This window comes from Nocardia sp. NPDC058499 (assembly GCF_042719915.1).
Taxonomy (GTDB): domain Bacteria; phylum Actinomycetota; class Actinomycetes; order Mycobacteriales; family Mycobacteriaceae; genus Nocardia.
This window is the reverse complement of the sequence record NZ_JBHXMZ010000008.1, coordinates 305,453-357,974: the sequence shown is the minus strand read 5'-3', so window position 1 is coordinate 357,974 and position 52,522 is coordinate 305,453. Positions and strand designations below refer to the sequence as shown.

37 protein-coding genes, 1 tRNA gene and 1 pseudogene (1 of these 39 only partly in view) are annotated in these 52,522 nt (G+C 68.3%); 30 read left to right on the top strand and 9 right to left on the bottom strand.

Annotated elements, in window-relative coordinates:
* Positions 1-305 precede the first annotated feature (305 nt).
* Positions 306-557: pseudogene (locus ACFWPH_RS24765) on the top strand (transposase); the annotation flags it as partial.
* 207 nt (positions 558-764) lie between these two features.
* On the opposite strand, the gene ACFWPH_RS24760 reads toward ACFWPH_RS24765, so the two are convergent.
* Positions 765-837 (bottom strand) — tRNA-Arg (locus tag ACFWPH_RS24760).
* Between the two features lie 78 nt (positions 838-915).
* Positions 916-2,376: a flavin-containing monooxygenase gene (locus ACFWPH_RS24755; protein WP_378754484.1), complete on the bottom strand. Its 1,461-nt coding sequence runs from the start codon at positions 2,374-2,376 to the stop codon at positions 916-918.
* Positions 2,377-2,945: 569 nt separating this feature from the next.
* Between ACFWPH_RS24755 and ACFWPH_RS24750 the strand changes: the two genes are divergently transcribed.
* Complete coding sequence (locus tag ACFWPH_RS24750; RefSeq protein ID WP_378754483.1) at positions 2,946-4,583, top strand: long-chain fatty acid--CoA ligase; 1,638 nt, start codon at positions 2,946-2,948, stop codon at positions 4,581-4,583.
* 50 nt (positions 4,584-4,633) lie between these two features.
* On the opposite strand, the gene ACFWPH_RS24745 is transcribed toward ACFWPH_RS24750, so the two are convergent.
* On the bottom strand, positions 4,634-5,026 hold the full coding sequence (locus tag ACFWPH_RS24745) for an SCO5389 family protein (RefSeq protein WP_378754482.1): 393 nt from the start codon (positions 5,024-5,026) through the stop codon (positions 4,634-4,636).
* A gap of 576 nt (positions 5,027-5,602) precedes the next feature.
* On the opposite strand from ACFWPH_RS24745, the gene ACFWPH_RS24740 reads away from it, so the two are divergent.
* The 5 genes from ACFWPH_RS24740 (at position 5,603) to ACFWPH_RS24720 (ending at position 29,066) form a co-directional block, all read left to right on the top strand.
* The gene (locus tag ACFWPH_RS24740; protein ID WP_378754481.1) at positions 5,603-6,430 is read left to right on the top strand and encodes a M23 family metallopeptidase; all 828 of its coding nucleotides are present in this window, start codon (positions 5,603-5,605) and stop codon (positions 6,428-6,430) included.
* Positions 6,431-6,504: 74 nt separating this feature from the next.
* Complete coding sequence (locus ACFWPH_RS24735) at positions 6,505-7,488, top strand: LuxR C-terminal-related transcriptional regulator (protein ID WP_378754480.1); 984 nt, start codon at positions 6,505-6,507, stop codon at positions 7,486-7,488.
* A 127-nt stretch (positions 7,489-7,615) separates the two neighbouring features.
* Positions 7,616-16,915 (top strand): condensation domain-containing protein, encoded by a 9,300-nt coding sequence (locus tag ACFWPH_RS24730; RefSeq protein WP_378754479.1) that lies wholly within the window; start codon positions 7,616-7,618, stop codon positions 16,913-16,915.
* A gap of 209 nt (positions 16,916-17,124) precedes the next feature.
* Complete coding sequence (locus tag ACFWPH_RS24725; protein WP_378754478.1) at positions 17,125-27,678, top strand: AMP-binding protein; 10,554 nt, start codon at positions 17,125-17,127, stop codon at positions 27,676-27,678.
* A 362-nt stretch (positions 27,679-28,040) separates the two neighbouring features.
* Entirely contained in the window at positions 28,041-29,066 is a 1,026-nt protein-coding gene (locus ACFWPH_RS24720; protein ID WP_378754498.1) for an alpha/beta hydrolase, read from the top strand.
* A gap of 497 nt (positions 29,067-29,563) precedes the next feature.
* On the opposite strand, the gene ACFWPH_RS24715 is transcribed toward ACFWPH_RS24720, so the two are convergent.
* Positions 29,564-30,373 (bottom strand): enoyl-CoA hydratase-related protein, encoded by an 810-nt coding sequence (locus ACFWPH_RS24715; RefSeq protein ID WP_378754477.1) that lies wholly within the window; start codon positions 30,371-30,373, stop codon positions 29,564-29,566.
* 134 nt (positions 30,374-30,507) lie between these two features.
* Here ACFWPH_RS24715 and ACFWPH_RS24710 point away from each other — a divergent pair, with 134 nt between their 5' ends.
* On the top strand, positions 30,508-31,743 hold the full coding sequence (locus ACFWPH_RS24710; RefSeq protein WP_378754476.1) for a TetR/AcrR family transcriptional regulator: 1,236 nt from the start codon (positions 30,508-30,510) through the stop codon (positions 31,741-31,743).
* Between the two features lie 34 nt (positions 31,744-31,777).
* Here ACFWPH_RS24710 and ACFWPH_RS24705 read toward each other — a convergent pair whose 3' ends face one another.
* A complete protein-coding gene (locus tag ACFWPH_RS24705) occupies positions 31,778-33,295 on the bottom strand; it encodes an aldehyde dehydrogenase family protein (protein ID WP_378754475.1) in 1,518 nt (505 codons plus the stop codon).
* 270 nt (positions 33,296-33,565) lie between these two features.
* Here ACFWPH_RS24705 and ACFWPH_RS24700 point away from each other — a divergent pair, with 270 nt between their 5' ends.
* The 3 genes from ACFWPH_RS24700 to ACFWPH_RS24690 are packed head-to-tail and all read left to right on the top strand — an operon-like array spanning position 33,566 to position 36,371.
* Positions 33,566-34,699 (top strand): ATP-binding cassette domain-containing protein, encoded by a 1,134-nt coding sequence (locus ACFWPH_RS24700; protein ID WP_378754474.1) that lies wholly within the window; start codon positions 33,566-33,568, stop codon positions 34,697-34,699.
* Positions 34,696-35,508: an ABC transporter permease gene (locus ACFWPH_RS24695; protein WP_378754473.1), complete on the top strand. Its 813-nt coding sequence runs from the start codon at positions 34,696-34,698 to the stop codon at positions 35,506-35,508. Before ACFWPH_RS24700 ends, ACFWPH_RS24695 begins: the two co-directional genes overlap by 4 nt.
* Complete coding sequence (locus ACFWPH_RS24690) at positions 35,505-36,371, top strand: ABC transporter permease (RefSeq protein WP_378754472.1); 867 nt, start codon at positions 35,505-35,507, stop codon at positions 36,369-36,371. The genes ACFWPH_RS24695 and ACFWPH_RS24690 overlap by 4 nt, the downstream gene beginning before the upstream one ends.
* Positions 36,372-36,683: 312 nt before the next feature.
* Here ACFWPH_RS24690 and ACFWPH_RS24685 read toward each other — a convergent pair whose 3' ends face one another.
* A complete protein-coding gene (locus ACFWPH_RS24685; protein ID WP_378754471.1) occupies positions 36,684-37,871 on the bottom strand; it encodes a lycopene cyclase family protein in 1,188 nt (395 codons plus the stop codon).
* Positions 37,872-38,315: 444 nt separating this feature from the next.
* On the bottom strand, positions 38,316-38,795 hold the full coding sequence (locus ACFWPH_RS24680; RefSeq protein WP_378754470.1) for a hotdog fold domain-containing protein: 480 nt from the start codon (positions 38,793-38,795) through the stop codon (positions 38,316-38,318).
* A gap of 536 nt (positions 38,796-39,331) precedes the next feature.
* Between ACFWPH_RS24680 and rpsJ the strand changes: the two genes are divergently transcribed.
* From rpsJ to ACFWPH_RS24605, 15 genes are all read left to right on the top strand, one after another.
* Positions 39,332-39,637 carry a 30S ribosomal protein S10 gene (rpsJ, locus tag ACFWPH_RS24675; protein ID WP_003938093.1) on the top strand — a complete coding sequence of 102 codons (306 nt, stop codon included), beginning with the start codon at positions 39,332-39,334 and terminating at the stop codon, positions 39,635-39,637.
* Between the two features lie 14 nt (positions 39,638-39,651).
* On the top strand, positions 39,652-40,317 hold the full coding sequence (rplC, locus tag ACFWPH_RS24670; RefSeq protein WP_378754469.1) for a 50S ribosomal protein L3: 666 nt from the start codon (positions 39,652-39,654) through the stop codon (positions 40,315-40,317).
* The gene (gene rplD, locus ACFWPH_RS24665; protein ID WP_378754468.1) at positions 40,314-40,988 is read left to right on the top strand and encodes a 50S ribosomal protein L4; all 675 of its coding nucleotides are present in this window, start codon (positions 40,314-40,316) and stop codon (positions 40,986-40,988) included. Before rplC ends, rplD begins: the two co-directional genes overlap by 4 nt.
* Entirely contained in the window at positions 40,985-41,290 is a 306-nt protein-coding gene (rplW, locus tag ACFWPH_RS24660; RefSeq protein ID WP_019045018.1) for a 50S ribosomal protein L23, read from the top strand. Before rplD ends, rplW begins: the two co-directional genes overlap by 4 nt.
* 33 nt (positions 41,291-41,323) lie before the next feature.
* Complete coding sequence (gene rplB, locus ACFWPH_RS24655) at positions 41,324-42,160, top strand: 50S ribosomal protein L2 (protein ID WP_033244236.1); 837 nt, start codon at positions 41,324-41,326, stop codon at positions 42,158-42,160.
* A 14-nt stretch (positions 42,161-42,174) separates the two neighbouring features.
* Positions 42,175-42,456 carry a 30S ribosomal protein S19 gene (gene rpsS / locus ACFWPH_RS24650; protein ID WP_030522695.1) on the top strand — a complete coding sequence of 94 codons (282 nt, stop codon included), beginning with the start codon at positions 42,175-42,177 and terminating at the stop codon, positions 42,454-42,456.
* Positions 42,453-42,851 carry a 50S ribosomal protein L22 gene (gene rplV, locus ACFWPH_RS24645; protein ID WP_033244237.1) on the top strand — a complete coding sequence of 133 codons (399 nt, stop codon included), beginning with the start codon at positions 42,453-42,455 and terminating at the stop codon, positions 42,849-42,851. The genes rpsS and rplV overlap by 4 nt, the downstream gene beginning before the upstream one ends.
* A complete protein-coding gene (gene rpsC / locus ACFWPH_RS24640; protein ID WP_280461613.1) occupies positions 42,852-43,649 on the top strand; it encodes a 30S ribosomal protein S3 in 798 nt (265 codons plus the stop codon).
* Between the two features lie 3 nt (positions 43,650-43,652).
* Positions 43,653-44,069, top strand: coding sequence for a 50S ribosomal protein L16 (gene rplP / locus ACFWPH_RS24635; RefSeq protein ID WP_280414132.1), 417 nt, complete (start codon positions 43,653-43,655; stop codon positions 44,067-44,069).
* Positions 44,069-44,308, top strand: coding sequence for a 50S ribosomal protein L29 (rpmC, locus tag ACFWPH_RS24630; RefSeq protein ID WP_033244240.1), 240 nt, complete (start codon positions 44,069-44,071; stop codon positions 44,306-44,308). Before rplP ends, rpmC begins: the two co-directional genes overlap by 1 nt.
* Positions 44,305-44,574 (top strand): 30S ribosomal protein S17, encoded by a 270-nt coding sequence (gene rpsQ, locus ACFWPH_RS24625; protein WP_039822436.1) that lies wholly within the window; start codon positions 44,305-44,307, stop codon positions 44,572-44,574. The genes rpmC and rpsQ overlap by 4 nt, the downstream gene beginning before the upstream one ends.
* A 212-nt stretch (positions 44,575-44,786) precedes the next feature.
* Positions 44,787-45,278 (top strand): helix-turn-helix domain-containing protein, encoded by a 492-nt coding sequence (locus ACFWPH_RS24620; protein WP_378754467.1) that lies wholly within the window; start codon positions 44,787-44,789, stop codon positions 45,276-45,278.
* Between the two features lie 322 nt (positions 45,279-45,600).
* Entirely contained in the window at positions 45,601-46,020 is a 420-nt protein-coding gene (locus tag ACFWPH_RS24615; RefSeq protein WP_378754466.1) for an AAA family ATPase, read from the top strand.
* An 89-nt stretch (positions 46,021-46,109) separates the two neighbouring features.
* Positions 46,110-46,526, top strand: coding sequence for a prevent-host-death protein (locus ACFWPH_RS24610; RefSeq protein WP_378754465.1), 417 nt, complete (start codon positions 46,110-46,112; stop codon positions 46,524-46,526).
* 98 nt (positions 46,527-46,624) lie between these two features.
* On the top strand, positions 46,625-46,948 hold the full coding sequence (locus ACFWPH_RS24605; protein ID WP_378754464.1) for a cytotoxic translational repressor of toxin-antitoxin stability system: 324 nt from the start codon (positions 46,625-46,627) through the stop codon (positions 46,946-46,948).
* A gap of 103 nt (positions 46,949-47,051) precedes the next feature.
* Here the strand turns inward: ACFWPH_RS24605 and ACFWPH_RS24600 are convergent, their stop codons facing one another.
* Complete coding sequence (locus tag ACFWPH_RS24600; RefSeq protein ID WP_378754463.1) at positions 47,052-47,396, bottom strand: winged helix-turn-helix transcriptional regulator; 345 nt, start codon at positions 47,394-47,396, stop codon at positions 47,052-47,054.
* 141 nt (positions 47,397-47,537) lie between these two features.
* On the opposite strand from ACFWPH_RS24600, the gene ACFWPH_RS24595 reads away from it, so the two are divergent.
* The 3 genes from ACFWPH_RS24595 to ACFWPH_RS24585 all read left to right on the top strand — a co-directional run bounded on the left by ACFWPH_RS24595 (position 47,538) and on the right by ACFWPH_RS24585 (position 49,969).
* Positions 47,538-48,659 (top strand): tRNA-dihydrouridine synthase, encoded by a 1,122-nt coding sequence (locus ACFWPH_RS24595; protein ID WP_378754462.1) that lies wholly within the window; start codon positions 47,538-47,540, stop codon positions 48,657-48,659.
* Positions 48,660-48,671: 12 nt separating this feature from the next.
* Positions 48,672-49,163, top strand: a complete 492-nt coding sequence (locus ACFWPH_RS24590) for an NUDIX domain-containing protein (RefSeq protein ID WP_378754461.1) — start codon at positions 48,672-48,674, stop codon at positions 49,161-49,163.
* 215 nt (positions 49,164-49,378) lie between these two features.
* A complete protein-coding gene (locus ACFWPH_RS24585; protein WP_378754460.1) occupies positions 49,379-49,969 on the top strand; it encodes a hypothetical protein in 591 nt (196 codons plus the stop codon).
* Between the two features lie 294 nt (positions 49,970-50,263).
* On the opposite strand, the gene ACFWPH_RS24580 is transcribed toward ACFWPH_RS24585, so the two are convergent.
* Positions 50,264-51,007, bottom strand: coding sequence for a CPBP family intramembrane glutamic endopeptidase (locus ACFWPH_RS24580; protein WP_378754459.1), 744 nt, complete (start codon positions 51,005-51,007; stop codon positions 50,264-50,266).
* 166 nt (positions 51,008-51,173) lie between these two features.
* Here ACFWPH_RS24580 and ACFWPH_RS24575 point away from each other — a divergent pair, with 166 nt between their 5' ends.
* A protein-coding gene (locus ACFWPH_RS24575) for an alpha/beta hydrolase (RefSeq protein WP_378754458.1) crosses the window boundary here: on the top strand, positions 51,174-52,522 show its 5' portion. Its footprint extends 184 nt past the window's final position; 1,349 of the gene's 1,533 nt are visible here — the first part of the coding sequence; its start codon is at positions 51,174-51,176; the stop codon falls past the right edge of the window.

Genomic DNA, 52,522 nt, shown 5'->3' with positions numbered 1-52,522 from the left:
CAACCAGTTACCGGAGACCTCGCCACATCACCAACTTCTCCACCCGGACAACGGGTTCCGCCCCACAACTCGGGCGCTTATGAAACAGGCTCTAGAGGCACGATCCAGTCACTCCTTGTCGCCGATACGATGTGTCCGAGCCTGCCCCACGAGTCCGACACCGTTTGAACGACGCAGGCCGCCTCGCCGGTCTAGCCATCTGGGGCGGGCGCTGCTACTACAAAGAATACCGTCGATGGCGACTGCCCCCGGTTTGGTTGACTCCTGACCTGTGAGGATTGCTCCTCGCTGGAAGGATGTCCACCATGCCGAAGCCGTATCCCGAAGAGTTCCGCCGCGACGTCGTCGCGGTCGCCCGCAAGGGCGAGATCTCGTTGACGCAGATCGCGAAGTACTTCGGAATATCGCAGAGCTGTATGAAGAACTGGCTCAAACAAGCCGACATCGAAGACGGCCACCGACCCGGCGCCACCCGCGACGAGTCGGCCGAGCTGCGCGAGGCGCGTAAACGGATCCGCCAGCTGGAACAAGAAGCCGAGGTCATGCGCCGCGCGGTCGCCTAATTTAATCGAAGGGGAGGGGTGTGAAGCGTTCGTGCCGATTGGCCCGGTTGTCCGGCGCGGATGGTCGCATTTGCGCGGTGTGCGTTCCCATGTTCGATGTGCCCTACTGGAGCCGCGTCTGACCTGGGGTTTCTCAATGCGGTGATTCTGGGATGTTCGCGGAAACTCCTGCTGATCTGCGCAAACGCTGTCGCAGGTTTGTGCCCTCGGCAGGATTCGAACCTGCGACACCCGCTTTAGGAGAGCGGTGCTCTATCCCCTGAGCTACGAGGGCCGGGCCGGGGCCGGTGGGCGAGAGTCTACCGGGTGACCCGCTGTGGGGCCGCATCGTAGGTCGAACGGCCCGCTGACATCAGGACGCGAGCGTGGTTTCGTAGTCGGTGGGGTCGAAGCGGCGGGTTTTCCAGCGGTAGAGGACCGTGGCGCCGGGCCAGTTGTTGGTGATGCGGCCCGAGGCGTTGCGGTACCAGCTGGAGCAGAAGTTCCAGGGCGTGTCCTTCAGGCGGTTCTGCAGCCAGTTGTCCCAGCGCTGTTCGGTCTCCACGCGGGCGGCCAGGCCGCGTCCGGGGTGGTGGCGGAGGTATTCGACGGCTTGGCGGATGTAGCGGGCCTGCGATTCCAGCATGTAGACGATGGAGCCCGAGCCGACGTTGGTGTTCGGGCCGTACATCATGAACAGGTTGGGGAATTTCGGGACCGAGATGCCGAGGTAGGCGCGGGCGCCTTCGGCGGCCCAGGCGTCGGCGAGTTTGCGGCCGTCGGTGCCGTAGATGTTCATGGGGGCAAGGAATTCGGTGCCCTTGAAGCCGGTGCCGTAGATGATGACGTCGACTTCGTGGTGGATACCGTCGGCGGTGCGCACACCTGTGCGGGTGATCTCGGTGATGCCGTTGGTTTCCACGGTGACGTTCGGCCGGCCGAGAGCCGGGAAGTAGTCGTTGGAGAACAGGGCGCGTTTACAGCCGGCGGCGTAGTCGGGGGTGAGTTTCTCGCGCAGGACCGGGTCGGGGATCTGCCTGGCGCGGTGGGCTTCGGCGACCTTCAGGACCGGGGCCTGGATGCCCTGTAGGTCGGTGAGGGCCAGCGCCATCACCTCGAAGAACATCCACCAGCCGAAGCGTTCGGCCCAGCGGACCGGGGGCAGGTACTTGAATACGGTGTGGTGGCGGGCGGCGTATGCGGCGTCAGCCTTGGGGAGCACCCAGGCGGCGGAACGCTGGAACAGTGTGAGGTGTTCGGCGATCGGCTGGATGCGCGGGATGTACTGGATTGCGCTGGCGCCGGTGCCGATACAGGCGACACGTTTGCCGGTGAGGTCGATGGAATGGTCCCATTCGGCGGAGTGGAATGCGGGCCCGCCGAAGGTGTCGATACCGGGAATGTTCGGCATGGCAGGGCGGGACAGCTGGCCGACGGCGGAGATGAGCACATCGGCGGTGAGCAGGTCGCCGTCGCCGGTGCGGATCTGCCATTTCGCGGTGGTTCCGTCGTATTCGGCGTCGCTGATCTCGGTACCGAAGCGGATATAGCGTTCGAGATCGTATTTGCCTACTACGCGCCGCATGTAGTCGTGGATATCGGGCTGCTCGGAGAAACGCCGGGGCCAATCGGAGCGGGGTTCGTAGGACCACGAGTACAGGGGGCTCGGTACATCGCAGGCCGCGCCGGGGTAGGTGTTCTCCCGCCAGACGCCGCCGAGGTCGTGAGCGCGTTCGACGATGGTGAAATCGTCTATTCCGGCCCGCAGGAGTTCGAGCCCCATACCCAGCCCACCGAACCCGGCCCCGATGATGATGATCGACGGCGTTGTCATGGTTCAAGCGTAGGTCGGCGACCGGTTGTCCCGGAGGGGAACGAAGGTCAGTGAATCAATATTTTCGGCCAGATTTTCGGGCTCGGGCAGCGCTGCGCGTGCATCTGTAAGTGATCCCGGATTTTTCCACTCCTACGGTCCGTACCGGCAATAACGCATGGTCATGTGACCGAAGCGGTGCGGGATTCATCCCATCAGTCGGTACACGCATGCGGACCGTGTCTCGTTTAGATGTCATTTCGTTATCTGACTTGGCAGCAGGCCGGATTCCCGGCTATCACAGGTGAGTGCTCGGCGGCGATGGCGCAGTGCCGGTGGCCCGCAGGGGGCGTCGCGGGCGCTGCGTCTCATCCCGTTTCGCCCCGCCCGGTGGACCGGGCCCTTTCTGTCGCGCTGACCAGCGTCGTCGCCTATTTCTCCCGGTTTCGCCCTAGCGTCCCCATGTCCGGCTACTCCACGGTAGTCTCCGGCGGTGTGATGTGAGTCATGCCCACTTCTGTGTCTCACAGATGAGGGCCGGGCTCATATCGCGTGCCCTCCGCCACCCAGATCAGTAAGGGGTATTTCCGATGTTGAGCACCATGATGGACGACCAGCTCTCGCTGGCGACGCTGCTGCGCTACGCGTCCACCTTCGTCGGCGATTCCACGGTGTCCACCTGGACCGGCGACGGAGTGCGCACCATGACCTATCGCGAGGTCGGCGCCGATTCGGCCCGGCTGGCCAATGCGCTCACCGATCTCGGCATCGGGCAGGGCGACCGGGTCGGCACCTTCATGTGGAACAACAACGAACATCTGGTCGCCTATATCGCCATCCCCGCGATGGGTTCGGTGCTGCACGCCCTCAACATCCGGCTCTCGCCCGAACAGCTGATCTATGTCGCCAACCATGCCGAAGACCAGGTGGTACTGGTCGACGGCAGCCTGGTGCCGATGTTCGGGCAGTATCTGCCGCAGCTGAAAACGGTCCGGCATGTGATCGTGGTGAACGGGGACATCGCGGCCATGCCCGCGGTCGACGGTGTCACCGTGCACGACTACGCCGAACTGCTTGCGAAATACCCCGACAGCTTCGATTTCCCGGTCGTCGACGAACGTTCGGCGGCAGCGATGTGCTACACCTCCGGCACCACCGGCGACCCCAAGGGCGTGGTGTATTCGCATCGCTCCAACTGGCTGCACTCCATGCAGGCCACTACCCCCTCCGCCATGGGGTTGCGTATCGACGACACCGTGCTCGGCATCGTGCCGATGTTCCATGCCAACGCCTGGGGGCTGCCGTATGCGGCGCTGATGACCGGCGCGAACGTGTTGATGCCGGACCGCTTCCTCCAGCCGGGCCCGTTGCTGGAGATGATGGCGGCAGTGAAGCCGACCTTCGCCGCGGCCGTGCCGACCATCTGGGGTGGCGTGCTCGCGGCGCTGGCGGCGCAACCGCAGGACATCACTCATCTGCGTGCGGTGGTGGTGGGCGGTTCGGCCGCGCCGCCGTCGATGATGAAGGCGTTCGAAGAGAAGCACGGGGTGCGGGTGGTGCACGCCTGGGGGATGACCGAAACCTCGCCGCTCGGCAGCCTGGCGCATCCACCGCACGGGGTGAGCGAGGAGGAGGCCTGGACCTACCGGGTCACTCAGGGGCGTTTCCCGGCCGCGGTACAGGCGCGGTTGGTCGGCGACGATGGTTCGGTGGTGCCCAACGACGGGAAATCCCTGGGGGAGCTGGAGGTTCGCGGACCGTGGATCACCGGCTCCTACTACTCACCAGAGGGCACGGCCGTGGACCCGGGCAAATTCGACGACGGCTGGCTGCGCACGGGCGACGTCGGCAAGATCACGCCGAACGGCTATCTGACGCTGGTGGACCGGTCCAAGGATGTGATCAAGTCCGGTGGTGAGTGGATCTCCTCGGTGGATCTGGAGAACGCCGTGATGGGTCATCCCGCCGTGGCGGAGGCGGCCGTTATCGGCATTCCGGACGAGAAATGGGATGAACGGCCGCTGGCGGCGATCGTGGTGGCCGAGGGCGCCTCGGTGCGGCCGGAGGAATTGCGTGAATTCCTGTCGTCGCGGTTCGCGAAATGGCAGCTGCCCGAGTACTGGACCTTCATCGAGGAGGTGCCCAAGACCAGCGTCGGCAAATTCGACAAGAAGCGGTTGCGGGCGCGGCACGCCGACGGGGAACTGGATGTGACCATCGTGCGCTGAAGGCCGGAAAACGCGGTCCCCGGCGCGAAACCGCGCCGGGGACCGCATTTTCAGCAGTTGCGCAGTTCCGGGCTCTGGTTGAGCAACTGGTTGCGTGGGCTGATGAACCGGTTGTAGGTATCACCGCCGACGGACTCGAGCGGGAACGCCGCCACGCGATGGCAGTTCTGGAACGCCAGCTTCACGCCGAAATGCCGTTCCAGCCCGCCCCGGATGGCATCGGAGGCCAGGGCGCGCAGCAGCTGGCCGCGTGCCGTCTCGTCCGGCGGGGCTGTTTCGTTGTCGGCGAATTCCATGGTGCCGGTCTGCAGTTCACCGGCGACGCGGCTGACGACCTCCCAGGCGTAGGGCAGTGAGGTGCGGACGCATTCGACGAACTCGGCGTCAGTGATCTCGCCGCTTTCGGCGCGTTCCAGCAGGGCGGTGGGGACATCTAAGGACACGGCGACCTCCTGAGGTCAACTGGTCTGTGCGACAGGTGATGCGGAAACCCGCGGCAGATCTGCCGGGCCGAGTCTAATCGAAATCGGTTATCAATAACAGGGGATTGCGAATGAAAGATGTTCGGTGGTCGAGGTTTTGGTGCGCCGCCGAACTGGCCGGCCGTCTTGTGCGGCTCGGTATGGCTTCGGTGGTCGGCCGGGGTTGTCGTGGGGGGTGAACGCCGGGGTATCCGGTGGGGCTTCGGCGACGTGGCCGGGGGTGACACGGGCGGGTCGGCTGCGAAGGGTGGTGCCGGCTCCTTCGCCGGCGGTCGGTCCGTGGCCGGTAAGGTCACGGGAAGTTCGCGCGATCGTGACCGTTTCACACCGGAGTTTCAGGCCGCTGACCGGGGATTTCCAGGGGAAGGTTGCGATATGGTCACGGGGCGGTAGAGTTACCGTCACAACGGATGTCTAAACGTTACGTTTACCGGGCTCGAGTCTGGGTCCGCACGTGAGGCATTCGTGAACATGTTGACCGGATAGCGAGGACGGACAGTGGCGCACCATCGATCAGGCACCGGTTCCATCACCGTTATGAGCCTCATCGGCGACGAGGTCCGCGTGCGGCCACATCGTCACCGGGCCGCAGCCACCGCCGTCGAGAAGGTCCGCGCGGCTGCCGGGGCCGCGGTTGCGGCGGGCGCGATCATCGGTACCGCCTCGCAGGTTGCGCCGGCGCTGGCCTATGCCGCTCCGCTGCTCCCGGGTGGTGGTGAAAAGGAGGCCGCCGAGCCCGAATCCGCGCCCCCGGTCGCCGAGGAGATCGCGCAGCCCGCCGAGCAGCCGGCGGCGGCGCACGTAGCAGCTCCGGCACCGGCACCCGTTCAGGCCGCCGAGATCGCGGCCCCGGCGCCTGTCGCCGCCCCCTTCGGGTTGAGCAACCTGCCGCCCGAGGTCGCCGCGCCGCTGGCCCATGCCGAACAGACCCTGAAACAACTGCATCAGCAGTTCGCTCCCGCGCCGGTCGTGCGTCCGGTGGCGGGGATGGTGAGCTCCAGTTACGGCAGTCGCTGGGGCGCCATGCACTACGGCATCGATTTCGCCGACGCACTGGGCGCGCCGATCAAATCGGTCGCCGACGGCACGGTGATCGAGGCCGGGCCCGCCTCCGGGTTCGGTATGTGGGTCCGGGTCCTGCACGACGACGGCACCACCGGTGTCTACGGCCACGTGAACGATATCTATGTCGCAGAAGGGCAGCGGGTGCAGGCGGGCGATGTGATCGCCACCGTCGGTAACCGCGGTCAATCCACCGGTCCGCATCTGCACCTCGAGATCTGGGACCAGGGTGGGAACAAAATCGATCCGATGACGTGGATGGCTTCCAAGGGGGTGCCACTGGAGTGGGGACCCTCGCACTGAGTTCCTCGAGCTCTCTCGACCGTCCGATCCTTACCGGTCCTACAGGACTGCAAGGAGACCTACGAAACTCCGGCGTGACCGAACTGGCGGAAATCTTCGAACCCGACTCGATCCACGGACGCGTCTACGCGACCCTGGTGCAGCGGCCGCGGTCCGGTACCGCTGATATCGCGCGGCACACCGGCCTGTCCGACTCCGCCGTCGAAACGGCACTGGACGAATTGTCGGAGCTGCGCGCGGTACTCCGGGTGGTCGATACCGATGGCACACCGCGCTGGGATGCGCATGCCCCGGAATCGCTGTCGGAGGCCGAAGCCCGCCGGCGCCGGCAGCAGATCAGCACCATGCACGCCGCCGCGGCCCGGCTCAGCGAAACCTTCCGGTCGGTGCGTCGCGCCCAGGGGTGGAACGGTGCGGTGGTGCCCGTATTCGAGCGGGCCGAACTGCTCGCCGATTTCGAGGCCCTGCACGCGAACGCGGCATACGGCGTGAAAATGGTGGAGCGCACCCCGCATCTCAGCGATGCCGAACGCGACAGCCGGATCACCGATCTCAAACAGGCCCGGATGGCCGAGGGTGTGCGCTACCGGATCCTCTACCAGGACACGATCTACCAGGATGCGGACCGGCTGCGGCATACGCTGGCCACCAACGCCCGCGGGGCGCAGGCTCGCACGCTGCCCGATCCGCCGTTCAAGCTGATCGTCGCCGACGACGAGCGTGCCAGCCTCGTCCTGCACTCCGACGAACGCCGGCCCGATCCGATGGCCTTGCGGATCAGCGGGTCGCCCCTGCTGGATCTGCTGGTCCGCAGTTTCGATGTGCTGTGGACACTGTCGGCGCCCATCTCGGTGCAGCCGGCGGCCGACGAACTCGACGAACGCGACCGGGCCATTCTCACGATGATGAGCATGGGCGCGACCGACGATACGATCGCGCGCCGGCTCGGGATGTCACGCCGCACGGTGGTCCGGCGGACCGCTCGGCTGCTCGAACGGCTCGGCGCGAGTACCCGGTTCCAGGCCGGGGTGCAGGCGATTCGCCGCGGCTGGCTGTGAACTGATCGCAAGTCCGGTTCGGCCGATATGATGGCCGGACCGCGCTCGCCCCGGGCACACCGGTTCTCCGCTGTTCGGGCAGGCGGGGGCCGGATCCGGGTTCGATGCGAGAGGTGAATGCACTCGAATGGAAACTGCCCGTCGTTCTCCTCGTGGCAGTCGCCGGCGTCGTGCGGGCACCCCTCCGCTGGGCCAGTTGCTGACCGCGGCGGTGGAATCCGCCGCGGACGAGGTCGCGATCCGCTACAACCCGACGGGCGCGCCCGCCGATCAGCTGGAGCTGACCTACCGGGAACTCGACGAGCGGTCCTCGCAGGTCGCGCGGGAACTCATCGAACGCGGTATCGGGCCGGGCGATGTGGTGGCGATCGGGATAGCGCGCAGCCCGGAATCGGTGCTGTCGGTATGGGCCGTCGCCAAAACAGGTGCCGCCCACGTTTTCCTCGACCCCGCCGATCCGGCCGGCCGGATCGGCGCTATCGCCACCGATTCGGGGGCAGCCTTCGGTCTGACCACCTCGAAGTACCGGCGGGTCCTGGGCCGCGCCCTGTACTGGATCGAACTCGACGACCCGGTCCAGGCCGACCGTATCGCCCGGCGGCCGCGGCATCCCCTCTCCTATGCCGACCGGATCCGGACACTCGACGGGCGCCATCCCGCGTATATCGCCTACCCCTGCGATCACACCGGTGAGCCCGTAGGCATCGTGGTCCCGCACGCCGGACTGGGTGCGGTGGTCGCTGCCGTCGGCGACAGCTATGCGATATCCAGTGATTCCCGGGTCGTGCACAGTTGCCCGCCGACTGTCGATATCGCGGTCCTCGAATTACTGCTCACCTGTACCGCGGGCGCGACCCTGGTCATCGCCCCGGCCGGTGTTTCGGGCGGGCGTGAACTGGGCGAACTGATTCACCGGGAACAGGTGACCCACCTGATCACGACCGCGGCCGTCGCGGAATCGGTGGACCCGGCCGGACTCGGCGATCTCGTACTCGTCGCCGTCGTAGGTGACCGGAACGGATCCGCACCGGCCGGGCGCTGGGCGCGGGAACACCGTTTCGTCACCTCCTACGGCTGTTCCGAGGCCGGGATCGTCGCCACGAATACCGGACCGGCGCTTACGGACCGGCCGAGCACCCTCGGGACCGCGGCGGCCGGGGTCGAGATGCTGGTTCTCGATGCCCGGTTGCGGCCCGTCCGCCCGGGCGAAGTGGGCGAACTCTATCTGGCGGGTCCGGTCCTGGCGCAGGGTTATGCGAATCTGCCTGCACCGACCGCCGCACGTTTCGTCGCCGTGCCCGGCGGCAACGGCCGACCGGGCGCCCGGATGTACCGGACGGGCGCCTCGGCCCGGCACGTCGAAACACTGCGCGGCCTGGAAATCGAGTTCTTGGACAGCGCCGATCGGCTGCAGGCCCAAGGTGGCGAGCTACCGGCCCTCCTTGCCGAACCACGACCCGCCGCCGCGACGCCCGCCGCATTTGTGCTCACCGAGGAAAACATGCCGGCTACCGGGGACGAACCCGGCCACGGCGGGCTGTTTCAGCCGATGTTCGACTGGCCGGATTCCCATGTCTCGGCAGAGGTTCCGGCTGCGGCGGTGAACGGGGCGAGCGCCGGAGCCGCAGCGGAAGTAGTCGCCGGCCGCCCCGCAAACCCGTGGTCGCTGGAACAGCCGGGAAACTCGGGGCTACCCGATGGCCCCGATCTGCGGGGCGGCGCCGGGTTAGTGGGTGACGCCGGGTTGGTGGGCGGCGCCGGGTTGGTGGGCGGCGCCGGGTTGGTGGGTGACGCCGGGTTGGTGGGCGATGCCGGCGCGGTGAATGGCAGCGAACCTGTGACCCGCGGTGATACACCGGGATTCGCGGGGACAGAGATCGATACGGCGACCGGCGGTATGGGTGAGGTTCCGCTGACCCCGCTCCTCCACCGGTACCTGGCCGGCGGGGTGTTTCCGGGGTTCGCCCAGAGCGTGGTGCTGTCCCTACCGGAAGGTATCGATCGCGCCGGGCTCGCCGCCACCGTGAGTGCGGTACTGGCTCGCCACGAAATGTTGCGCGCCCGGGTGGTGACCGAGGGCGACCGGTATCGCTTCGAGGTGCCGGATTACCCGCCGGGGGCCGGTGTGCTGATCTCCGAGGTGGAGGTTCCGCCGGGCACCGGCGGTTCCGGGCCGGCCGGGATCGTCCGGGCGGCAACCAATTCCGCTGTTGCCCAACTGGACCCGCTGGGCGGCCGGATGGTCGCCGCCACCTGGCTGCGCCGGCCCGGCGCGCGAGATGCACTGCTGCTGGCCGTGCATCAGTACGTCGTCGATGCCACGTCCTGGCGTATTGTCGTCGACGATCTGGCGCGGGCCTGGGAGCAGATAGCCGCGGGGCTCGAGGTCGAACTACCGCCCACCGGGGTACCGTTCCGGACCTGCGCGCATACGCTGGCCACCGCGGACCGGGAAAGCGAAAACGCCTACTGGCGCGACGCGCTGGCCACGCCCGACCCGCTACTGGGCGCCCGCCCGGTGGACTCGGCCATCGATACGCATGCGGCGGTGTGCCGGTTCGCGGTCGAGGTGCCGGCCGGGATCGCCGGCAAGGTCCGGAACGAGCTGCCGGACCGGTACGGCACCGGTGCCGACGATCCGCTGGTGGCCGCGCTGGCGTTGGCGGTGCGGAACTGGCGGTTACGGCGCGGTGTGGACTGTGCTTTCAGCCGGATCCGGATCGACGGGGACAGCCGTTCGTCCGTCGTACTGTCCGAGGTCGATATCGCTCGGACCGTCGGCCGATTCAGCACCGAGTACCCGGTAGCCCTGGACCTGTCCGGTATCGCCGTCGAGGCGGCGTTACGTGGCGGCGCCGAAACCGCCGCCTTGGTGCAGACCGTGTGCGAGCAGCTCGGCGCGGTTCCGGACGGCGGAGCCGGTTTCGGATCACTGCACCCGGCCACTCTCGGTGAGCCAAGCGCGGCGCCGGCGCAGATCGGTTTCACCTGCCGCGCCGGGGGAGTGGCCGAGCGCGCCGATCCGGCCTGGTCACCGACCGGTGAGCTGGGCGATATCCCGCCCGAACCCGACTCCGGTATGCCGGTGGACCTGGTCGTCGATATCGATGCCGCCGTGCGGGCCGACGGCGCGCTCACCGTGGCGTTCGGTTATCTCGCGGATATCGTCGACGAGTCCGCGGTCCGGGAACTGGCCGGTGACTGGCTGGCCGCCCTGCGCGCGCTGGCCCGGCACGCCGGGGACCCCGCTGCGAGCCGGTTCGATTCGCCGCTGATGCGAGTGGCGGATGCGGAACTGGAGGCGTGGCGGACGGTGCACCCGCGCCTGGTGGAGGTGTTGCCGCTGGGGCCGGCGGGTACCGGTCTGTTCTTTCGTTCCCAGCTCACCGCGGACAGTGCCGATGCGATGCTGTTCGCGCTGGAACTCGGCGGTGTTGTCGACCTCGACCGCTTGCACGGTGCCGCGCAGGCGCTCGCCGACCGGCATCCGGCGCTGCGTTCGGTATTCACCACCGGCGCCGACGGCACCCCGGTCCAGTTGGTCGTCGAAACCGCCGAGGTGCCGTGGCGGGTGGTCGAGGATGTCGGCGACTACGAGATGGCCGGCCTGCTGACCACCGAACACCGCACCGGGTTCGCCGTGGACAGCGCGCCACCGCTGCGGTTCACGGTCTACCGCACGGTATCCGGGCGTACGCATTGTGTCCTGGTCGCACATCCGCTGCTGTTCGACACCGCGTCGGCGGCGATTCTGCTGCGGGATCTGCTGACCCTGTACGCGCGGCACGGCGACGGGGCGGCGCTGCCCGATCCGCCCGCCTACCGCGAATACCTCCGGTGGCGCGTGCACGGCGATGCCGGGGTCGCACGCGACCGCTGGTCGGACGTTCTGCGCGGCGCCCGGCCCACCGAACTCGCCGCGGTCCTCTCCCCGCCCGAGCAGCCGGAGAGCGGGTATGGGGAATCGGTGCATGCGCTCGGCGAAGAGGAAACAGCCGCGATGGCCGCCTACGCGGTGGCCGCCGGTGTCACGGTGGAAACCGTGGTGCGGGCCCTGTGGGCGCTGGTCCTGGCGAGTCTGACCGGCCGCGCGGATATCGTCTTCGGCGCCGTCGTACCGGGCCGCCCGCCGGAACTCGGTGGAGCGGACGAGATGACCGGGCTACTGGCCGATACGATTCCCGTGCGGATACGGCTGGAGCCCGGCTGGACCGTCCGGGAGCTACTCACCCGGATCCAGTCCGAACAAGCCGCCCTGCTCGAACACCACTATCTCGATCCGGCCGGTATTTCCCCGGGCGCCGCCCATCTATTCGACACTGTCCTGGCCTTCGACCCCGACCCGGTGGACGCGGCCGGTGTGCACGCCGCGGCCGGTGCGCTCGACGGTCTGGAGGTCGTGGACCTCACCACCCGGATCGACAGTCACCACCCGGTGACGCTGGTGGTGGAATCGGCCGATCGGCTGCTGCTGCGGCTGTGTTACCGCCGCGGCTGTGTCGCCGAACTCTGCGCGCAAGCATTGTCGGGGCTGCTGCGAGCGCTCGTGGGACAGCTGCTGGCCGTCCCCGCGCAGGTTGCACTACCGGCCGCGGGCTGGTGGCGCGCCCCTGCCACGCTCGGCGATCCCGGCGAGCTACCCGCCGACCGGCCGCGACCGGCGATCGCGTCCCGGCGCAGCGGGGTGCTGCGCCGGGAACTGGACGGCGAGCTGCTCGACGCACTGGATATCGCCGCCGGGCACAGCGATACGAACGATTTCACCGTGGTGCAGGCCGCGCTGGCCGTACTGCTGGCGCGACTGTCCGGATATCGGGAAACCGCGGTGGGCGCGTTCGCGACCAAGGGTTCCGCGGCGGGGCTTTCGGTTCTGCATACCGACGTGAACCCGGCGGACCGTTTCGACGCGCTACTGGTCGAGGCCCGGGAAGCCGGGGCCGCAGCCCTGGGCACGGCCGGCCGGGGCAGCGAACGCCTCGGCCACCTGATCGACACTCTTCGCACGGTGGCCGGTCAGCCCCCCTTCCGGGTATTGCTGTCGACCGACAGCGAACCCACCGAGCTACCGGAGAAACTGGATCTGCGGGTCGATCTGGTGCCCGACGGCGCCGGCGCCACCCTCGCCTTCACCTACGCCCGCGACCTGTTCGACGCGCCGACCGTCGGGGATCACGCCGACCGGCTGCTGCGCATCCTGACCGCCGTGGCCGCCGATCCCGGTGTCGTCGTGGGCGATATCGACCTGCTCTTCCCCGGGGAACGCGAGCTGGTCCTGCGCGAATGGAACAGTGCGGGCGCCGCGGTGCCGCCGGTGACAGTGGTCGACCTGATCGAGGCCCGTGCCCGCCTGGACCCGTCGGCCCCGGCCGTGCGGTCCGGGGAGGCGGTACTGAGTTTCGACGAAATGCTCGGCTGCTCCTATCGGGTGGCGCGCGGGTTGATCGATGCCGGTGCCGGCCCGGAAACCCTGGTGGCGGTTGCCGTACCGCGCACCGAGGATCTCCCGGTCGCGTTGCTGGGCGTGCTGCTGACGGGCGCGGCGTACCTGCCGATCGACACGGCGCGGCCTTCCTTCCCGGAAACCCCGTCCGCCGTTGTACTCTCCACCGCGGCGATGCGGGACGCCGTCCCCGCGGACATGGCCGTTGTGGTTGTGGAAGAAACCGCACACCATTCCGCGGAACCGGTCACCGACGCGGACCGGCGTGCGCCCCTGCGCCCCGGCAACCTGATGTATGCCGCGCACACGCCCGGCCTCACCGGCGTGACCCACCGCAATGTGGTGGAGCTGTTCGCGAACACCCAGCTGCTGTTCGATTTCGACGACGCCGACATATGGGCGCTGTTCCATCCCGTCACCGCCCGCTTCTCGGTATGGGAGCTGTGGTGTGCCCTCGCCGGCGGGGGCTGCGTGGTGGTGGTCGACGAGGCGACCGCCGATTCGCCGCAACGATTCCGCGAACTACTCGTCCGCGAGCGGGTCACGGTGATCGGCCAGACGCCGTCGGAGTTCTACCGGTTCGCCGAGTTCGACGGCGTAGCGGAGGACACTACTGCTCTGCGGTATGTGGTGCTGGGCGGCGAAGCGCTCGATCTGCGCCGGCTGCGCCCCTGGTACGAGCGGCACGGTGCCTCCGCGGGCGGTGAAAGGGACGCGCCGTGGGTGGTGAATATGTACGGCACCACCGAAACCACCGTGCACGCCTCGTACCTGACCTTGGACGAACACCTGGTGGACCACCCGGCCAGTGTGATCGGGCGGGCACTACCGGGCCTGGACGCGCTCGTCCTGGACGATCGGCTGCAGCCCGCACCGGTGGGCGGGCCCGGCGAAATCTACGTCGCGGGCGCACAACTGGCTCGCGGCTACCTGGACCGGCCCGGACCCACCGCCACCCGGTTCGTGGCCGATCCCTTCGGTGCGCCGGGGTCGCGGATGTACCGGTCCGGAGATCTCGGGCGGTGGGCCGGGTTCGCCGGCCGCGCCAACCTGGAGTACACGGGTCGCCGGCAATCGCGCGAGTTGCTGAACGGGTCCGAGGTGGTCGATGCGGCGCTCCCCGAGCCTGCGGGGGAGCGCGCGTCTTATACGGAGCCGGCGGGTCGTACGGAAACTGTTGTCGCCGAGGTGTTCGCCGAACTACTCGGCGACGACCGGATCGGCGCGGACGACGATTTCTTCGCCCTCGGCGGTGATTCGCTGCTGGCGAGCCGGGCGGTGGCCCGGATCAACGAGGCGCTCGGCGCCGCTCTCACCTTGCGCGCGGTATTCGAGGCTCCCGTTGTCTCCGCGCTGGCCGCACGGGTGGTGCCCGGCGCCGGCCGGGCGACGCAGCGACCGGCCCTGGACCGGGCCGAGCGGCCGGACCGGATCCCGCTCGCGCCCAACCAGCACCGGATATGGCTGCGGGGCCGGGCGGACCCGGCCGCGCACAACATCGTGCTCGCCGTGGGACTCACCGGTGCGCTCGACACCTCGGCGCTGCGGTACGCGATCTCGGATCTGCTGGAACGCCACGAACCGCTGCGCACCCGCTACCCGGCGGGTCCGGACGGGCTGCCGTATCAGGACATCCTGCCGGTGGCCCAGGTGCTGCGCGGCGGCCTGGAGATCGCGGATACCGACGACGCATCCGGCCGGATCGCCGAATTGCGCGCCACCGCTTTCGATATCACCACCACGGCTCCGATCCGTGGACTGCTGCTCGCCACCGGCGCCGACGAGCATATCCTCGCGCTGGTGGCGCACCGGATCGCTGCGGACAGCGCGTCCCCGGCCCCGTTGCTGCGGGATCTGATGACCGCATACCTGGCGCGGGTGAGCGGGGAATCGCCACGCTGGTCGCCGCTACCGGTCCAGTACGCGGATTACGCGATCTGGCAGTGCGCCCTACTCGGCGACGAGAACGACGACAACTCCGTTGCGGCACAGCAAGTGGGATATTGGCGGGAACAGTTGCGAGGGTCGGACGGGGGCCGCGGTCTGCCGCCGGACCGGTTGCGCCCGGAACGAATATCGCTACCCGATGCCGCAACCGGTATCGTCCTGCCCGCGGCGGTGCATCGGTCGCTGGACGAATTGGCCGGCGAGCGCGGCGCCACTGTTTTCCTGATCCTGCACGCGGCGGTGACCACACTGCTGCACCGGCTGACGGGCGCCGGGGATATCGCGGTCGGCCGCCGGATCCCCGCCCGCGACGAACCGGCCCTGGTCGATCTGGTCGGCCGGTTCGCGAACACGGTCACCGTGCGGACGCGAGTTCGCGCTACGCAGACCTTCACCGAACTCCTGGACCGCACCCGGGAAACGAATCTGGCCGCCTCCGCCAACGCCGAAACTCCGTTCGAGCAGGTCGTGGACGCCGTATCGCCCGCGCGCGAACCGCTGTTCGGTGTGTTGCTGTCGACGCTCGACACACCGGCCGTCGTGAACCTGCCCGGACTCGCAGTCCGCGGACTGGATCACGGCATCTCGGACGCCGAAGCCGATCTGCGAATAGATATGGATCCACGCCGCGAGCGCGATGGAACTCCCGGCGAACTCCGGATCGCACTGGCGTACCGCACCGACTTGTTCGACGAGGAGACGGTGCGCGCATTCGGCGACCGCTTGACCCGGATCCTCACCGCCGTCGCCGTGGAGCCACGGATTCGGCTCGGGGAAATCGATATCACCGGCGACTCCGAACCGGAGCCCGCCGCCGAACCTGCCGATACAGCGGACGCCGTGCCCGGCTCCGAATCGGTTGTTCCGGCAATTGTGCCGGGTGCGGGGTCCGGTGGCGGGTCGGTCGGTCCGGCGGAGCGGCCGCCGGCATCCGATGCGGGTTCGGTATTCGTCCCGTTCACCGCTGCCGCCGGATTCGTTGCCGAGGTGGGTTCTACGGGGACCGTGTCAGTCGTCGGCACCGGTGTTGCCGAGAGTCCGGGCGGTATTGCGCATGCCGGCCAGGCCGGCCCCTGGGACACGGACGCCTATGCCGCTGCTCCCGGGCGGGGTGTCTCGGCAGGGCTTGTCGGGACCGCGCCTGCCGTTGCGGGGTTCGGCCCGCAGGACGCGGCGGGCGCCGCAATGACTGCCGGACCGGCGGTTTCGCCGGCGACCGCGGGAATCGCGCTGGCCCGTACCCTCGCGGTCTCCGTGGAAGACGACCCGGATGGACCGGCGGTGGTCCGCAGCGACGAGGTGATGACCTACCAGGAACTGGATACGCGTTCGTCCCGGTTGGCGCGGGTTCTGATCGCCCGCGGGTGCGGGCCGGGGACCGGGCTGGTGGCCGCGCTGGAGCGTGGCATGGATTCGGCGGTGGTCACCTGGGCGGTACTCAAAGCCGGTGCGGCACTGGTGCCTGCCGACGCCGTATCGGTGGCGGTGACCGCGGGTCTGGTGGTGGAGTTCGGCCTGGCGCTGACCGCGGCCCCGCGGGAGCCGGAGGTGGAGTGGCTGATACTGGACGATCCGGCGATACAGGCCGAGACCGGCCGGCAGTCCCCGCGGCCCGTCACCCACGCGCACCGGGCCCGGCCGCTGCGCGGCGGCGATCTCGTGGTGGTGGACGCGACCGGCCGGCGGGTGACCTACGACGGGTTGGCGGCCGCGGTGGCGCGGGTACACGCCGCCACCGAGCTGACCTACGAGGCCAGGACATACGGTTACGGCCGGGGCGACGGTCCGGCGGCGGTGACGGAGTTCGTGGCGGCCGGGGCCGCGGGCGCCTCGGTGGTCCTACTCCCCGGCGACGTCCGGTCGGCGACTCCCACCGAGGAATGGATCACCCATCTGTGGTCCGACGACGAGGGACTCGGATTCCTCGATCCCCGATCACTACCCGACCTCACGGCGCTGATCCTGGCGGACGGCGGTCCACCCGGACCCGCCTGGCACGGGGTCGCCTGGGTGCTGGACCTACCGGCGCTGTTCGGCTGACGGCCCGCCGGTTCCGATACGGTCGCCGGATGGTCGAACAGTGACCGGGGCGGTAACCTGCCGGGTGCCATACCGGGGACCGGCGGGTTGTGGCAGGCTGCCACCATGCCGCGGCCACGGTCGGCGCGGCGGTGAAGTGCGATAGGCAGGCGAGGCGGATAGATGGATGCGGTAGTCGGTCAGCGGGATGACCTCCTCCGGAGCGCAGCATGACGCGGCCGGTCCGGACCAGGCCGCAGCGAACCCGCCGGCCCCGCGTGACCACTCTGCCGCAGCTGATCGCCAATGCCGTCGAAACCAATCCCGACGGCGTCGCACTCGTCCTCGCCGACGGTACCGGACCCTTGGAACAGGTCAGTTACGCCGATCTGGACGCCTGGTCCAGCCGGTTGGCCCGGGCGCTGATTGCCCGCGGTATCGGCCCGGAGGACCTGGTCGCCGTGGCCATTCCGCGTTCGCTGGATGCGGTTCTCGCGGTGTGGGCCGTCGCCAAGACCGGTGCCGGATTCGTCCCGATCGACCCGGCCTATCCACCGGGCTGGGTCGCACATCTACTCGTCGACGCCGGCGCCGTCTACGGCCTGGCGGTGTCCTGGGTGCGCAACGAACTGCCGGAAGAAATCGAATGGTTGCAGGTCGACACCGTCGATACGGCCCGTTCGCTGGAGCAGTTCTCCGCCGACGCCGTCACCTACGCCGACCGGGTCCGTCCGCTGCGCGCCGAACATCCCGCCTACGTCACCTATGTCGCCGACGGCGAAACCTTGCCGGACGGGGTCGTGGTGACCCAGGCCGGATTGTCCGGTCTCTGCAGCGAACAGCAGGGCCGCTACCGGGTCGAACCCGATGACCGCACCCTGAACTTCGCGCCCCTGCCCTCGGATTCGTCGGTACTGGAACTGCTGCTGGCGCTGGGCGGCGCGGCGACCATGGTCGTGGTGTCCCCGCTGGTCTCGCGGGCCGACGAACTGTCCGCACTGCTGCAGCGCACCGGGGTGACCCATGCCTACCTGCCCGCGGATGCGCTCGAACTGATCGACCCCGCCGGACTGGACGAACTGGGTGTGGTGATCGCCGGCCGGCGGCCGTGCCCGCCCGAGACGGTGCAGCGCTGGGCGATTCCGGTGACCGGTGGTTCGGTCCGGGCCCTCTACCAGGGCTACGGCCCGGCCGAAGTCACCGTCATGACCGGTATCAGCTCACCGCTGGTTCCGGGCGGTCCGCTCACTCTCGGCGCACCGATCCGCGGGGTCACGGCGCATATTCTGGACGAACAGCTCGCCGCGGTTGCCGACGGTGCCGTGGGTGAGCTGTATCTGGGCGGTCTGCAATTGGCGCGCGGCTACCACCGCCGCCCCGGGCGCACCGCGCAACTGCTGGTCGCCGATCCGTCCGCCGCGGACGGCTCCCGCCTCTACCGCACCGGTGATCTGGTGCGGCGCGGGTCCGGCGGCGCCCTGGAGTATGTGGGGCGGGTCGAGTTACCGGCTCTCGAAGGGCCCGCCGCGATATCGCGGCCGAGTCGCGGCGAGCCGGCCGTAGCTGCGGCGGGTGAGCACGCGGCGCCGCCGGAGAACGCCGCCGCCTCCGGCCGGTGGCCCGCCGATGAACTGCCCGATTACGGGCAGAGCCTGCCGATTCGGGACCCGGCGGAGCCGGGGCGGCAGGTCCGTGACGCCGATCCGACGGCGAGCGGAATCGGGCCGTCGGGAGCGGACTTCGGTTCCACAATCTCCGCGCCGCGAGGATCGGACCCCGTACCGAGCGGTTCGCCGGAGCCGGTATCCCAAGGCCATGGTTTCGCCGGACCCGACCAGTGGTCCCCGGACTCGTTACCGGAGAAGGGCAGCCGCCTGGCTTCCGAGCAGCGGGATATGGAATTGACGGGCCGCGGCTACCTGGAGATGCCCGACCGTCAGCAAACCCTTCCGGGCCGCGGCCCCCGTAGCGCGGCGGAACCGTTCGAACCAGCGGTTGCCGATTCGCCCGGACCCGGACGGTACGACGCCCCGGAAACATACGGTACGCCGGAAACAGCAGCGCCCGGCGCGGCCGAACGGGCAGATCGCGGGGAACCCGCGGATTCGGGGTCGTCCGAGCCGGGATTCGCTGCGGCCCCGGACCGGCACCAGCTCGAGGGTTCGACCGACGACTGGTTGCGGAGCGGCCGTCAGCTCCCCGGACCTCCGGGCGGCCCCGGGGATCCCGCAAACCAGTTCCCGGCGGCCGCGCACCCATCGCCGGGTGCCGCGGCCGCGCTACCGGTCCGGGGCGGCTCCGCGCCGATCCCCAGTGACGCCACCGCCTTCTACGAGAACCCGCTGTCCACCGGACGGGAGCCGGACCACCGGGCCGAACGCGGCCCCGCGGTAGCCGGCCCCGCGCAGCCACTGTCCAACCGGCCGGACTGGGCAGTGCCTCCCGCCTGGTCCGCGGAGCCGGAGCTCCCGAGCCACTCCGATGCCGGAACGGGGGCTCCGTCCGACCCGGACGAGACCCGGCCGGCCGGGCCGCCGAACCTGGTGGAACGTCCCGCGACCATTCCGCTCTCACCCGGGCAGCTGCGGTTGTGGGAACGCAACCAGGCCGTGCCCGGTACCACCGTCGAAACGATCACCGCGGCAATGCGGCTGACCGGTCCCCTCGACGTCACAGCCATGCAGGCCGCGGTCGCCGACGTGGTCGACCGGCACGAAACCCTGCGCACCGTCTACCCGGCGGCCGGTGCGGCGCCGCAGCAGGTGGTGCTGCCCCGGGAACAGGCCGTGCCCGAAGTGGTCGCCGAACCGGTGCCCGCCGCGGGTCTGGGCGAATGGCTGCACGCGTTATCGCAGACCGATTTCGATGCCGCCGACGCCGAACAGGTCCCGGTACGGTTCGCGCTGGCCGAGCTGGGTCCGCGGGAACATGTGGTCGCGGTCGTGGTCCATCGGATCCTGGCCGACGACGTCTCGGCCGGATTACTGCTCCGAGACCTGCTGCGGGCGTTCCTCGGCCGCCGCAACCGGTCGCGGCCGCTGTGGCAGCCGCTGTCGATCCAGTATCTCGATTATTTCCTCGGCCGCCGGGCCGAACTCGGCGATATCGCCGACCCGGATTCACTGGCCGCCCGGCGCCTCGCGTACTGGCGCGAGTACCTGTCCGAACTGCCTCCGCGGCTCGAGTTCCCGGCCGATGCCGCGGCCGCCGCCACCGGCGAAGGTGTGCACGCCTTCGATATCGGTACCCGCACCCATCGCCGGATCGCCGAAATCGCCCAGCGTGCCGGCACCTCTGAATTCATCGTGCTGCGGGCGGCGTTCGCGGTGCTGCTGGCCCGGTCGGCGGCGGTGGCCGATATCGTGCTGGGCAGTTCCGTGCGCGGAAGCGACGAACGTGAACTCGACGACGCGATCGGCCCGTACGCCAACACCGTTGTTCTTCGCACCCGCATCGATCCGGCCGAATCCTTTCTCGACCTGGTGCAGCGTGTCGCGGAATCCGATCGCCGGGCCTTCGCCAACGCGGATCTGCCGTTCGAACTCCTCACCGCGGCACTCGGTATCGACGCCCCCCTGTTCGATGTGTCGATCGCATTGCGGCACAACGATATTCCCCGGCTCGAAATGCCCAGCCTGGCCACCGAACCCGTCGAGGTTCCCGCCGCGCCCGTCGGTGCGGCGTTACGCCTGGTCATCGATCCGCACCGGGCCCCGGACGGTTCCCCGGACGGAATCGCGGCGGCATTCCGCTTCGCGGCGGACCGGCTCGGGCGCACCGCCGTCACCGAGATCGCGCGGCGATTCCAGCGAGTGCTCACCGTCGCCGGCGGCGACCCGGACGGCCCGGTCGGCGATATCGACCTGCTGTCGCGTGCCGACCTGGACCGATTGCTGGTGGTGTGGAACGACACCCGCTACCCGGTGGCCCCGGAACTCGTGCTCGACGGCTACCGCCGGACGGTCGCCATCCGGCCCGATACCGTGGCCGTGGCCGATGCGGAAACCGAGCTGAGCTACCAGGAATTCGATGGCCGGGTCAACCGGCTGGCCCGCCGATTGATCGAGGCCGGGGTCGGCGCGGAAACGGTGGTGGGTATCGCCACGCAGTGCACACCCGATCTCGTGGTCGCGATCTACGCCGTGCTCACCGCGGGCGGAGCCTATCTGCCGCTGGACCCGCGCGACCCGGCCCACTGGACCGCGCAGGTCCTCGATACCGCCACACCGGCCCTCGTCCTGGCCGACCGCGCGAGCGAATCCCGGGCCGCGGAAGCCGTGCGCGCGAGCGGGCAGCCCGCACCGGTTCTCCTGGTCGATTCGGACGAACTCGGGCAGTACTCCACCGAACCCGTGCGCTCCGCGGAACTGGTCCGTCCCGCACGGCCCGCTAACGCGGCCTGCGTGATGTGTGTATCGGCCGCCGCGGACGGACCCGAGCTGGCGGTCCTCTCGCATACCGCCCTCAACAACCAGATCACCCTGATGCTCGCCCAGACCCCGCTGGGCTTCACCGATGTCTACCTGCAGCGCAATGCGGCCACCGCCGGGACCTCCCTCTGGGGTTACTTCCTGCCGCTGCGTGCCGGCGCCGAACTGGTGCTGACCGGACCCGCGAATACCCGGCAGATCGCCGAAGCCGTTACCGCGCACGGGGTGACGGTCACCGATTTCGCACCGGCCGAACTCGCCGAATTCGCCGAACTCATCGACCCCGATCGCGTGGGCAGCCTGCGCGAGATCTTCGTGACCGGCGAACCGCTGTCGCCGGAGATCGTCTCCACGCTGCGCGCCCGCTGCGGCGCCCAGGTGCACAACCTGTACGGGACCTGCGAAACCGCGGTATCGGCCACGTCCTGGCCGGCTGCCGGATCGGCCGAACGGTCGGTCCCGATCGGCCTGCCGCAGTGGAACACCCGGGTGTATGTCCTGGACTCCCGCCTACGCCCGGTCCCGCCGGGTGTGCCCGGCGAACTGTACCTCGCCGGGGACCAACTGGCCCGCGGATACGCCGGCCGGGCGCCGCTCACCGCGGACCGCTTCGTGGCCAACCCTTTCGGATACGGCCAGCGCATGTATCGCACCGGTGATCTGGTGCTGTGGCGCGACGCCACCCACACCACACCGCAACGTCTGGACCTGCTCGGCCGCACCGACCACCAGATCCGGTTCCGCGGCCACCGCCTCCGGCCGCACATTATCGCGGCCGCCTTGCGCACACTGCCCGGGATCACCGATGCCGCGATCCTGGCGCGCACCGTCGCCGCGGGTAGCGACCCGACCGCGCCCGGCAGCCGGCTGGCCGTCTACGTGGTGCCCGAACACGGCGCCGATCCGGACCTCGACCAGGTCCGGGCCGGGCTCGCCCGGCTGCTCCCGGCCTCGCTGCTACCGGTGGCGTACCAGGCAGTCGAACAGATTCCGTTGAACTCCGCGGGCGAACCCGACGGCGACCGGCTGCCGGACCCCGACGAGGTTCCGGCGCTCACCACTGCACTCGAGCCGGAGCAATCCGTCGTGCAGCTGGACAGCCGTGGCGGAGAACCCGCTACAGCCGGGCAGACCTCGACAGCCGACGCGTACGGGGTCGGCGATGCGCATACAGCGAACACCCACCTGCCCGGCCGCGCGGATGTCCGGACCGCGGCTGCGGACGTCGGACGCGGTACCGGTGCCGCAGCCCTGGCCGGTGATGTCGATGCGGGAGCTGCGAACGCAGACCTGCCGGCCCGCGCCGGTGTCCGAGCCACGGCCGCGGATATGCCCGGTCGGGCTGGTGGAGCGCTTGCAGAGGTAGACGCCGTCGACGACGCCCGTCGCGGGTCGGCGGCTGCGGACATGGCCGGCGGCGCGGCGCCCGGCGCCGCGGAGCACGCGGGTCCCGGTGTGCGGTCCGGATTCGACGCAGTCGAGGGCACGCGGGCCGGCGAGGACGATGCTTCCACGATCGATGCTGGTACCTCCCGGAAGCTGGACGACGCTGCGGCGGTTTCCGAATCGCCGCGCGGGCCGGCTGCCGAGGGCGAGAGTTCCGGTGGCTCCGAGGTTTCCGGTGAACTCCCCGCGACTCCCACGGTGATCCGTCTCCTCGAGAACCCACTGCCGGGGGTCGAAGTCCGGTCGATCGTGCTGGACCTTCCCGCCGACCGGCCACTCGACGACACCGAAGCAGTAGTTCGTGCACTGGTCACCCGGCATCCGCTGCTGTCGGCCCGGCTCGACAGCAGCGATCGGTCACCCACCCTGTGGATTCCGCCGCGGGAGCAGCGCGGCGACCGGCAATACTGGTGGCTCGATCCCGGATCCGGCGAGAACACGGTGGCGACCGACGATGTGGTGCAGGCAGCCGCGGACGCCCTCGATCCGGCGACCGGCCGCAATATCCATTTCGTGGTCACCGGCGCCGAATCGGCGCGGCGACTGGTGGTCGTGGCGAACGGTCTCGTCGTCGACGACCGGTCCTGGCGGGTGATCGTCGATGAACTGATCGCCGGGGATACCGCGCCCGCGGCCTCGGAATCGCGGTTGCCGCAGCTCATCCAGGCTCTTGATCAGCGGGCCCGGTCGATCGATCTCCTCGACGAGGCCGGCTGGTGGCGCCGGAATCTGGCGGGTGCCCGTACCGCGGCGCCCCTTGGCACCGTGGATCTGCGGGCCCGGCGCCGGGTTTCGCTGGCCATCACCGCCGAAGGTACCGCCGCGGTGACCGCCGCGGCCGACGCCTATCAGGCCACCGTGCCCGAGGTGCTGCTGACCGCGGTCGCAATCGCGTTGCGTACCGGCGAACAGGGGGCGGTGGTCCGGGCGCTGGGCTCATTGGTGCGCTACGACGCCGATGCCCGCTCGCTGGTGAGCCGCAGCGACGATCTGATCGGCGGATTCGCCACCGAATTCCCGCTGTCGGTGCAGGTGGCCGATATCGACACCGCCGACGCCCTGGTGGGCGGTCCCGCTGCCGGAGCCGCGCTCACCCAGATCCGCGATCTCGTCCGCTCGGTCCCCGGCGGTGGTGCCGGGTACGCGCTGCTGCGCTATCTGAGCGCGGAGACCTCCGCCGAATTCGCCGCCGCCGATTCGGGGCGGTTCACGCTGCGTTATCGCGATCTGCGGCCCGCCCGCGTGCACACCGACGGTCCGGCCGACGGGGTTCCGCTGGTCTTGACCGTCGACGTCACCGATGACGGCCTGCTGTGCCGTTTCGACTACGCCACCGAGGTTTTCCTCGGCGAAGAGGTGAAAACCTTCGCCGAGCACTGGGTGCGTGCATTGGGTGGACTCGCCGAACACGGCCTCCGCCCGACCCGGCCCGACCCGGCGCCACAGCCCCCCACCATCCCGGACCCGTACGCGCCACCAGTAGCCGATCCGGGCGCAGCGGCCGGGCCGGACCCGTATGCGCCGGCGGCGGCCGATTCGTACGCAGCGGGCGACCCGGACTCGTATGTGCCGCAAACGACCGATCCATACGCGTCTGCCGAGTACGAGACCGCCGACTCCGCGGCCGACGTAAGTACATCGCAGGATCGGCAACCGCCGGCCGCTGCCGATTCGCCCGCCGAAGACCGCTCCGACGACCGAGCGTGGCAGGACGGCGGGGCCGTTCCGCAGGGACTGGCGGACCGAGAACCTCTCCCGGACCACGATCACGATCTGCACGCACCGGTTCCGGACGCGGAGGTCACCTCTCTGCTGCGCCCGATCACCGATCCGCCGCATCCCCCGGTGGGCTCGGGTCTGCCGCAACGCCGGCGACGCACCAGCGACGCGGCTCCCGACGCGCCGGAACCCGCCGCCGACGCACTCCCACAGCGGCAGCCGGCGAACTTCGATGATCGTGCCGGTACCTCGGCCGGTCTGGGACTGAGCGGTCTGCCGCAGCGCCGTCCGCGGAGGCAGGACAGTCCGGTTCCACCGGAGTCGTCCGCCGGTTCGAACCTTCCGCAGCGCCGCCTGCAGACAGGCGCCCAGGTCGCGGGAGCAGCAGACCAGCGTCCGGAAGCATCCACGTCCGGTGCGACCGAGCGACCGCCGGTCGACGAGGAGCCCGGAGATTCCACGGATCAGGCCGGGGAGGTTTCCCGGCTGCGCGCGAGTGGCCTGCCGCAGCGCCGCCCGCAGGACGCAGGAGAAGCAGGAACAGAGGGCCGGCTTCCGGAAGTATCGCTGTCCGGGCCCGCCGATCCCTCCGGGAGCGGCGAGGAACCGGGAGATTTCGCGGATCAACGTGGCGAGGCCGCCGCGGTAGGCCCAGGTGGCCTACCTCAGCGGCGTCCCCGCTCACGGGGCGATTCGCCTTCGCCCGCCGGGTCGGGCCTTCCGCAGCGTCGCCCCGAGGCCGGTCGTCAGGCCGTGGAATCGGGGGACGACCATCCGGAAGCGCCGACGCCCGGCCCTGGTGTCCCGCCGCGGGCAGGCGAGGAGTCGTCGAGCCCGTCGCCCTCCGCAGACCTTCCGCAACGCCGGCCGCGTTTGCACGCTGGTCCGCTGCTGCCGGAGTCGCCGTCTTCCTCGGAACTGCCGCAGCGCAGTCGGCAGTCTGCCGAGCGGTCGTCGGGTGGTGTGCCCACATCCGGTGCCGATAATTTGCCGCAGCGCAGTCGGCAGTCCGCGGAGCGGTCGTCGGGTGGGGCGCCCACATTCGGTACCGACGGATTGCCGCAGCGACAGTTGCGCTCGGAAGACGGCGTACTTGCCTCGGAGCCGCCGATCGGCTCCGGCCTGCCGCAGCGATCGCGGTCGCAGAATGGTTTGTCCTTGCCCGAGCAGCCGGCGGATTCGGGCTTATCGCAACGGCAGCCCGGCGTGGCGGATCACTCGCTTTCGCCGGAGCCTGTACCCGGTCCGGAGCTGCCGCAGCGGCGCTCCCAGGCCGAGGAGCAGCTCGCGACCACCGGGGACGAGCGTCCGGAATCACCGCTGGCCGGCCTTGTCGATATGCCGCAGGTGAGCACCGACTTCGAGGGCTCGCGCGCCGAGGCCGCCGGTCCCGGTTCGGCCGGTTTGCCGCAGCGCCGACCGGGTTTGCGGGATGGCGCCGGTTCCGGGGATGCGGCACCTTCGTCGCTTACCGGTTTGCCGCAGCGCCGGCCGGGGCTGCAGGCTGGCCCGGATTCCTCGGAACAGCCGGTGTCGCCGCGTCCCGGCGGCCTCCCGCAGCGGCGGTCCCAACCGGCCGATCACAGCAGTGATGATGACGCTTACTCCGCGGCCTCTGCCCAGGATCGGCCTGCTACCGGCGCGGATGAACAGGAGGCTGCACCGGCCGCCGGACCGGTATCGCTGCCGAGGCGCCGCCCGGCTCAGGTCGAAGAGTCTGCAGAGCGCGGACAGACCGCCGAACCACCGCAGCGGCGTACCGAGCCCGGCGGGTGGTCCGCACCCGAACCCGCGGCGCCGCTGCCGCAACGCCGGCCGGAACTCGCCGCGGTAGCGGATGGGCCTGGGGCGGAGGGCCCGGAGTTGCGGTCCGGTGGCGGGGACGCGGAGTCCACGGCCGACCCGGAGCCGACGACGTTCCTGCGGCCGGTCACCGATGTGGAGACCACCGCGTACCTGTCGCCGATTCGCGATCTCGGTCCCCGCGAGGACGAGAACACGCTGCTGTCGTTGTTCGACGTCCAAGTGGCGCGCACACCTGCCGACCCGGCGGTCCGGCAGGGTGCCCGGTTGCTCAGCTATGTCGAACTCGACCGTAAATCGCGGGCTCTGTCGGTGGAGCTGATCCGGTTCGGTGTCGGAGCGCAGACCCCGGTCGCGGTGGCCATGCGACCCGGGATCGACCTGGTGGTCGCGGTCTGCGCGGTGCTGCGGGCCGGCGGCGCCTACGTACCGGTGGATCCGGGTGGTTCCGCCGCGGACCTCGACCGGGTGCTGGCGTCGGCGGAGCCGATCTGCGTGCTGAGCATTTCCGACGACGGCGTAACCACGGGGACCGGTATCCCGGTCGTCGCGATCGACCTGCTCTACCTGGACCTGCCGACCGACCCGGCCGCGGACCCGGTGGTGGCTGCCGACGATATCGCCGATATCCGCTACCGGCCGGATATGGCGGTGGGGGTCGCGGGCACGCATCGGCAGATGGTCGAACGGTTGCGCCGTGCGCAGCGCAGCCATCCCTACGATTCGGCGGATCTGGTGTTGCACGCGGCGCCCACCGTCGGCGACATCACACTCTGGGAGCTGTTCCGGCCGCTGCACAGCGGCGCGCAGATCTTGATGCCCGACCATCCCGGCCGGGCCGCGGACCTGTCGCGGTCGATCGCCGCCCACAAGGTAACCGTTGTGCATGTCGTCCCGGTGCTGCTGGACCGATTCCTCGATTCGGTGACCGACGGGGGTGGCCGGGCCGCACACCCGAGCCTGCGGCGTCTCGTCGTCGACGGTGCCGCCCTGCCGTCGGGCGGGGTGGAACGGTTCATGAATCTGCTACCGGGCGCGGAATTGGTCATCTGGTACGGGCACAACGAGACGGGTGTGATCACCGTCGGGTCGGTCGGCGGGCGGCCGGTCACCAATGACCGGGTGTATCTGCTGGACGAACAACTGCGTCCGGTGCCGCCGGGCACCGCCGGGGAGATGTACATCGGCGGGCCGCAGCTGGCGCGCGGTTTCTACGACGCTCCAGGGGATACCGCCGTGCAGTTCGTTGCCGCCGCCGGCGGCGGCCGGTTGTACCGCACGGGCGATATCGTGCGGCGCCGCGACGGTGTGCTGGAATACCTGGGTCGTACGGGGCGACACGGTGGGTCGCTCCCGGTCGGTTCGCGGCGTGGCGGGCATGATTAGCGCGGTCGGCGCTGATTCGTGTTGTTGCGACGGGGACGCGCCGGTATCCGGAGGCCGGGCAGCACCAGGGCGCTCTGGTGTCCGGTGAGTACGGCCGGAGCCTGCCGTGCTGAATCGGCACAGTATGCGCGACCGAATCGAGACATTCGGACAACGCTACGGTAACGATATGTCCACGCCGTACGACTACACAGGCGGAAACTCCGGGGTGGCCGACTGGTGCCCGGATACTGTGAGCGTTCGGGTCCGGGACCCGGCCGGTGCCGGTGTGTGGAAAGAGCCCGAATGAACATTCGATACGAAGCGAAGGTGCGAAATTGATACGTCGACTCAGCCGGCGTGGCGGAAGACGCGCCGCGGCGATGGTCGCGGCCACAGCGGTGTTCGCGGGCGTGATGACGGGGCTCGGTGGCGGTACCGCGGCGGCGGCCGACCCGATCATCGAGTCCAAGACGCTGCTCGCCGACCCCACCTCGCCCAACGGGTCGCGGATCGTCAAGGCCGAGTACAAGGACGATCGCAACCTGCGCCTGTATGTGCACTCCACGTCCATGGACAAGGAGATCGTCGTCGACGTCCAGCGTCCGGCCGACGCCTCGGTGCCGCGGCCCACGCTGTACCTGCTGAACGGTGCGGGCGGCGGCGAGGATTCCGCGTCGTGGCAGGCACAGACCAATACGCTCGAATTCTTGTCCGACAAGAATGTGAACGTCGTCCAGCCGATCGGTGGTAGCTGGACCTACTACACCGACTGGATCAAGGATGATCCGGCGCTCGGCCGCAACAAGTGGAAGACCTTCTTCACCGAGGAACTCCCGCCGCTGGTCGACGGCGCGCTCGGCACCAACGGCGTGAACGCCCTCGCCGGCCTGTCGACCTCCGCCACCACCGTGCTGGCCCTGCCGATCGGGAATCCCGGCCTGTACAAGGCGGCCGCCTCCTACAGCGGTTGCGCGCAGACCAGCGATCCGGTGGGGTCGGAATTCGTGAAGCTCACCGTCGAGACGTGGGGCGGCGGCGACACCATGAACATGTGGGGTCCGCAGGGGTCCGAGGCGTGGGTCGCGAACGACCCGTATGTCCACGCCGAGGCGTTGCGCGGTATGGAACTCTACGTATCCACCGGTAACGGCCTGCCCGGCCGTTGGGACACGCTGAACGGCCCGCACACCCTCCCGGGGTCGTACGGCCTGGCCAACCAGATCCTGGTCGGCGGTGTCATCGAGGCGGGTACGAACTTCTGCACCCACAACCTGAAGGGCCGGCTGGATTCGCTGGGTATCCCCGCGACCTTCAACTTCCGTGATTCGGGCACCCACTCGTGGGGTTACTGGGAAGACGAGTTCCGGGCTTCCTGGCCGGTGCTCGCCCGTGGCCTGGGGGTCTGATCCCGGCGACGCGCCGATGAGCGAGGCGTGAGCTGAGTCGAACTATGGCGGCCCGGTCGAATCGACCGGGCCGCCAGTTTCTGTGGGACAGATGATCAGCCGGGAACGGGTGGCCGTCGGTCCCGGTACAGACAAGATGATCAGCCGGAATCGGGCCGCCGTGGGTTCCGGTGCGGACAGACGTCACCCGGCGATCGGGCCGCGGAACCCGTGTGGGGATACCCCGGATCCCGGCGCAGGCGCGACACCGCTCACCGGCCGGCTCCCGGAAGCGCGCGACCTCGGCACCTGCGGTCCGGGGCGGGCAGGCGGTGCGCCCGCTGCCGCCTGCTCTACGGTGTCTGCTGAACGACCGGCGTGTAGTCCTGGTGCCGAACTAGGCGGGTAGTCGGTGCCGCACAGCCCCGTGCGGTGTTTTCCGTCGGCTCTGGTACTTCCGCAACGAAACAACGGCCCGGTCGAATCGACCGGGCCGTTGCTCTCGTCCAGAGCGGCGCCTACTCCGCGAAGACTGCTTTGCGCTTGCCGAGCATGGCGGCGGCGCCTTCGAAGAAATCTGGCGATTGCAGCAGTTCCACCTGTCCGGCCTTCTCGTCGGCGAGTGCGGTGTCCAACGCGGCCAGCGTGGCGCGGTTGAGGGCCTTCTTGGTGAGTTCCAGCGCCCGGCGCGGGCCGTGGCCGATCTTCTCGGCGGCGGCCTCGACGGCGGCGTCGAGTTCCTCGGTGGTTGCCAGGACATCGGTGAACAGCCCCTCGGCGCGGGCGGCGGGGGCGGGGAGGCGTTCGCCGAGCAGTGCCAGGCGCGCGGCCAGTGGGCGGCCTGCGGCCGCGGCGACCAGGGCCGCGGCGCCGCCGTCGGGCATCAGGCCGATATTGATGAAGGCCAGCAGTAGGTAGGAGTCGGCTTCGGCGTAGACCAGGTCGGCGGCCAGTGCGATACCGACACCGACACCGGCGGCCGCGCCACGGATCCGGGAGATCACGGGGACCGGCATATCCACAATGGCGCGGACCAGGCGGTTCGCCGCATCCATCACCATGTCCGGGGTGACTCCGCGGGCGCCTTCTTCGGCGCTGGCGGCCAGATCGGCGCCGGTGCAGAAATCGCTGCCCTCGCCGGTGAGTACCACGACCCGGACCGAGGTGTCCTGGGCCGCGGCGAGGAATGTATCGCCGAGTGCGACCAGGCTGTCGTAGTCGAGGGCGTTCTTGCGTTTGGGTTTGGTGAGCGTCACCCGCAGCACCCGGCCGTCGTGCACCGCGGAGAAACCCGCGGGCTGTGTGGTGGGGGAATCTGTGTTGACCATCTGTGCTCCATCGGGTGCTGTCCGGTGCCGACCGGCTGGCGAATACCGGTTAACATTGCGAATTGTGGTTAACTTAGGTTGACTTGTCGGGCGCTGTCAACACCGGCGGCGCCGCCGAGGCGAACGGAGAATGCATGGTCGCGGAGAGCAGCCGGGTGGACCCGGTGCGCATTCGTCCGGCCGACCGTGGCAACGGCCAGGGCGGGCGCCGGCGTCCCAAGGATCGCAAAGTGCAGATCATGCGCGCGGCGGCCCGCGCGTTCAGCGAGCGCGGCTACTACCCGGTCGGCGTGGACGAGATCGCGGCCGAGGTGGGGATCTCCGGTCCAGCGCTGTACCGCCATTTCGCCAATAAGTACGCCCTGCTGGTCGCCGCGGCCGAAGAGGGTGCCCGGCAACTCCTGGACGCCGCGCGCGGCGCGGACGAACCCGGCGCGACCCCGGAACAGCATCTGGACGCCCTGATCCGCGCGGTGGCCGAACACACCATCGAGATCCGCCGCGAGGCCGGCCTGTACCGCTGGGAAGGCCGCTACCTGGAGCAGCCCGACCGCGCCCGGATCCGCACCCTCTACAACGAGATCAACCGGACCTTCGCCGGGCCGATCGAGAAGTTGCGACCGGATGCGCCACCGGAGGACGTCGCCCTACTGGCGGCCGCGGTGCTCAGTGTGATCGGCAGTATCTCGGCGCATCGCACCGCCCTGTCGAGCGCCAAACTGCTGCCGCTGCTGTGCGATATGGCGTGGGCGATCGTGCGTACCGAACTCCCGCCCGCACCCGGCCCCGGTGAAGCGGATCCGCAGCCGCGCGGTCTGCCGGTGACCTCCAAACGGGAACAGTTGCTCACCGAGGCGATCCGGATCTTCGGCCGCCGCGGCTATCACGAGGCCAGTATCGAGGAGATCGGCGCCGCCGTCGGCATCAATGCCTCCAGCGTCTACCGGTACTTCAGCAGTAAATCCGATCTGCTGGCCGCGGCGTTCCACCGTACCGGTGACCGGCTGGCGTTCGCGATCACCGAAGCGCTGGCGGAGGCCAGTGGCCGCGCGGACGCGGTGAACAAGATCGCCGACCGGTATGTGCGGCTCAGTTTCGCCATGCCGGAGATCATGCCGGTGTACTACGCGGAGTTTCCGAACCTGCCGCAGGCCGAGCAGCACAAACTGCGGGCGATCCAGCGGCAGAACGTGCACGAATGGGCGAACCTGCTCGACGACGACTCCACGGAGGCGCGCTTCCGGGTGCATTCGGCGATCGGTCAGGTGATCGATGTGGGCCGGTTGATCCGCTTCGATTCCCGCCCGCAGCAGATGGCCAGGTTGCACGCTCTGATGATGGCTACGCTGCTCGGTTCGCAATCACGCTGAACCGCATCGGCGTCCGGCCCCGGAGGGCGGGCGCTCACCCGTGCCGGAACCGGAAAACAGCGCGCGCGAAGCGCAGTCGCCGGGCGTTCCGGTAGAAGCTGGACAGTCCCAGCGCTTCTCCGTAGCGGTTCCGGGCGATGGACAGGGTCCGGCTGAATTCGCGCAGGCCCAGATCTCCGTGGCTGTGGCCCTGCCCGTACTCGCCCACACCGCCGAACGGTAGCGCCGGGATACTCGCGTAGGTGGTGGCGGTATTGACCGTGACCACGCCCGCCCGCAATCGTTCGGCATAGATTTCGACCTCGGCGATATCGCGGGTGAACACCGAGACCGCGATACCGCGACCGGCATCGTTGATACGGGTCACGGCATCGTCGAGGTCGCGCACCTTGTTCACGATGAGGACCGGGCCGATCCCTTCCTCGGTGATGGCGATGCTCTCCTCCGGGACATCGGCCAGGACGATGGGTTCGACGTAGGGCTCGCGAATCGAATCCAGGCCGCCGACGACCGCTCGGCCACCCCGGGCGAGGGCGTCGCGGACCTGTTTACGCACCACCTCGGTCTGCGATTCCAGAATCATCGGGCCGTAGGACGACCGGCGGTCGGCGCCGGGACGCAGCGCCCGCGCCCGGTCCACGACCAGGTCGAGGAACTGGTCGTATATCGACGCCGCGACGTAGGCGCGCTGGACCCCGGTCGCGTTCTGGCCCGCATTGGCCATGGCGCCGAACACCGCAGCCTCGGCGGCGTCTTCGATTTTCGCGTCGACGTGCACGATCATGGCGCCTTTACCGGAGTTCTCCACCACGACCGGGGTCATGGTCTGCGCGCACAGTGAGATCACCTCCCGGCCCTGCGCCTCCGGGCCGGCGTACGCGATCTTGTCGACCCCGGCGCGGCACAGCGCCGCGGCGGTGGAATCGTCGCCGGTGACCGCCGACAGCACCGGTTTGTCCGGCGCGACTTCCCGCCAGGTCGATGCCAGCCACAAACCGGTACCGCTGGTGAGTTCATGGGGTTTGAAAACCACGGCGTTACCGGCGGCCATCGCGTACGCGATGGACCCCATCGGGGTGAAAACCGGGTTCTGCCAGGGACCCAGCACGCCCACCACGCCCAGCGGCAGATAGCCGACCGACGCATGCTGGTTGCGGGTGAGCCAATTCGACGCCAGTGTGCGCCGGCCCAGTACCCGGCCCGCGTTGCGCGCGGCCCAATCGAGGTTCTCCACCGCGAGCATCACCTCGATGGCGGCGTCGGCCTCGGGTTTACCGGTTTCCTCGCGCAGAATCTCCACCAATTGTGCTGCGCGGCGCGCGATAACGCGTTTCCACTCCAGAAGCAGTCGTTTGCGAGGGCCGAAACCCACTGTCGACCACCAGGTCTCGGCGGAGCGGGCGTCGGATACGGCACGTTGGAGTTCGCCCGGGCCGGCGATGTTGTAGTTGCCGACGATCTCGCCGGTGCGGGGATCGTAGGAGGTGAGCACGCTCGGTCGGCCGGATCCTCCCGAACGCGCCGCCACCTCGGGCTGCGCGGTATCGGCCATGCACGTCAGATTATGGTGGTGGCGGCCACGCCGACAAGGCACGCGCACTGCCCGTGCGCTGTCACTGCGCCGCCGACCAGGCGTGATAGTCCACCCAAGCGCTGCTGTGACCAAACGCACAGTTGGTCCGGATGTCGTTCGGGGTACCGGCGGCGACCGGGCCGCCGAAACGCCGATCGGTAACATCGCGACCGGCGCCGGGGATCATCCAGCGGGATACCGATGCGCCGGTCCGCCCCACCGCCCCATCCGGCCGATAGTGGAGAGTTGATGCCGAGTTCGAATGATGCCGGGACAGCCGCCCGGAACGTTGTCTCTCCGGCCGCGCCGGATGGTGCGTCCGCCGAGCCGGCCGAGAGCGCCGCGGCCCGGCCGGACAACCCGCCCACGGAGGCGAACGGGACGACCCCCCGGATATCCGGACCCGGCGCGACCGCTGGTGCGGCGACGGTCGAAGTCGACGGGATCACCAAATCGTTCGGCGAGGTCCACGCGCTGCGGGGGGTGAGCTTCACCGCCGAGCGCGGCACCGTACTCGGCATCCTCGGACCCAACGGTGCCGGTAAGACCACCACCGTAAAAATCCTCTCGACGCTGCTGCGGCCGGATGCCGGGCGGGCCATCGTGGCCGGTCACGATGTCCGGCGGGATCCGGCGGCGGTGCGCCGTTCGATCATGATGACCGGCCAGTACGCGGCGCTGGACCTGAACCTGTCGGGCCGGGAGAACCTCGAACTGTTCGGCCGGTTGATGGGCCTGAGTAAATCGGCGGCGCGTAAACGCGCGGATACACTGCTCGCCGAATTCGATCTCGTCGCCGCCGGCCGGCGCCCGGTGCACCAGTATTCCGGTGGTATGCGGCGCCGGGTGGATATCGCCTGCGGGCTGGTGGTCCGGCCGGAAGTAGTATTCCTCGACGAACCGACCACCGGTCTCGACCCGCGCAGCCGGCAGGGCGTCTGGGAGCTGGTGAACGCGCTGAAGGAACAGGGCATCACCGTTCTGCTGACCACCCAGTACCTGGAAGAAGCCGATGTGCTGTCGGACAACATCATCGTGATCGACAAAGGCACGGTGATCGCCGAAGGCACCGCCGACGAACTCAAGGAGAAGACGGGCGGCAGCTACTGCGAAATCGTGCCGCTGGATCCCGCCGAGGTACGTCGCGCGGCCACCGCTCTGGGGGACCTCGTCCCGTCCGCGGTCGCCGCCGATCTCGACGGTTCCGAGCGGCTGTCCATCCCCGCACCGGAGGGCGCCGCGACACTCGCCGAGGCCTTGCGCCGGCTGGATGCCGCCGAGATCAGGCTCGCCGATATCGGGCTGCGGCGCCCCTCCCTCGACGATGTCTTTCTGTCCATCACCGGCCATACCGGCACCGAGCGGCCGGGTGAGCCCATATGAGCGCGCCCGCCCTCGACCGCACCGGGCTCTTCGCCGCCGAACTGCCGCGCACGCATGTCTCGTACTTCGCGCAATGGCGGGCACTCACCGGCCGGATCGTCTGGACCATGGTCAGCAAGGGGGAGCTGATCGGTGCCATCCTCACGCCGCTCGTCTTCACCGTCGGCTTCTATCTGCCGCTGCGCCTGGTGATGCAGTTCCAGGGCATCGACTACGCGCAGTTCGTCATGCCCATCGTCGTCCTGCAGACCATGGCGTTCACCATGATGTCGAACGCACAATTGGCGGCCTTCGAGGCGCGTACCGGATTCACCACCCGGTTGCAGACCATGCCGATCGGCCTGCTGGTGCCGTTGACCTCGCGGATCGCGGCCGGACTCGTCCGATCCGTCGTTTCGCTGACCGCCGCGCTGATCTACGGGCACATCATCGGATTCGAATTCACCGCCGGGTGGGGCCAAACCATCGGATTCTGCGCCTTCGCGCTCGCTGTGGGCACCATGCTGGCCGTCGGCGCAGACGGTCTGGGCAGCCTGACGAAGAGCCCGCAGGCGCTGAGCCAGGCGCTGACCCTGCCGACCTTGATCTTCGGCATGATGTCCTGCGGTTTCGTACCGGAAACCCAGTTCCCCGAATGGGTCCAGCCGTTCGTCCGCAATCAACCCATCACCCAGTTCGCCTACGCACTGCGCGATATGGCGGGCGACGGTGTGAGCTGGGAGGTGCTGCGGGTCGGGTTGATCTGGCTGATCGCCGGGGCGGTGCTGTTCGTCCCGTTCGCGGTCTGGGCGAGTGTGAGGCGAGCATGAGCATTGTCGATACCCCCGCGGGCCGCGGACGTTTCGCGCCGACGGCCGCCGCGATCGACCTGCCGAAGGTCGCCACCCGGGCCGAGAACTCGCCGGCGGCCTGGGCCGTCCACAGCTGGGTCGAATGCAAACGGCTGCTGACCGCCTGGCTGCGCGATCCGTCGACCACCATCCAGACCATCGTGTACCCGGCGCTGACCCTGCTGATGTTCTGGATCGTCCTCGACGAGTCCATTTCGAGTTTCTCCGGGAAACCGGCCGTCTACGGCACCGTCCCGATGATCACCCTGATCGCGGCGATGATCGGGGCCGTGGTGAGCGCCCTCGGCTTCAAGAACGAGAAGGCCACCGGGCTCCTCGGCCGGTTCTGGACCATGCCGATCCATCGCGCGGCCGGGCTCACCGGCCGGTTGCTGGCCGAAGCGATCCGGGTGCTGGTCACCACGCTGATCGTGATCGCGGTGGGCTTCTGTATCGGTTTCCGATTCGAACAAGGGCCGTTGGCCGCGCTCGGCCTCATCGGGATCCCGATCCTGTTCGGTATCGGGTTCGCGGTGTTCATCACCGCGATTGCCACGGTCACCGAAGGACCGCTGCTGGTGCAGCTGGTCGGGCTGCTCACCAACCTGCTGCTGTTCTTCAACTCCGGTTTCGTGCTGATCGAGGCCTACCCGACCTGGCTGCGCTCCACCGTGGAGAACCAGCCGATGAGTTGCGCCATCGAAGCGATGAAGGGGCTCTCCTACGGCGGCCCGGTCGCCGAACCGCTCATCGACACCCTGCTGTGGGTGGGCGGGGTCATCCTGATCTTCGGCTACCCGGCGGTCCGTGGTTACCGGAAGGCTTCCGAGACCAGCGGCTGAGGACTCGCCGCCGCGGCGAAGTACTGCGGGCCGCCATCGGAGCGGGGCAAAGCATCCGCGCCCGGCCCGGACCGGCCGGTGGGCACCATCTGACAGCCGTGGGCACTTTCGGGGGCCGCTTCCGGCGTTCGGCAGGGTGGTTCGGGGCTGCTGCCGTGCGCACGGTTGAGGTTGATTCCGGCAGGTCGGCCGGATGGCTCGGGGGACCGCCGACTCTGCCGGGACTACCGTCGCGGCCGGCGCCGGAGTTACTCCCAGTCGTTGGTCGGCCGGCTCGGGTTACTCCCGGCTGTCGGCGGGTTCTGCTCGGGACTACTTGCGGCTGTCGGCCGGCACCGCGGGTGCGAAGGGATAGTCGACCCACCGGTTGCGGTTGGTCCAGCCGACCAGGTCGTAACGCCAGCGGAACGGCCAGGTGTGGGCGACGGTGTTGAACAGCACCGACCCCAGGACCGCGTAGTCGTCGTGCGCCGACAGCAGGGCCCGCTGCCCGCGCGGGGAAGCGGAGAAGAAGGAATCGAACATGGCGACGGACTGTTCGGTGGTCAACCGGCCCAGCCCCCACAGCCCGCGCATCCGCATCCAATAGGTGAGGCGCGCCTGCCACGGCCACAGCGCGGCGATCGGGTCCTCGCCGCACCGGATCGCGGCGACCGCGGTATCGGCCAGCGCGAACGAATCGGCCACGCTGTAGCCGGTGCACGGATGCATCATCCCGCCACGGGAACCGAACGGCACCACCCGCCCGGCACCCTTGGCCGGCGGCGGCGTGTCCAGCGGGTAGTGCGCGGCCTCGCTCGGCTCCTCTCCGGTCAGTTCGATACCGTGCGCGGCCAGCCGGTTGAGGGTGCGTTTACGCAGTTCGTGCTGCGGCATCCCGCCCCGCAACCCGAGGCTGGTCTCCTCGAAGACCACGGTGCCGTCGCCGAGCGGTACCGAGTACAGGAACGACGGCGGTTCATCGGGCCCGGCGCCGTTCTCCGGCCGCCAATCCAGCAGCAGCCCCTCGCCCTCGCGGACCATCGGCTCGGCGGTTTCGGCGGCGACGAAGATCCCGTGCGCGCTGGCCGTACGGCGGTCACCGGGTCCCGGCATACCGCGGGAGTCGACCACCACCGCCGCGCGGAGCGCCGTGCCGTCGGCGAGTTCGACCTCATGCGCATCCACCCGGGTCGCGCGCTGTGCGTACACCCGGGCGTCGTCGAGCGCTAGCGCATCCCGCAGCAGCGGTTTCGACAGCACGCAGTAGGGACGTTCGATCCGGAGCTCGGCAGTGGTCCAGACGACCGGTGCGGGAATCCGGCTCGCGATCACGCTGTGCGGTAACCACTCCGGCAGTTCGTCGATCCAGCAGGAGAACGTCGGCGGCCACAGCCGGTCGGGCCGGGGGTCCACGGCGGCGACCCGCAGCCCGGCCACGGTAGCGCGGTGGGCGAGAGCCCGGCCGGACGGGCCCAGCCCGACGACGCAGATATCGAACTTGTCGGTACTGGCTGACATGTACTGCATTCAACGGGGTTCGGCCGGGGGAGAGCAACAGGCGGCTGGCGGGATGGTTGTGAGCTGGGTCGCGGGGGTGATGGGTGGGCCTGGTTGCGGGGGTGATGGGTGGGCCTGCTCGCGAAGGTGCTGTGTTTTTGGCGCGCTGGCGCGCGCGGGTTTTGGCCCCCTAGGTCCATGCTTTCCGACCGCGATACTCGCGGCTGCGCCGCATTGTCTCGCGGTCGGAAAGCATGGACGGGCCAAAACCTTTCAGGGCCTCGCTGGACTCGGCGCCGCCGTTGGTTACGTGGGGATGGGGTGGGCCGGCCTCGGAGTGAGCCTGTCGGTGTCGGTGTCGGTGTCGGTGTCGGTGTCGGTGTCGGTGTCGGTGTCGGTGTCGGATGGGTGGGGGTTCTCTTGGTGCCCGCCGGACCGCGCTCGATTGCGGGGCCGGGCGGGAAGTCAGTTCTTGGGGGTGACCCAGGTGGTGATGTCGGCGTGCACGACCTCGCAACCCGTTTGGTCGTAGATCGATACGGGGACGGTTACGTCGCGGCCTTCGGTGATGGTGGCGAAGTCGGGGATTTCCGGGAGTTCGGCGACCGCACGGAGGCCGGTGGTGGCTTTGGTGAGGTACTGGACCTGCATTGCCTTGGGGATCCAGCGGTGCGTGGTGGGGACCGTTGCCTCGCTCAGCATGCCCATGGCGATCTCCGCCAGGTTGCAGGCGGCGATGGCATGGAAGGTGCCGAGGTGGTTGTGGACACCGAACCATTTCGGGGCCTTGACCTCGCACAGGCCGGGTTCCAGCCGGACCACCCGGGGCAGGACTGTGGCGAAATAGGGGACGCGGGCCACCATCGACAGGGAGAACAGTCCGTGGCCGAGGGGGTTGTCCGGCAGTTTGCGCCAGCCGCGGTAGGTACCGGTGAGGTTCGTCATGCCGCTATCTTACTCAGCGGTAAGATAGTCGTTCGGCGGTATGGTTGCCGCAGTGCGCGACCTCGGCCGACCCCGATTTGAAACGCCTCGGGGGGCTCGTGCATACTGTTCGGGTTGCCTTGCCCCGGGTCGCCGTCGTTTCCATGAAATGACACGGCTGGGCGGGGTGAGTAAAACCAGCGAGTACCTCACCGAATGCGGTGCGGGTACGTCCGGGACGAAGTTCCGCAGGCCACGATCGAAGTTTTCTTCCGGGGCCGAGGAATGAGCGAGAAGGCGACACGCCCGACCGCGTGGACCGGAGAACCATGACAGATGAACAGCGGCACGGACTGGGTTTTGCCTGGTCGTGGTCTCCGCCGTGTTGGTCTGGTGCCCAATCGGGTGCCCTGCGTGGAACGCAGGCTGCCTCCTTCGGGCCCTGGCCGATCGGGCACGGGACGTCATCGTGTGTTCGGGCTGTGCAAATGAAGGTGGTACGGACGCCCTAGCCGGTATCCGGATCACGGACGAAAGCGGAGAAAAGGACACTTAGCGTGGCGGGACAGAAGATCCGCATCAGGCTCAAGGCCTATGACCACGAGGCGATCGATGCGTCTGCACGCAAGATCGTCGAAACGGTGACCCGCACCGGGGCCCGGGTCGTCGGGCCGGTGCCGTTGCCGACCGAGAAGAACGTGTACTGCGTCATCCGTTCGCCGCACAAGTACAAGGACTCGCGCGAGCACTTCGAGATGCGTACGCACAAGCGGCTGATCGACATCCTCGACCCGACGCCGAAGACGGTCGATGCCCTCATGCGCATCGACCTGCCGGCCAGCGTCGACGTCAATATCCAGTGACGGGGACTCTCGATATGACTGACAACAAGAGCAGGCCCGCGGCCGGCATCCTGGGCACCAAACTGGGCATGACCCAGGTGTTCGACGACAAGAACCGGGTCGTCCCGGTCACCGTCGTCAAAGCCGGACCGAACGTGGTCACCCAGATCCGTACCGTCGAGCGTGACGGCTACAGCGCGGTGCAGGTCGCCTTCGGCGCTATCGACCCCCGCAAGGTGAACAAGCCGGAATCCGGCCAGTTCTCCAAGGCCGGTGTCACCCCGCGCCGGCACGTCGCGGAGATCCGCGTCGCGGACGCGTCCACCTTCGAGGTCGGCCAGGAGATCTCGGCCGACGCCTTCGAAGAGGGCACCTACGTCGATGTCACCGGCACCAGCAAGGGCAAGGGCTTCGCCGGCACCATGAAGCGTCACGGCTTCAGTGGTCAGGGCGCGTCCCACGGTGCGCAGGCCGTGCACCGCCGCCCGGGTTCCATCGGTGGCTGCGCCACCCCCGGCCGCGTGTTCAAGGGCATGCGCATGTCGGGCCGGATGGGTAACGACCGCGTCACCACGCAGAACCTGTCGGTTCACAAGGTGGACGCCGAGAACGGCCTGCTGCTGATCAAGGGAGCGATCCCGGGTCGCAAGGGCGGCGTCGTGATCGTCAAGAGCGCCGTGAAGGGTGGTGCGCACGCATGACCAGCCTCGAGAAGAAGGCCAACCTGACGCTGCCGGTCAAGGAACTCGGTGGCAAGTCCAACGGCACCGTCGATCTCCCCGCCGAGATCTTCGATGTGACCGCGAATATCGCGCTGATGCACCAGGTGGTCGTGGCCCAGCAGGCCGCCGCGCGCCAGGGCACGCATTCCACCAAGACCCGCGGCGAGGTCCGCGGTGGTGGCAAGAAGCCGTACCGGCAGAAGGGCACCGGCCGCGCCCGCCAGGGTTCGACCCGCGCCCCGCAGTTCGCCGGCGGTGGCACCGTGCACGGCCCCAAGCCGCGCGACTACAGCCAGCGCACCCCCAAGAAGATGATCCAGGCCGCCCTGCGTGGTGCGCTGTCGGATCGGGCGCGCAGCGAGCGGATCCACGTGATCAGCGAGCTCGTCGCAGGCCAGGACCCCTCGACCAAGACCGCGAAGACCTTCCTGTCCGAGCTTTCGGACCGTAAGAAGTTCCTCCTGGTCGTCGGCCGCGAGGACGTCACCGCCTGGAAGAGTGCCCGCAACCTGGAATACGTGCACACCATCGCACCGGACCAGCTGAACACCTACGACGTGCTGGACAGCGACGAAGTCGTGTTCTCCGTCGAGGCGCTCAACGCCTTCGTGCACGGCCCGGCTGAGGCTGCACAGGAGGAGAGCAAGTGAGCACCATCGCCGATCCGCGCGACATCCTGCTGGCGCCGGTCATCTCGGAGAAGTCCTACGGCCTGATCGAGGAAGGCACCTACACCTTCCTGGTCCACCCGGACTCCAACAAGACCCAGATCAAGATCGCGGTCGAGAAGGTCTTCGGGGTGAAGGTCACCAGCGTCAACACCGCCAACCGTCAGGGCAAGCGCAAGCGGACCCGCTTCGGTTACGGCAAGCGCAAGGACACCAAGCGCGCGCTCGTGACCATCTCGGCCGACAGCAAGCCCATCGAGATCTTCGGAGGCCCGGTCGCGTAAGCGCCTGGGAATCCAGAAAGCAGAGAAGAACTCATGGCAATCCGTAAGTACAAGCCGACTACCCCGGGCCGCCGCGGGTCGTCCGTCTCGGACTTCGCCGAGATCACCCGGTCGACCCCCGAGAAGTCGCTGGTTCGCCCGCTGACCAAGAGCGGTGGCCGTAACGGCCACGGCCGGATCACCACCCGCCATCGCGGTGGCGGTCATAAGCGCGCCTACCGGCTGATCGACTTCCGCCGGCACGACAAGGACGGTGTACCGGCCAAGGTCGCTCATATCGAGTACGACCCCAACCGCACCGCCAATATCGCGCTGCTGCACTACCTCGACGGCGAGAAGCGCTACATCATCGCCCCCCGTGGCGTGGTGCAGGGCACCAAGATCGAGTCCGGTCCCACCGCGGATATCAAGCCCGGCAACAACCTGCCGCTGCGCAATATCCCCACCGGTACCACCATCCACGCGGTGGAACTGCGTCCCGGCGGCGGCGCCAAGATGGCCCGCTCGGCCGGTGCCAGCATCCAGCTGCTTGGTAAGGAAGGCCCCTACGCCACGCTGCGTATGCCCTCCGGTGAAATCCGCCGCGTCGACGTGCGCTGCCGCGCCACCGTCGGCGAGGTCGGCAACGCCGAACAGTCGAACATCAACTGGGGCAAGGCCGGCCGTATGCGCTGGAAGGGACGCCGTCCCACGGTCCGTGGTGTCGTCATGAACCCGGTCGACCACCCGCACGGCGGTGGTGAAGGCAAGACCTCCGGTGGTCGCCACCCGGTCTCGCCGTGGGGTCAGCCGGAAGGCCGCACCCGTAAGCCGAACCGTCCGAGCGACAAGCTCATCGTCCGTCGCCGTCGCACCGGCAAGAAGCGCTAAGGAGGAGGTAAGAAATGCCACGCAGCCTCAAGAAGGGCCCGTTCGTCGACGACCACCTCCAGGCGAAGGTGGACGTGCAGAACGACAAGGGCACCAAACAGGTCATCAAGACCTGGTCGCGTCGTTCGACCATCACCCCCGATTTCATCGGCCACACGTTCGCCGTCCACGACGGCCGCAAGCACGTGCCGGTGTTCGTCTCGGAGAACATGGTCGGGCACAAGCTCGGTGAGTTCGCGCCGACGAGGACGTTCCGTAGCCACGTGAAAGAAGATCGGAAGAGCAAGCGGCGATGAGCACAGAAACGCAGAATCCGACTGCGCGCGCGACCGCCAAGCACGTGCGCGTGACCCCGATGAAGGCTCGCCGGGTCGTGGACCTGGTCCGCGGCAAGCGCGTCTCCGATGCGCTCGACCTGCTCCGGTTCGCCCCGCAGGCCGCCAGCACCCCGGTCGCGAAGGTCGTGGCCAGCGCCGCGGCCAACGCCGAGAACAACCTCGGCCTCAACCCGGACACCCTGGTCATCTCGACGGCCTACGTCGACGAGGGCGCGACCATGAAGCGGTTCCAGCCTCGGGCCCAGGGCCGGGCCTTCCGGATCCGCAAGCGCACCAGCCACATCACCATCGAGGTCGAGAGCGTCCCCACCGCCGGTGGCACTCGTGGCCGCCGGAAGGGAGGGGCAAAGTAAATGGGACAGAAGATCAACCCCCACGGCTTCCGCCTCGGTATCACCACCGACTGGAAGTCCCGTTGGTACGCCGATAAGCAGTACGCGGACTACGTCAAGGAAGACGTCGCCATCCGCAAACTGCTGAGCACCGGCATGGAGCGGGCCGGCATCTCCAAGGTGGAGATCGAGCGCACCCGGGACCGGGTCCGCGTCGATATCCACACCGCGCGTCCCGGCATCGTCATCGGTCGCCGTGGCGCCGAGGCCGACCGGATCCGCGCCGCGCTGGAGAAGCTCACCAAGAAGCAGGTCCAGCTGAACATCCTCGAGGTCAAGAACCCCGAATCGGATGCCCAGCTGGTTGCTCAGGGTGTCGCCGAACAGCTGTCGAACCGTGTGGCGTTCCGTCGCGCGATGCGTAAGGCCATCCAGTCGGCCATGCGTTCGCCGAACGTCAAGGGCATCCGCGTGCAGTGCTCGGGCCGCCTCGGTGGCGCCGAAATGTCGCGCTCGGAGTTCTACCGCGAAGGCCGCGTCCCGCTGCACACCCTGCGTGCCGATATCGATTACGGCCTGTACGAGGCCAAGACCACCTTCGGTCGGATCGGTGTCAAGGTCTGGATCTACAAGGGCGATATCGTCGGCGGCAAGCGTGAGCTGCCCGCCACCAGCGCCCCGGCCGGCGATCGCCCGCGTCGGGAGCGGCCGAGCCGCCCGCGTCGTTCCGGTTCCTCCGGCACCACTGCGACCAGCACCGAGGCCGGGCGCGCCGCTACCGCGGTGGCCGAGCCCCCGGCAGAAAAGCAGGAGGGCTGACCCATGCTGATGCCCCGCAAGGTCAAGTTCCGTAAGCAGCATCACCCGAGCCGCAGCGGTCTCTCCAAGGGCGGCACCTCGGTGGCGTTCGGTGAGTTCGGTATCCAGGCTCTGGAACCGGCGTACGTGACCAACCGGCAGATCGAGTCGGCACGTATCGCGATGACCCGCCACATCAAGCGTGGCGGCAAGATCTGGATCAACATCTACCCGGATCGCCCGCTGACCAAGAAGCCGGCCGAAACCCGTATGGGTTCCGGTAAGGGTTCGCCGGAGTGGTGGGTCGCGAACGTCAAGCCCGGTCGCGTGATGTTCGAGATGAGTTACCCCAACGAGGAGATCGCTCGTGAGGCCCTGCGCCGCGCGATGCACAAGCTCCCCATGAAGTGCAGGATCGTGACGAGGGAGGAGCAGTTCTGATGGCTACCGGTACTCCGGCCGCAGAGCTCCGCGAGCTGACCGAGGACGAGCTCGTTCAGCGCCTGCGTGACTCGAAGGAAGAGCTGTTCAACCTGCGCTTCCAGATGGCGACGGGTCAGTTGACCAATAATCGCCGGCTGCGTGTGGTGCGTCATGAGATCGCGCGTATCTACACGGTCATGCGTGAGCGCGAGCTCGGTTTGGCCACCGGACCCGCTGACAAGGGAGATGCGGCATGAGCGAGAAAGAGCAGGAGCGCGGCCGCCGCAAGGTTCGGGTCGGTTACGTTGTCTCCGACAAGATGAACAAGACGATCGTCGTGGAGCTGGAAGACCGTAACCGGCATGCTCTCTACGGCAAGATCATTCGCACCACCTCCAAGGTGAAGGCGCACGACGAGAACGAGGTCGCCGGTGTCGGCGACCGCGTGCAGCTGATGGAGACCCGGCCCACGTCGGCCACCAAGCGGTGGCGGCTGGTCGAGGTCCTGGAGAAGGCCAAGTAAGGTCTTCTTCCGGCTGTCGAGTCGATAAACGCAAGGCCCGCTTCCCATTCCGGGAGGCGGGCCTTCGTCGTGACGGACGTGTGGGGCCGTAATACGGATCTTGTCGGTTCTGGTTGGTAGGTAGCGGATGCCCTTGACACCCGTACGAGTGTTGTTCGTTTTGTTCGTTTTGCCATAGGGTGGACTCGATACCTTCCTGCGGTGAGGAATGCATGGCCAAGGCAGCGGCAAGCTCGAACGTTCGCACTTATGTTCCTGGAGGCGAGGATGCTCAGATCCTCGACTTCACTCGTGCGCTGGAAGCAGTCGGTGGCAATGCGCCTGAGCTGCGGCCGGTGCTGGTCGCTGCCGACGGAAGCCGGGTCGAGCTTCCGGACGCGGTCTACGATGTACTTCGCCAAGTCGCAGATGCTTTGTCGAACGGCATGGGTGTCACGGTTGCGCCCATGAACGCGATGTTGACAACCCAGGAAGCAGCGGATTACCTCGGTATCGCACGGCCGACCTTGGTTCGGATCCTCGAACGGGGCGATCTTCCGATGGAGAAGCCCGGCCGCCACCGTTTCGTTCGTCTTGCGGATCTGATCGAATACCAAGCACTGCAGCGAGAGCAGACCCGAGGGGCGCTGGATGATCTCATCGACGACGCCGAGGAAGATTCGCTGTATACGGCGACGGATGGACCGCCTGCGGAGACGCGGTGACCGATGGTCTTCCCAGCGTTCTTGGACACCAACGTCCTCTATAGCGCGACCCTCGTGGATACGATACTGCGGATCGCCGAAGAAGGCGCATTCCGGCCGCATCGGCCGGCGGGTGTCCTCGCCGAGTTGACCGAAGTGTTCGTACGCGAGGCCGGCACCAGCGGGAGAAATTCTGACGATCCTGGTTTCGACGCGGAGACGCTCGACCGAGCGCGGTGTGATGAACCACGAGCGCAGTGGTGTGGGTACCGATCCGGAGGTGGGTCTGTCCAGTGGTCTCGGTAGGAGGGGCAGGTTCGAGGCTTCGGCGCATGATGACCCTGTGGACAAACTCCTGGTGTTGGTCAACGGGTTGCCGGGTGCTGGGAAAACGACGCTCGGTCGGTCCTTGGCGACGACGATGGATGCCCAGTTCTTGTCGAAGGACGCGGTGAAGGAAGCGCTGGCGGCATGTGTCGATGACGCGGAGGCGGTTCCGGAGTTGGGCGGTGTCGCAATGGATGCCGTGTGGGCATTGGCGCTGGCAGTCCCACGATCCGTGGTCATCGACTCGTGGTGGTTCAAACCCCGTGACCTGCGATTCGCCGCGACCGGCATTGAACGGGCTCGGGCCGACCGTGTGGTTGAGGTGTGGTGTCGAGTACCGGCCGAGATTGCTCGGGCACGGTATGAGGCGCGTTCTAGGCCTGGGCCAGTCGACTGCGCCGATCTCGCAGCGCGAATAGAACAGGCCGACTGGTAGGCGGGCCAACCCCGCGAGCGCATCACGTACTTGACGTACCTGACGTACTTGCGGCAGCATGAATCCTACATATCTGAGAGGGTGAAGTAATGGCGGCCGTTCGCTACGACAGCTACACCGAGGCACGTGCGCATCTGAAAGATCTGCTCGATGCGGCTGCTCAGGGGCAGGTCGCCACTGTGCGTCGAGACACCGAGTATGCAGCCGTCGTCAATGCTGACCGATTGCGCTACGCGCTTGCACGCCTTTGCCCCTCGCGGGCCGAAGTCGTCGCTGAGAATGGCGGCTGGTCCGTGTTCTTGCCCGGCCTACCGGTCGCAGCTGACGGTGCGACTCTCGATGAGGCGCTCGATGAAACGATCGAAGCACTCCGTGAATACGCCGAGGATTGGCAGAACCGGCTCCGGGACGCACCCAATCACCGGGAGAACTGGGGCTTGGTTCAACTGATCGAACTGAGCGATAACGAGCAGCTGAGGGAGTGGCTGGCGGGCGGGGCGGGATGAACCGACCGCTGCCGACGCGCGGGTACCACGCGAAGTTCTGTTCGGTCGAGGGCTGGGAGCAGGTCCGTAATGCGCGTGGTGGCACGGGAACGCACCACGTGATCTACGAACTCGTACTGCCGGACGGGAGAATTCTTCGCACGCGGATTTCTCATCCGGTGGACCGGACCGGCTATGGCGCTTCGATGTGGTCCCATATTTTGCGCGATCAGCTGGACGTCACCGAGGATGCTTTCTGGCGGTGTGTGCTGGATGGAGAGGCGCCAACACGTGCTCGACCAGAGCAACCGGTCGAGTCTCTTCCTGCTGACCTGGTGTTTCTGCTGGTTCACCGGGTGGGGCTCTCTGAATCCGAGATCTCGGCGATGGACCGGAATGCGGCGATCAACCGACTTCAACGATTCTGGACCGAAGGCCGGTAGCTCGCCGCCGGCGAACCAGCCGATGACCGAGGACCTGCCGGATGCGCCATTACATCCGGAAAGGGAGGCTCTTGCCACCCCTCGATCTCTCGGAGGAAACGGCTCACCGTGGTGGTGGGGCGTCCGGGGCGGTGATTCGCCGGTACTGCTTGCCCCAGGACTCGAGCAGCCCGGCCACGGGTCGCAGGTTCTTGCCGATCTCGGTGAGGTCGTATTCGACTTTCGGCGGTACCTCGGAGTAGACGGTGCGGTGGATCACCCCGTCGGCTTCGAGTTCGCGGAGTTGGCGGGTGAGCATGCGCTGGGTGATGGTGGGCATGGCGCGGCGTAGTTCGCCGAAGCGCATGGTGCCGTCGAAGAGGTGGTTGACGATGGCCATCTTCCATTTGCCACCGACCACCTCCATCGCCGCTTCGATGGTGCAGTAATCCGGTGTGTCCTCGATCATGTGAGCTCTATCGGTGTGCATCTGACCTCTATCGGTATACGGAATGTGCCTACGACACAGAAAAGACCGTACTTGTAGGGACAGTCGGTAGCGCGGAATCTGTTCCCGAACCAGTTGTCCAGTGTGTACGAGGAGATTCCCGTGACTGTCCATCCTGTTCTTTCCCCTGCACGAATCGGCAGTCTGCCATTGCGCAACCGAGCCGCGGTGGCGCCGATGTCGCGGGTCAGTACCGCGGGCGACGGTGTGCCCACGGCGGCTATGGCCGAGTATTACGCGCGGTTCGCCGCGGGTGGGTTCGGGCTGGTCGTCACCGAGGGCACCTACATCGATGAGCGATTCAGTCAGGCATATCCCGATCAGCCCGGGATCGTGTCCGCGGAACAGGTCGAGGGCTGGCGCCGGGTCACCGAGGCCGTGCATGCGGCGGGTGGGAGTATCGCGCTGCAGTTGATGCATGCCGGAGCGCTTGTCCAGGGCAATCGGCACAGCGATCGGACGGTTGCGCCGTCCGCGGTGCTGCCGAAGGGCGCGAAGATGCCCGCCTACGGTGGCGAGGGTACGTTCGCGTTGCCCGATGCGGCCTCCCGGGGGGATATTCGTGACCTTGTCGAGGGGTTCGCGTTCGCGGCCGGGCAGGCTCGGGCCGCCGGATTCGACGCGGTGGAGATCCACGGTGCCAACGGGTACCTGATCGATCAGTTCCTTACCGAGTACACCAATCTGCGTGACGACGAATACGGCGGTGACGCTGCCGGGCGTGTGCGGTTCGCGGTGGAGGTGGTCGAGGCGGTACGGGCGGCGGCCGGAGCCGGGTTCCCGGTCGGACTGCGGCTCTCGCAGACCAAGGTGAACGATTTCGGTTACCGGTGGTCCGGGGCCGCGGAAGCCGAGACGATTTTCCGGGCGGTCGCTGCTGCGGGAGTCGATTACCTGCACCTCGCCAGCGAGGGGCGGGACTGGTACGAGACCGCCATCCTGGACAACGGCGAAACGATCACCCGACTGGCCAGGAATGTCACCGGCCTACCGGTTCTGGCGAACGGCGGTATGCACGCACCGGGTCTGGTGCGGAAAGTGCTCGACGAGGGTCACGCGGACGTGGTCACGCTCGGTCGCGGCGCACTGGCGAATCCGGATTGGCCGCAGGTGATCGCCGCGGGTGAGCGTCCCGCGGAATTCGATCGTGCGTTGCTCACTCCCGATGTGACGTTGGCGAGCCAGGAATCCTGGAACGCTCGTGCCGTGGCGGCCGCCGTGTGATCCGATAGCCGGGTGGCGGGAATCGAAGAAACGGCAAGTACCGCACGAGCCCGGCTGGCGGCCGGTGCGCTGTTCGTCCGGGGAAACGACATACTCCTGGTGCACAAGGTCTACGGGAACGGCTGGGATATTCCCGGGGGTTATGTGGAGCCGGGCGAGGCGCCGAGTACGGCGTGTCGTCGTGAGGTCCGGGAGGAACTCGGGCTCGATCGGGCGCCCGGCAGATTGCTGGTGCACGATTGGGCACCGAGTTCTGCGGAAGGCGACAAGATCCTCTACGTATTCGACGGTGGCGAGCTGGGCGCGGTCGCGGGTTCGATCGTTCTCCAGGCGTCTGAGCTGGACCGGTGGGAGTGGGTCGATATCGGCGCCGTCGATGATTTCGTGGTGCCGAGGCTGGTTCGCCGGCTCCGCCGAGCGCACGATGCCAGGTCGAGTGCGGCGCCGGTTTACCTGGAACACGGTGAGCCGGTGTGGGTTTCGGATGGCTTGCCTCAGACGTGAGGCCGCGTCGCGCGCGGCGAAGCGAAGGTCGCTGACCTACTCCCGGACGATATCGGCGACGACGAAGCGGCGGTCCGGCCGCACGGGTATCGGCCTCCAGGGCGTGGCGGTCGTGCGTGAGACGGCCGTTGCCGTGGCGGTCGAGGAATGTGAAATGTGATATAGGGGAGGGCGGTTGACCGGCCGGGAGGGGTTGGCGCTACGGTGTACGGGCTATGAGGGACGCTGCGACAACGATTTCGGGGGCCTGGCGGAGCGAGGACGGAACGGCGGTCGCCTTCCGTGATGCCGCAGTGGCCTGGGCTATGGCCGCTCATGAAGTGCTGGCGGAGACCGCGACGGAGTACGGGTACTTCGTCACGGTGCAGGAGCTGGCCGAGCGGGTACAGGAGATGTCGGGGGTGCGTACCGACGCACCGACCCGCACCTGGATGGACGCGATTCTGCGGAAGGTGGCCCGGCGCTGCCACAACGCCGGCGAGCCGCCGCTGACCGCGCTGTGCGTGAAGCGGAATCTGAAGGTGAGCGACAGCTACAAGTATGTGCTGGAGCTGGCCGCGCTGCCGGTGCCGGCCGATATCGAAACCCACGCCGCGTATGCCCGCTGGGCCTGCTACGCGGCGCACGGCGCCGATGTTCCCGCCGACGGTGGCACTCCGCCGCTGATTTCGCGGGGCGGGTCGGCCAAGCGCTCCAGTGGAGCTGTCGCGACTCGGCCGGCGCCGCCGAAAACCGAATCGCGGACGGTCGTGTGCAAGAGCTGTTTCATCCAGCTGCCCAGCACCGGGATCTGCGAGCACTGCTGACACCATCGACCTATCCGGCGGCGATCAGACGCCTGCGGTATCGAGCGTCGCTTTCGACGGCCAGGAGCGACCGCAGGTGCGGACGTAGCCGCCCTGCCGTGGGAGCGAGTACTAGCCTTACTGGCCCGCTGCGCGGATTCCCGATGCGTTCGACGCAGTTGCCGACCGTGTAGGAGCAGGTATCGGGAGCCCGCCGCGAGTCCCGACCCGACCGGCGTGCGGCCCGGCGCGACCGAAGTACCGCACGCGGTCCCGCCGTCATCGACGGTCAGCTGCGGTCCGGAGTTGCGCAGTTCAGGCCAAGGTCGTATGCCAGAGGACGGCGGCGGTCAGCGCACCCGTGCCGTTGACCGCCCAGTGCAACGCGATGGGGGCCAGTAGGCTGCCGCTGCGATGGCGGAGCCAGGTGAATACGACTGCGGCGGCCGCGGTGGCGGCTACGGCCAGCAGGATTCCGGTGAGCTGGCCGAGCAGGCCGCCGCCGAGCACACCGGACAGTCCGCGGTTGCCGGTGGTGAGGCCGAAGGACGAGGCGATATGCCAGAGGCCGAACAGTAGTGAACCGGCGGCGAAGACGCCCCGGGCGCCCCACAACCGGTCGAGTGTGCCGTGCAGTACTCCGCGGAAGGCGAGTTCTTCCGGGATCACGGTTTGCAGGGGGATGACGATCATCGAGGCGATGAGCGCGCCGGAGATCGTGGCGTAACGGTCGGCGAGGAAGAACGGCCGGGTCAGGGGGAGGGCGGCGCCGATGGCGACTGCGGCCAGCACCACCCCGACCGCGGCGAGGGCGTATTTGGTTCCGGTGCGCCAATGCCGTGGCGACAGGCCGAGCTCCGACCAGTGCAGACCCCGGCGGCGCATCAGGGCGAGCAGCACCAGGGCGGCGACCGGGACGCTGACGATATTGGCCCAGGCCGTGGTGAAGTGGGCGATCAGGTTGGTGCAGACGAGTACCACCACCACGACCGCGACATCGATGTAAGCGTGGATTTTGTGCCGCGGAGCAGCCGTTTTCTCGGGAACCGGGTGGAGCATTGGGCCCAGTGTACGGATCGGCCGGGGGCACTCGCAGGGACGTGCCGGGCGACCGCGTTCACCCGGCGGGACCCCGGGAGCTCGATTAGCATATGCGGCGCGGCAAGGCCGCGAACTCGATCTGCCCAGTGGTACAACCAGCTGTTTCCGGGGAAAGTGGGTTGTGATGTCGACCGGCGATACGGACGCCGAGCGGCGTTCCGGCCGTGCCCGGTGGCGGGTGGTGGGGTGGCTGCTCGCGGTGATCGTGCTGGTGGCTGTGGCGCCGGTGCTGGCCGGTGATCGGATGCGGTTTCCGTACTACAGCCAGGAGCTGGCGTGGGAGTTGTGCGATACGCCGTCGGTCGATACTCCCGGTGTCGAATGCGCGGATGTGGTGGTCCCGCTCGACTACTCCGACCCCGACGGCCGCACCTTGACCGTGGTGATCTCCCGGGTTCCGGCTACCGACCCGGATCGGCGGCGCGGAATCCTGATGTCGAACCCGGGCGGCCCGGGGGCGGCGGGGTTGGACAGCCCGGCGCTGCTGGGGGATGTGCTGAGCCCTGATGTGCTCGCACAGTACGACCTGATCGGTATGGACCCACGCGGTATCGGTGCTTCCGATCCCGCGCCGCCCTGCGGCTGGCCGGTGTCGGAAGCGGTTCGGTCGGCCGGGCCGACCCCGGCCGGTTTCGACCAAGAAGTGTTGTTCGCCGGTGAGCTGGCCGCGGCCTGCCTGGACGGCGATATCGAGAAGCTGCGTCATCTCACGACCCGTAATACGGCGCGCGATATGGATCTGATCCGCGCCGTGCTGGGGGAGGAGAAGATCAACTACTTCGGATTGTCCTACGGGACGTATCTGGGCGCGGTGTTCACCGAGATGTTCCCGCAGCGCAGCGACCGGATGGTGCTCGACAGCGCGATCGACCCGGACCGCTACTGGACCGGCCTCGTCCAGGATTGGGGCCCGGCCGACGAGATCGCCTTCGACGACTGGGCCCGCTGGGCCGCGGCCCGCAACACCACCTACGGTCTCGGGGCGACCGCGCCGGAGGTCCGCGCGACGGTCGACGGGCTGTATCAGCGGACGGCCCGGGAGCCGATCATGGTCGACGGCTACGCGATCGACGACCATATCTTCCCTTTCATCCTGCACAACTTGCTGCGCAGCTATCAGGTCGACGAAACACTGGCCGCGACGGTGCGCGATATCGCCGCCGCCACCGCGGGAGATACGCAGAGTTCGGCCGAATCCGGGCTCGCGGACCTGCTCGAGGCGCTGTTCACCGGCGAGAACTCGGAACTGATGTTCGTCGCCTGCGGTGACGCCGACGCCCCGGACGACCCGCAGTGGTACCGGCGCAATATCGAAGCCACCCGCGCCACCCAGCCGCTGTTCGGGGCGCTGGCGAACAATATTCAGCCGTGCGCGTTCTGGCCGCCGCCCGTGGAGCCGGCGACCGTGGTGCGCAACGATGTGCCGGTACTGATCGTGCAGGCGACCGGTGACCCGCGGACGCCCTACAGCGA

Coding starts and splice junctions, on each gene's coding strand:
- ACFWPH_RS24755 (WP_378754484.1), bottom strand. CDS start 2,376: ATGACAACGCCGTCGATCATCATCATCGGGGCCGGGTTCGGTGGGCTG.
- ACFWPH_RS24750 (WP_378754483.1), top strand. CDS start 2,946: ATGTTGAGCACCATGATGGACGACCAGCTCTCGCTGGCGACGCTGCTG.
- ACFWPH_RS24740 (WP_378754481.1), top strand. CDS start 5,603: ATGAGCCTCATCGGCGACGAGGTCCGCGTGCGGCCACATCGTCACCGG.
- ACFWPH_RS24730 (WP_378754479.1), top strand. CDS start 7,616: ATGGAAACTGCCCGTCGTTCTCCTCGTGGCAGTCGCCGGCGTCGTGCG.
- ACFWPH_RS24725 (WP_378754478.1), top strand. CDS start 17,125: ATGACGCGGCCGGTCCGGACCAGGCCGCAGCGAACCCGCCGGCCCCGC.
- ACFWPH_RS24720 (WP_378754498.1), top strand. CDS start 28,041: ATGGTCGCGGCCACAGCGGTGTTCGCGGGCGTGATGACGGGGCTCGGT.
- ACFWPH_RS24715 (WP_378754477.1), bottom strand. CDS start 30,373: ATGGTCAACACAGATTCCCCCACCACACAGCCCGCGGGTTTCTCCGCG.
- ACFWPH_RS24710 (WP_378754476.1), top strand. CDS start 30,508: ATGGTCGCGGAGAGCAGCCGGGTGGACCCGGTGCGCATTCGTCCGGCC.
- ACFWPH_RS24705 (WP_378754475.1), bottom strand. CDS start 33,295: ATGGCCGATACCGCGCAGCCCGAGGTGGCGGCGCGTTCGGGAGGATCC.
- ACFWPH_RS24700 (WP_378754474.1), top strand. CDS start 33,566: ATGCCGAGTTCGAATGATGCCGGGACAGCCGCCCGGAACGTTGTCTCT.
- ACFWPH_RS24695 (WP_378754473.1), top strand. CDS start 34,696: ATGAGCGCGCCCGCCCTCGACCGCACCGGGCTCTTCGCCGCCGAACTG.
- ACFWPH_RS24690 (WP_378754472.1), top strand. CDS start 35,505: ATGAGCATTGTCGATACCCCCGCGGGCCGCGGACGTTTCGCGCCGACG.
- ACFWPH_RS24685 (WP_378754471.1), bottom strand. CDS start 37,871: ATGTCAGCCAGTACCGACAAGTTCGATATCTGCGTCGTCGGGCTGGGC.
- ACFWPH_RS24680 (WP_378754470.1), bottom strand. CDS start 38,795: ATGACGAACCTCACCGGTACCTACCGCGGCTGGCGCAAACTGCCGGAC.
- rplC (WP_378754469.1), top strand. CDS start 39,652: ATGACTGACAACAAGAGCAGGCCCGCGGCCGGCATCCTGGGCACCAAA.
- rplD (WP_378754468.1), top strand. CDS start 40,314: ATGACCAGCCTCGAGAAGAAGGCCAACCTGACGCTGCCGGTCAAGGAA.
- rplB (WP_033244236.1), top strand. CDS start 41,324: ATGGCAATCCGTAAGTACAAGCCGACTACCCCGGGCCGCCGCGGGTCG.
- rpsS (WP_030522695.1), top strand. CDS start 42,175: ATGCCACGCAGCCTCAAGAAGGGCCCGTTCGTCGACGACCACCTCCAG.
- rplV (WP_033244237.1), top strand. CDS start 42,453: ATGAGCACAGAAACGCAGAATCCGACTGCGCGCGCGACCGCCAAGCAC.
- rpsC (WP_280461613.1), top strand. CDS start 42,852: ATGGGACAGAAGATCAACCCCCACGGCTTCCGCCTCGGTATCACCACC.
- rplP (WP_280414132.1), top strand. CDS start 43,653: ATGCTGATGCCCCGCAAGGTCAAGTTCCGTAAGCAGCATCACCCGAGC.
- rpmC (WP_033244240.1), top strand. CDS start 44,069: ATGGCTACCGGTACTCCGGCCGCAGAGCTCCGCGAGCTGACCGAGGAC.
- rpsQ (WP_039822436.1), top strand. CDS start 44,305: ATGAGCGAGAAAGAGCAGGAGCGCGGCCGCCGCAAGGTTCGGGTCGGT.
- ACFWPH_RS24620 (WP_378754467.1), top strand. CDS start 44,787: ATGGCCAAGGCAGCGGCAAGCTCGAACGTTCGCACTTATGTTCCTGGA.
- ACFWPH_RS24610 (WP_378754465.1), top strand. CDS start 46,110: ATGGCGGCCGTTCGCTACGACAGCTACACCGAGGCACGTGCGCATCTG.
- ACFWPH_RS24600 (WP_378754463.1), bottom strand. CDS start 47,396: ATGATCGAGGACACACCGGATTACTGCACCATCGAAGCGGCGATGGAG.
- ACFWPH_RS24585 (WP_378754460.1), top strand. CDS start 49,379: ATGAGGGACGCTGCGACAACGATTTCGGGGGCCTGGCGGAGCGAGGAC.
- ACFWPH_RS24580 (WP_378754459.1), bottom strand. CDS start 51,007: ATGCTCCACCCGGTTCCCGAGAAAACGGCTGCTCCGCGGCACAAAATC.